The 55,125-nt window shown below is 62.2% G+C and carries 55 protein-coding genes (2 of these 55 cut by a window edge); 25 read left to right on the top strand and 30 right to left on the bottom strand.

Translation table 11 applies throughout. The features are described from left to right. Positions 1-1,545, bottom strand: partial view of an ATP-binding cassette domain-containing protein gene (locus tag C4J94_RS07855; protein ID WP_124385645.1) — the 5' portion only. It extends 378 nt beyond the left edge of the window; only the first 1,545 of its 1,923 coding nucleotides appear in the window; its start codon is at positions 1,543-1,545; its stop codon lies beyond the left edge, outside the window. Between the two features lie 213 nt (positions 1,546-1,758). Between C4J94_RS07855 and C4J94_RS07850 the strand changes: the two genes are divergently transcribed. Beyond that, positions 1,759-3,687 (top strand): transglycosylase SLT domain-containing protein, encoded by a 1,929-nt coding sequence (locus tag C4J94_RS07850; protein WP_124385644.1) that lies wholly within the window; start codon positions 1,759-1,761, stop codon positions 3,685-3,687. 131 nt (positions 3,688-3,818) lie between these two features. Here C4J94_RS07850 and C4J94_RS07845 read toward each other — a convergent pair whose 3' ends face one another. Continuing rightward, positions 3,819-5,615 (bottom strand): ABC transporter transmembrane domain-containing protein, encoded by a 1,797-nt coding sequence (locus tag C4J94_RS07845; protein ID WP_164485564.1) that lies wholly within the window; start codon positions 5,613-5,615, stop codon positions 3,819-3,821. Between the two features lie 214 nt (positions 5,616-5,829). Here C4J94_RS07845 and C4J94_RS27585 point away from each other — a divergent pair, with 214 nt between their 5' ends. Beyond that, positions 5,830-6,003, top strand: a complete 174-nt coding sequence (locus C4J94_RS27585) for a PA1571 family protein (protein WP_164485563.1) — start codon at positions 5,830-5,832, stop codon at positions 6,001-6,003. Positions 6,004-6,055: 52 nt separating this feature from the next. On the opposite strand, the gene pdxB is transcribed toward C4J94_RS27585, so the two are convergent. Next, positions 6,056-7,198, bottom strand: a complete 1,143-nt coding sequence (pdxB, locus tag C4J94_RS07840; protein ID WP_124385642.1) for a 4-phosphoerythronate dehydrogenase PdxB — start codon at positions 7,196-7,198, stop codon at positions 6,056-6,058. A 260-nt stretch (positions 7,199-7,458) separates the two neighbouring features. Here pdxB and C4J94_RS07835 point away from each other — a divergent pair, with 260 nt between their 5' ends. Next, positions 7,459-8,862, top strand: coding sequence for an MATE family efflux transporter (locus C4J94_RS07835; protein WP_124385641.1), 1,404 nt, complete (start codon positions 7,459-7,461; stop codon positions 8,860-8,862). 121 nt (positions 8,863-8,983) lie between these two features. On the opposite strand, the gene tusA is transcribed toward C4J94_RS07835, so the two are convergent. After that, positions 8,984-9,229 (bottom strand): sulfurtransferase TusA, encoded by a 246-nt coding sequence (tusA, locus tag C4J94_RS07830; protein ID WP_044272896.1) that lies wholly within the window; start codon positions 9,227-9,229, stop codon positions 8,984-8,986. A gap of 124 nt (positions 9,230-9,353) precedes the next feature. Beyond that, a complete protein-coding gene (gene rlmM / locus C4J94_RS07825; protein ID WP_124385640.1) occupies positions 9,354-10,430 on the bottom strand; it encodes a 23S rRNA (cytidine(2498)-2'-O)-methyltransferase RlmM in 1,077 nt (358 codons plus the stop codon). Positions 10,431-10,621: 191 nt separating this feature from the next. Here rlmM and acnA point away from each other — a divergent pair, with 191 nt between their 5' ends. Then, a complete protein-coding gene (acnA, locus tag C4J94_RS07820) occupies positions 10,622-13,363 on the top strand; it encodes an aconitate hydratase AcnA (RefSeq protein WP_124385639.1) in 2,742 nt (913 codons plus the stop codon). A 135-nt stretch (positions 13,364-13,498) separates the two neighbouring features. Here the strand turns inward: acnA and C4J94_RS07815 are convergent, their stop codons facing one another. Then, positions 13,499-14,437, bottom strand: a complete 939-nt coding sequence (locus C4J94_RS07815) for an aspartyl/asparaginyl beta-hydroxylase domain-containing protein (protein ID WP_124385638.1) — start codon at positions 14,435-14,437, stop codon at positions 13,499-13,501. A 127-nt stretch (positions 14,438-14,564) separates the two neighbouring features. Then, a complete protein-coding gene (gene cysK / locus C4J94_RS07810) occupies positions 14,565-15,539 on the bottom strand; it encodes a cysteine synthase A (RefSeq protein ID WP_124385637.1) in 975 nt (324 codons plus the stop codon). A 126-nt stretch (positions 15,540-15,665) separates the two neighbouring features. Between cysK and C4J94_RS07805 the strand changes: the two genes are divergently transcribed. The 3 genes from C4J94_RS07805 (at position 15,666) to C4J94_RS07795 (ending at position 18,977) form a co-directional block, all read left to right on the top strand. Then, positions 15,666-16,742, top strand: a complete 1,077-nt coding sequence (locus tag C4J94_RS07805) for a DUF748 domain-containing protein (protein ID WP_124385636.1) — start codon at positions 15,666-15,668, stop codon at positions 16,740-16,742. Positions 16,743-16,953: 211 nt separating this feature from the next. After that, on the top strand, positions 16,954-17,799 hold the full coding sequence (locus C4J94_RS07800; RefSeq protein ID WP_003210690.1) for a MoxR family ATPase: 846 nt from the start codon (positions 16,954-16,956) through the stop codon (positions 17,797-17,799). Beyond that, positions 17,799-18,977, top strand: a complete 1,179-nt coding sequence (locus C4J94_RS07795; RefSeq protein WP_032892863.1) for a VWA domain-containing protein — start codon at positions 17,799-17,801, stop codon at positions 18,975-18,977. The genes C4J94_RS07800 and C4J94_RS07795 overlap by 1 nt, the downstream gene beginning before the upstream one ends. A gap of 126 nt (positions 18,978-19,103) precedes the next feature. On the opposite strand, the gene C4J94_RS07790 is transcribed toward C4J94_RS07795, so the two are convergent. Genes C4J94_RS07790 through C4J94_RS07780 form a run of 3 tightly spaced genes read right to left on the bottom strand, consistent with a single transcriptional unit; the run spans position 19,104 to position 21,450 of the window. After that, positions 19,104-20,012, bottom strand: coding sequence for a biotin-dependent carboxyltransferase family protein (locus C4J94_RS07790; protein ID WP_124385635.1), 909 nt, complete (start codon positions 20,010-20,012; stop codon positions 19,104-19,106). Continuing rightward, complete coding sequence (locus tag C4J94_RS07785) at positions 20,009-20,713, bottom strand: allophanate hydrolase subunit 1 (protein WP_124385634.1); 705 nt, start codon at positions 20,711-20,713, stop codon at positions 20,009-20,011. The genes C4J94_RS07790 and C4J94_RS07785 overlap by 4 nt, the downstream gene beginning before the upstream one ends. Further along, positions 20,710-21,450: a 5-oxoprolinase subunit PxpA gene (locus tag C4J94_RS07780; RefSeq protein ID WP_124385633.1), complete on the bottom strand. Its 741-nt coding sequence runs from the start codon at positions 21,448-21,450 to the stop codon at positions 20,710-20,712. Before C4J94_RS07780 ends, C4J94_RS07785 begins: the two co-directional genes overlap by 4 nt. A gap of 177 nt (positions 21,451-21,627) precedes the next feature. Between C4J94_RS07780 and C4J94_RS07775 the strand changes: the two genes are divergently transcribed. After that, entirely contained in the window at positions 21,628-22,542 is a 915-nt protein-coding gene (locus C4J94_RS07775) for a LysR family transcriptional regulator (protein WP_124385632.1), read from the top strand. A 61-nt stretch (positions 22,543-22,603) separates the two neighbouring features. Here C4J94_RS07775 and C4J94_RS07770 read toward each other — a convergent pair whose 3' ends face one another. Genes C4J94_RS07770 through C4J94_RS07760 form a run of 3 tightly spaced genes read right to left on the bottom strand, consistent with a single transcriptional unit; the run spans position 22,604 to position 24,491 of the window. Further along, positions 22,604-23,146 carry a DUF2937 family protein gene (locus tag C4J94_RS07770; protein WP_124385631.1) on the bottom strand — a complete coding sequence of 181 codons (543 nt, stop codon included), beginning with the start codon at positions 23,144-23,146 and terminating at the stop codon, positions 22,604-22,606. A 10-nt stretch (positions 23,147-23,156) separates the two neighbouring features. Beyond that, positions 23,157-23,933 (bottom strand): class II glutamine amidotransferase, encoded by a 777-nt coding sequence (locus tag C4J94_RS07765; RefSeq protein ID WP_122542814.1) that lies wholly within the window; start codon positions 23,931-23,933, stop codon positions 23,157-23,159. Positions 23,934-23,963: 30 nt separating this feature from the next. Then, a complete protein-coding gene (locus C4J94_RS07760) occupies positions 23,964-24,491 on the bottom strand; it encodes an MFS transporter (RefSeq protein ID WP_124385630.1) in 528 nt (175 codons plus the stop codon). Between the two features lie 24 nt (positions 24,492-24,515). On the opposite strand from C4J94_RS07760, the gene C4J94_RS07755 reads away from it, so the two are divergent. Together C4J94_RS07755 and C4J94_RS07750 are read left to right on the top strand one after the other, a co-directional pair. Further along, a complete protein-coding gene (locus tag C4J94_RS07755) occupies positions 24,516-26,564 on the top strand; it encodes a S9 family peptidase (RefSeq protein WP_124385629.1) in 2,049 nt (682 codons plus the stop codon). Positions 26,565-26,632: 68 nt separating this feature from the next. Next, the gene (locus C4J94_RS07750; protein WP_124385628.1) at positions 26,633-27,106 is read left to right on the top strand and encodes a cyclic nucleotide-binding domain-containing protein; all 474 of its coding nucleotides are present in this window, start codon (positions 26,633-26,635) and stop codon (positions 27,104-27,106) included. Here C4J94_RS07750 and C4J94_RS07745 read toward each other — a convergent pair. Beyond that, positions 27,103-27,381 carry a hypothetical protein gene (locus tag C4J94_RS07745; protein WP_124385627.1) on the bottom strand — a complete coding sequence of 93 codons (279 nt, stop codon included), beginning with the start codon at positions 27,379-27,381 and terminating at the stop codon, positions 27,103-27,105. The two genes, C4J94_RS07750 and C4J94_RS07745, sit on opposite strands and share 4 nt — an antisense overlap. 78 nt (positions 27,382-27,459) lie before the next feature. Here C4J94_RS07745 and C4J94_RS07740 point away from each other — a divergent pair, with 78 nt between their 5' ends. The 4 genes from C4J94_RS07740 to C4J94_RS07725 all read left to right on the top strand — a co-directional run bounded on the left by C4J94_RS07740 (position 27,460) and on the right by C4J94_RS07725 (position 29,632). Next, on the top strand, positions 27,460-28,146 hold the full coding sequence (locus tag C4J94_RS07740; RefSeq protein WP_124385626.1) for a spermidine synthase: 687 nt from the start codon (positions 27,460-27,462) through the stop codon (positions 28,144-28,146). A 59-nt stretch (positions 28,147-28,205) separates the two neighbouring features. Beyond that, a complete protein-coding gene (locus tag C4J94_RS07735; protein WP_003210675.1) occupies positions 28,206-28,580 on the top strand; it encodes a YajD family HNH nuclease in 375 nt (124 codons plus the stop codon). Positions 28,581-28,746: 166 nt separating this feature from the next. Further along, positions 28,747-29,214: an RNA methyltransferase gene (locus C4J94_RS07730; RefSeq protein WP_016971385.1), complete on the top strand. Its 468-nt coding sequence runs from the start codon at positions 28,747-28,749 to the stop codon at positions 29,212-29,214. Between the two features lie 67 nt (positions 29,215-29,281). Next, a complete protein-coding gene (locus C4J94_RS07725; RefSeq protein WP_124385625.1) occupies positions 29,282-29,632 on the top strand; it encodes a DUF2892 domain-containing protein in 351 nt (116 codons plus the stop codon). A 122-nt stretch (positions 29,633-29,754) separates the two neighbouring features. On the opposite strand, the gene C4J94_RS07720 is transcribed toward C4J94_RS07725, so the two are convergent. Together C4J94_RS07720 and C4J94_RS07715 are read right to left on the bottom strand one after the other, a co-directional pair. After that, positions 29,755-30,975, bottom strand: coding sequence for a hypothetical protein (locus C4J94_RS07720; protein WP_124385624.1), 1,221 nt, complete (start codon positions 30,973-30,975; stop codon positions 29,755-29,757). Between the two features lie 13 nt (positions 30,976-30,988). Next, on the bottom strand, positions 30,989-31,438 hold the full coding sequence (locus C4J94_RS07715) for a YcgN family cysteine cluster protein (protein ID WP_003172524.1): 450 nt from the start codon (positions 31,436-31,438) through the stop codon (positions 30,989-30,991). Positions 31,439-31,591: 153 nt separating this feature from the next. On the opposite strand from C4J94_RS07715, the gene C4J94_RS07710 reads away from it, so the two are divergent. After that, positions 31,592-32,176 (top strand): nitroreductase family protein, encoded by a 585-nt coding sequence (locus C4J94_RS07710; protein WP_124385623.1) that lies wholly within the window; start codon positions 31,592-31,594, stop codon positions 32,174-32,176. A 130-nt stretch (positions 32,177-32,306) separates the two neighbouring features. Here the strand turns inward: C4J94_RS07710 and C4J94_RS07705 are convergent, their stop codons facing one another. The 4 genes from C4J94_RS07705 to C4J94_RS07690 form a co-directional block, all read right to left on the bottom strand. After that, positions 32,307-33,239 carry a D-2-hydroxyacid dehydrogenase gene (locus C4J94_RS07705; protein WP_124385622.1) on the bottom strand — a complete coding sequence of 311 codons (933 nt, stop codon included), beginning with the start codon at positions 33,237-33,239 and terminating at the stop codon, positions 32,307-32,309. A gap of 109 nt (positions 33,240-33,348) precedes the next feature. Further along, positions 33,349-33,642: a YcgL domain-containing protein gene (locus C4J94_RS07700; RefSeq protein ID WP_124357485.1), complete on the bottom strand. Its 294-nt coding sequence runs from the start codon at positions 33,640-33,642 to the stop codon at positions 33,349-33,351. After that, complete coding sequence (gene rnd / locus C4J94_RS07695; RefSeq protein WP_124385621.1) at positions 33,639-34,772, bottom strand: ribonuclease D; 1,134 nt, start codon at positions 34,770-34,772, stop codon at positions 33,639-33,641. The genes C4J94_RS07700 and rnd overlap by 4 nt, the downstream gene beginning before the upstream one ends. A 122-nt stretch (positions 34,773-34,894) precedes the next feature. Then, on the bottom strand, positions 34,895-35,494 hold the full coding sequence (locus C4J94_RS07690; protein ID WP_124385620.1) for a class I SAM-dependent methyltransferase: 600 nt from the start codon (positions 35,492-35,494) through the stop codon (positions 34,895-34,897). Positions 35,495-35,682: 188 nt separating this feature from the next. On the opposite strand from C4J94_RS07690, the gene C4J94_RS07685 reads away from it, so the two are divergent. Further along, a complete protein-coding gene (locus C4J94_RS07685) occupies positions 35,683-36,456 on the top strand; it encodes a transporter substrate-binding domain-containing protein (RefSeq protein WP_124385619.1) in 774 nt (257 codons plus the stop codon). On the opposite strand, the gene cynR is transcribed toward C4J94_RS07685, so the two are convergent. Then, the gene (cynR, locus tag C4J94_RS07680) at positions 36,431-37,297 is read right to left on the bottom strand and encodes a transcriptional regulator CynR (protein ID WP_124385618.1); all 867 of its coding nucleotides are present in this window, start codon (positions 37,295-37,297) and stop codon (positions 36,431-36,433) included. The two genes, C4J94_RS07685 and cynR, sit on opposite strands and share 26 nt — an antisense overlap. Positions 37,298-37,409: 112 nt before the next feature. On the opposite strand from cynR, the gene C4J94_RS07675 reads away from it, so the two are divergent. From C4J94_RS07675 to C4J94_RS07665, 3 genes are read left to right on the top strand one after another with little or no spacing between them, the layout of a single operon-like run. Beyond that, positions 37,410-38,051, top strand: coding sequence for a carbonic anhydrase (locus tag C4J94_RS07675; RefSeq protein WP_124385617.1), 642 nt, complete (start codon positions 37,410-37,412; stop codon positions 38,049-38,051). 27 nt (positions 38,052-38,078) lie between these two features. Next, positions 38,079-38,549, top strand: a complete 471-nt coding sequence (cynS, locus tag C4J94_RS07670) for a cyanase (RefSeq protein ID WP_124385616.1) — start codon at positions 38,079-38,081, stop codon at positions 38,547-38,549. A gap of 55 nt (positions 38,550-38,604) precedes the next feature. Then, complete coding sequence (locus C4J94_RS07665; RefSeq protein ID WP_124385615.1) at positions 38,605-39,444, top strand: cache domain-containing protein; 840 nt, start codon at positions 38,605-38,607, stop codon at positions 39,442-39,444. A gap of 812 nt (positions 39,445-40,256) precedes the next feature. Here C4J94_RS07665 and C4J94_RS07650 read toward each other — a convergent pair. Together C4J94_RS07650 and pobA are read right to left on the bottom strand one after the other, a co-directional pair. After that, on the bottom strand, positions 40,257-41,771 hold the full coding sequence (locus C4J94_RS07650; protein ID WP_124385614.1) for an MDR family MFS transporter: 1,515 nt from the start codon (positions 41,769-41,771) through the stop codon (positions 40,257-40,259). Between the two features lie 66 nt (positions 41,772-41,837). After that, positions 41,838-43,022 carry a 4-hydroxybenzoate 3-monooxygenase gene (gene pobA / locus C4J94_RS07645; protein ID WP_177413479.1) on the bottom strand — a complete coding sequence of 395 codons (1,185 nt, stop codon included), beginning with the start codon at positions 43,020-43,022 and terminating at the stop codon, positions 41,838-41,840. Between the two features lie 189 nt (positions 43,023-43,211). On the opposite strand from pobA, the gene C4J94_RS07640 reads away from it, so the two are divergent. After that, the gene (locus C4J94_RS07640) at positions 43,212-44,084 is read left to right on the top strand and encodes a helix-turn-helix domain-containing protein (protein ID WP_124385612.1); all 873 of its coding nucleotides are present in this window, start codon (positions 43,212-43,214) and stop codon (positions 44,082-44,084) included. A gap of 61 nt (positions 44,085-44,145) precedes the next feature. On the opposite strand, the gene C4J94_RS27580 is transcribed toward C4J94_RS07640, so the two are convergent. Both C4J94_RS27580 and C4J94_RS07635 read right to left on the bottom strand, forming a co-directional pair. Then, entirely contained in the window at positions 44,146-44,322 is a 177-nt protein-coding gene (locus tag C4J94_RS27580; RefSeq protein WP_164485562.1) for a hypothetical protein, read from the bottom strand. A 96-nt stretch (positions 44,323-44,418) separates the two neighbouring features. Further along, positions 44,419-45,324, bottom strand: a complete 906-nt coding sequence (locus tag C4J94_RS07635) for a LysR family transcriptional regulator (RefSeq protein WP_124385611.1) — start codon at positions 45,322-45,324, stop codon at positions 44,419-44,421. A 104-nt stretch (positions 45,325-45,428) separates the two neighbouring features. On the opposite strand from C4J94_RS07635, the gene C4J94_RS07630 reads away from it, so the two are divergent. Further along, entirely contained in the window at positions 45,429-46,295 is an 867-nt protein-coding gene (locus C4J94_RS07630; protein WP_124385610.1) for an MBL fold metallo-hydrolase, read from the top strand. Positions 46,296-46,329: 34 nt separating this feature from the next. Next, positions 46,330-46,944: an NAD(P)-dependent oxidoreductase gene (locus C4J94_RS07625; RefSeq protein WP_124385609.1), complete on the top strand. Its 615-nt coding sequence runs from the start codon at positions 46,330-46,332 to the stop codon at positions 46,942-46,944. A 114-nt stretch (positions 46,945-47,058) separates the two neighbouring features. On the opposite strand, the gene C4J94_RS07620 is transcribed toward C4J94_RS07625, so the two are convergent. Beyond that, entirely contained in the window at positions 47,059-47,937 is an 879-nt protein-coding gene (locus C4J94_RS07620; RefSeq protein ID WP_124385608.1) for a LysR substrate-binding domain-containing protein, read from the bottom strand. Positions 47,938-48,048: 111 nt separating this feature from the next. Between C4J94_RS07620 and C4J94_RS07615 the strand changes: the two genes are divergently transcribed. From C4J94_RS07615 to C4J94_RS07605, 3 genes are all read left to right on the top strand, one after another. Next, on the top strand, positions 48,049-49,677 hold the full coding sequence (locus C4J94_RS07615) for a 5-guanidino-2-oxopentanoate decarboxylase (protein WP_124385607.1): 1,629 nt from the start codon (positions 48,049-48,051) through the stop codon (positions 49,675-49,677). Positions 49,678-49,783: 106 nt separating this feature from the next. Continuing rightward, a complete protein-coding gene (locus tag C4J94_RS07610) occupies positions 49,784-50,971 on the top strand; it encodes a cyanate transporter (RefSeq protein ID WP_124385606.1) in 1,188 nt (395 codons plus the stop codon). 137 nt (positions 50,972-51,108) lie between these two features. Continuing rightward, positions 51,109-52,050: a LysR family transcriptional regulator gene (locus tag C4J94_RS07605; RefSeq protein WP_124385605.1), complete on the top strand. Its 942-nt coding sequence runs from the start codon at positions 51,109-51,111 to the stop codon at positions 52,048-52,050. 48 nt (positions 52,051-52,098) lie between these two features. Here C4J94_RS07605 and C4J94_RS07600 read toward each other — a convergent pair whose 3' ends face one another. From C4J94_RS07600 to C4J94_RS07585, 4 genes are all read right to left on the bottom strand, one after another. Beyond that, positions 52,099-52,464, bottom strand: coding sequence for a 5-carboxymethyl-2-hydroxymuconate Delta-isomerase (locus C4J94_RS07600; RefSeq protein WP_124385604.1), 366 nt, complete (start codon positions 52,462-52,464; stop codon positions 52,099-52,101). A gap of 57 nt (positions 52,465-52,521) precedes the next feature. Beyond that, positions 52,522-53,445, bottom strand: coding sequence for a LysR substrate-binding domain-containing protein (locus tag C4J94_RS07595; RefSeq protein WP_124385603.1), 924 nt, complete (start codon positions 53,443-53,445; stop codon positions 52,522-52,524). Positions 53,446-53,526: 81 nt separating this feature from the next. Continuing rightward, on the bottom strand, positions 53,527-54,867 hold the full coding sequence (locus tag C4J94_RS07590) for an MFS transporter (RefSeq protein ID WP_256657661.1): 1,341 nt from the start codon (positions 54,865-54,867) through the stop codon (positions 53,527-53,529). A 78-nt stretch (positions 54,868-54,945) separates the two neighbouring features. Beyond that, positions 54,946-55,125: the 3' end of a 3-keto-5-aminohexanoate cleavage protein gene (locus C4J94_RS07585; protein WP_124385602.1), read on the bottom strand. The gene runs 753 nt beyond the window's last position; the window shows 180 of its 933 coding nt (coding positions 754-933); its start codon lies off the right edge, out of view; it ends in the stop codon at positions 54,946-54,948.

Below are 55,125 nucleotides of genomic sequence, written 5' to 3'. Positions count from 1 at the left end.
GCGCACCTTGCCTTCACCTTCGAAGACCAGGGTGCTGGTGACCACGTTGTCGAGGAATGCCCGGTCGTGGCTGACCATCAGCACGGTGCCATTGAAGGTCAGCAACACCTCTTCGAGCAGCTCGAGGGTTTCCACGTCGAGGTCGTTGGTCGGTTCGTCGAGCACCAGCAGGTTCGCCGGCTTGCTGAACAGCTTGGCCAGCAGCAGACGCGCACGCTCGCCACCGGACAAGGCCTTCACCGGCGTACGCGCACGTTGCGGGCTGAACAGGAAATCACCCAGGTAGCTGAGTACGTGGCGGCTCTGGCCGTCGATGTCGATGAAGTCGCGGCCTTCGGCGACGTTGTCGATCACGGTTTTTTCCAGGTCCAACTGGTGGCGCAGCTGATCGAAGTAGGCCACGTCGATGCGCGTACCCTCTTCCACCGTGCCGCTGGTCGGCTGCAGACCGCCGAGCATCAGTTTGAGCAAGGTGGTCTTGCCGGTACCGTTGGCGCCCAGCAGGCCGATACGGTCGCCGCGCGCCAGGACCATGGAAAAGTCCTTGATCAGGAACGGGCCGTCCGGGTGATGGAAGCTGACGTTCTCCAGCACCATCACCTGCTTGCCCGACTTGTCGGCGGTGTCGAGCTGGATATTGGCCTTGCCGGTGCGTTCACGACGTTCGCTGCGCTCAACCCGCAGCGCTTTCAGCGCACGCACGCGGCCTTCGTTACGGGTGCGGCGCGCCTTGATACCCTGGCGAATCCAGACTTCTTCCTGGGCCAGCTTCTTGTCGAACAGGGCGTTGGCGGTCTCTTCAGCCGACAGTGCAGCTTCCTTGTGCACCAGGAAGCTGGCGTAGTCGCCATTCCAGTCGATCAGGCCGCCGCGGTCCAGTTCCAGGATGCGTGTGGCCAGGTTTTGCAGGAAGGACCGGTCGTGCGTGATGAACAGCACCGCGCCCTGGAAATCCTTGAGGGCTTCTTCGAGCCAGGCGATAGCGCCGATGTCCAGGTGGTTGGTCGGTTCGTCGAGCAGCAGCAGGTCCGGCTCGGAGACCAACGCCTGGGCCAGCAGCACGCGACGACGCCAGCCGCCGGACAATTGGGCGAGGGTCTTGTCGGCCGGCAATTGCAGGCGGCTCAGGGTGCTGTCCACCAGCTGCTGCAGGCGCCAGCCATCACGGGCTTCGAGGTCTTGCTGGACGTGCATCAGCTTGTCCAGGTCCTCTTCGGTGACGCAGTTCTGCGCCAGGTGGTGGTATTGGGCGAGCAATTCACCAACGCCGTCCAGGCCTTCGGCAACCACGTCGAACACTGTCCGCTCGTCGGCTACCGGCAATTCTTGCGGCAATTCACCGATCTTGAGGCCTGGCGCACGCCAGACAGAGCCGTCATCGGGCTTCTGGTCGCCCTTGACCAGCTTCATCATGCTGGATTTACCGGTGCCGTTGCGGCCGATGATGCACACCCGCTCACCACGGGCGATCTGCCAGGACACCTTGTCCAACAACGGCATAGCGCCGAAAGCAAGGGACACATCGCTGAATTTGAGCAGGGTCATACACTTCTCCAAAAACTGGGCGCGCATTCTACCTGAGTTGAGGGTGGGATGCGGCCAGCATTTTCGCTGCCGACAGGTTCCGCAGGACATTTGCCGCGAACTTGAACCAACCGGCCGGCAAAGCTTTCGCCGGCCGCTGGCAAAAGGCTAAGCTAGGGGCAATCAGTGTCGGCGATGCCGGTGCTAGTCGTGATTTCTCTGCACGGACGTCTCATGCGCAGTCGCCTTTTCAACTTTTTATCCTGCCTGCTTCTTTCTGCCACCGCCGTTCAATCTGCCCAGGCCGTGGACCTCACCACTCAACGTCAATATTACGATGAAGCCAAGCGGGCCCTGGCCAAGGGTGACAGCGGCCCGTATATGCAATACAGCCAGGCCCTGGCCGATTACCCGCTGACGCCCTACCTGGCCTATGACGAACTGACCGCGCGCCTTAAAACCGCGAGCAACCAGGAAATCGAGCAGTTCCTCGCCAAAAACGGCGACCTGCCCCAGGCCAACTGGATGAAGCTGCGCTGGTTGCGCTGGCTGGCCGAGCGCGGTGACTGGCAGACCTTTGAAAAGTACTACGATGCCAAGCTCAATTTCGTTGAGCTGGACTGCCTGCACGGCCAATACCAACTGACCCACAACCTCAAGGCCGAAGGTTACAAGACCGCCGAAAAGCTATGGATGACCGGCAAATCCCAGCCCGCTGCCTGTGACGTGACCTTTGGCCAGTGGGCATCCGACGGGCAGCTGACCGAGCAGAAAATCTGGGACCGCACCAAGCTCGCCGCCGAAGCGCGCAACTACGCGTTGGCCAACAGCCTGGTGAAGACCCTGCCCACGCTTGGTGCCCAGGGCCGCCTGATGATCGACGTGGCGCAAAAGCCCGATATGCTCAGCGATCCGTCGCGCTTTCTGCCGGCCACCGAGGCCATGTCTGACGCCGTGGGCCTTGGCCTGCGTCGACTGGCACGTCAGGACCCGGATAAAGCCATGGCCCTGCTGGACGGCTACGCCAGCAGCATGCACTTCTCCCGTGACGAAAAAGTCTCGATTGCCCGTGAAATCGGCCTGACCCTGGCCCGTCGCTACGATCCGCGTGCCTTGGACGTGATGACTAAGTACGACCCGGAACTGCGCGACAACACCGTCTCCGAATGGCGCCTGCGCCTGCTGCTGCGCCTGGCGCGCTGGGAAGAGGCCTACCAGCTGACCCGCAAGCTGCCCCAGGACCTGGCCACCACCAACCGCTGGCGCTACTGGCAGGCGCGCAGCCTGGAGCTGGCCGAACCGAAAAACCCGCAGGCGCTGGCGCTGTATAAAAATGTGGCCAAGGAACGCGACTTCTACGGTTTCCTCGCCGCTGACCGCTCCAAGACACCTTACCAGTTGAACAACAAGCCGCTGGTGATGAGCCAGGCGCTGGTCAATAAAGTGCGCAATACCCCAGGCGTGCGCCGGGCCCTGGAATTCTATGCCCGTGGCCAGATCGTCGATGGTCGCCGCGAGTGGTACCACGTCAGCCGCCACTTCAACCGCGATGAAATGGTCGCCCAGGCCAAGCTGGCCTATGACATGAAGTGGTACTTCCCGGCCATCCGCACGATCAGCCAGGCGCAGTACTGGGACGACCTGGACATCCGCTTCCCGATGGCCCACCGCGACACCCTGGTGCGCGAAGCCAAGGTGCGCGGCCTGCATTCGAGCTGGGTGTTCGCCATTACCCGCCAGGAAAGCGCCTTCATGGACGATGCCCGCTCCGGCGTCGGCGCCAGTGGCCTGATGCAACTGATGCCCGGCACCGCCAAGGAAACCGCGCGCAAATTCAGCATTCCCCTGGCCTCCCCAGCCCAGGTGCTGGACCCGGACAAAAACATCCAGCTCGGCGCAGCCTACCTGAGCCAGGTGCACAGCCAGTTCAACGGCAACCGCGTGCTCGCCTCCGCCGCCTACAACGCCGGCCCCGGCCGCGTGCGCCAATGGCTGCGCGGTGCGGACCACCTGAGTTTCGACGTCTGGGTGGAAAGCATCCCGTTCGACGAAACCCGCCAGTATGTGCAGAACGTGCTGTCTTATTCGGTGATCTACGGGCAGAAGCTCAACTCACCGCAGCCGCTGGTGGATTGGCATGAACGGTATTTTGACGACCAATAAGGCACTGAATCTGCCGAATGCCCAATGTGGGAGGGGGCTTGCCCCCGATAGCAGAGTGTCAGTCAGCAGTCTTGTTGCTGATCTACCGCTATCGGGGGCAAGCCCCCTCCCACATTTGTATTTCCGTGAGGCTATTGGCGCGGGTGATCTGCACTGAACTGCAGCGCCGCCAACCGCGCATACAGCGGATTGCTCGCAATCAACTGCTGATGCGTGCCCACCGCCACCAGCTTGCCCTGGTCCATCACCGCGATCCGGTCAGCGTTCTTCACCGTGGCCAGGCGGTGCGCGATCACCAGGGTGGTGCGGCCCTGCATCAATTGCGGCAGGGCTTGCTGGATCAGGTGTTCGCTCTGCGCATCGAGGGCGCTGGTGGCTTCGTCCAGCAGCAGGATCGGGGCATCCACCAGCAACGCGCGGGCGATGGCCAGGCGCTGGCGCTGACCGCCGGAGAGGCCCAGGCCACCGTCACCCAGGTGGGTCTGGTAGCCGTCGGGCATCTGCAGGATGAAGTCGTGGGCATGGGCGATGCGTGCCGCGGCTTCGACCTGTTCGCGGGTGGCCGTGGGGTTACCGTAGCGGATGTTGTCTTCGACGCTGCCAAAAAACAGCGCCGGGCTTTGGGAGACCAGGGCAAAGTGGCGGCGCAGGTCCAGCGGGTCGAGCTCAGGCAGCGGATGGCCTTCGAGCAGGATGCGGCCGCACTGGGGGTCGTAGAAGCGCAGCAGCAAGTCGAATAGGGTCGATTTACCGGCGCCGGAAGGGCCCACCAAGGCGAGGGTTTCGCCAGGGTTGACGGTCAGGTTGAGGCCGTCGATGGCGTAGCTGTCTGGCCGTGACGGGTAGGAAAAGCGCACGTCCTGCAGTTCCATGCGCCCGCTGACACGCTCCGGCAAGCGTACACTGCCGCTGGCCGGCGCCTGGATGTCGTTGCTCGACTGCAACAGTTCGCCAATCCGCTCCGCCGCACCGGCGGCCCGTTGCAACTCGCCAAGCACTTCACTCAAGGTGCCGACAGCGCTGCCGACGATCAGGCTATAGAACACGAACGCCGCCAGCTCACCACCGGAAATGCGCCCACCGATCACGTCCATCCCGCCGACCCACAGCATCACGCCTACCGCGCCGAGCACCAGCATGATCACCAGGGTGATCAGCCAGGAACGTTGCAAAATGCGTTTGCGAGCCGTCGTGAATGCTTCTTCCACGGTCAGGGCGAAACGCTGTTCGTCCTGTACCTGATGGTTATAAGCCTGCACCGTTTTGATCTGGCCCAGGGTCTCGGACACATAGCTGCCGACATCGGCGATACGGTCCTGGCTCTGCCGCGACAGGCTGCGCACGCGCCGGCCAAAGATCAGGATCGGCGCCAGCACCAGTGGCAGCGCTACCACGACAATACTGGTGAGCTTGGGATTGGTGATGAACAGCAGCACAATGCCGCCGATCACCATCAAGGCATTGCGTAGAAACAGCGACAGCGATGAGCCGATCACCGATTGCAGCAGGGTGGTGTCGGTGGTCAGGCGTGACTGGATTTCCGAGCTGCGGTTGTTCTCGTAGAAGCCTGGGTGCAGGTAGATCAGGTGGTTGAACACCTGCCGACGAATGTCCGCCACCACCCGCTCGCCGATCCACGACACCAGGTAGAAACGCATGAACGTGCCCACCGCCAGGCCCAGCACCAGCAGCATGAACAGCGCGATGGACTGGTTGAGCAAGTGCGGAGACTGGGTCATGAAACCCTGGTCGACCAGCAGGCGGATACCCTGCCCCATGGACAAGGTGATGCCGGCGGTGACGATCAGCGCCAACAGGGCACCCAGCGCCTGCCAGCGGTAGGGCGCAATGAAGCGGCTGGCCAGGCGAATCGCGCGGCGTTGACGGACTGAGAACATGGAGGCTTCACCGATGAGGAGTCTATTCATCAACATTGGGGGAACTTGGGCAAATAGCAATGAGTCAGGTTAATTATGCCCGCCGATGGAAGCCGCTAGAGGCTATCGGTCTAAAACTGATCTGGAAATATGTGCCGGTTTCTGGTGGACTGGGCGTTCGAACCGATGATCGTGTAAGGAGTTGTAATAGCTCGGTCACGCGGGGGAATTAAAGTAGGTACACAACCTGATGAGGAGACAGGCCATGACCTTGCAAAACAGCAGCGATGCCAAAATTGAAGTGATCCGCCAGCCGCAGCTATTGCCGTGCTCGTACATCGACGCCAAGGGCCGCGAGGTGCAGATCACCGAAGAAATGATCCAGCAAGCGTGCAGCGAACTGGAAGAGAAACTGGTCAAGCCTGCCCAGCAAGGCTGAAGCGCCCACGCTCTTTCGAACCCGGCCCCGATGGCCGGGTTTTTTATGCGCGTTAAACCGCTTCGGCGCCTAGCGCCGCGACGATGCCGGACAGGGCGGCGGACTCTCCGTTGATGCGCACCTTCAAGCCATCGATTTCACGACGCTCGGGGTAATGCTTGCGCAGCAGATCGAAAGCCTTGCGCTGCTCTTCTACGGTTCCCACGAGACTGCGACGAAAATCCGCATCATCCCGACGTGGGTCGTACACACTGCGGCACAAAGTCGCCAGCGCCCAGGCCGGATCGGTTGAGGCGTTCAAGTGCACCTCGGCCAGCCATGGCGCCGGCAACAGATCGCTCAGTTGAATGCTCGGTTCCTGGCCCAGGTGCGTACAGAACGCCTGGTAGATCTGCGCCGTGCCGCGCTGCTTGCCGTCCAGGCTGTAACCGGCGATATGCGGCGTGGCCAGCACACACAGGTCGGCCAGGTCGGCATCCACCTGCGGCTCGCCTTCCCATACGTCCAGCACGGCCTGCAGGTCTTCGCGTTCCAGCAACACCTCGCGCAGCGCCGCGTTGTCGACGACCGCGCCTCGGCTGGCGTTGATCAGCCAGGTGCCAGGCTTGAGCTGGGCCAGGCGCTCACGATCGAACAGATGCCAGGTGGAGCCATTGCCGGACTTGGTCAGCGGCGTGTGCAGGCTGATGACATCGCATTGCTCGATGATCTGCTCCAGGCTCTCGTAGTCGCCGTCTTCAGCGATCTGCCGGGGCGGGTCGCATACCCGTACGTCCCAACCCAGGCCCTTGAGCACCTTGACCAGCCGCCCGCCGACTTCACCGGCGCCAACGATGCCATAGGTGCGCCGGGAGAGGTCGGCGCCTTCGATTTCGGCCAGCGTCTGCAAGCTGCCGATTACGTAATCCACCACGCCTCGGGCGTTACAGCCGGGCGCGCTGGACCACTGGATGCCGGCCTGCCTGAAATAATCGAGGTCCAGATGATCGGTGCCGATGGTGCAGGTGCCGACAAAACCCACCTGGGTGCCCTCGAGCAAGGCCCGGTTGACGTTGGTTACCGAACGTACCAGCAGCACATCGGCCTGTTCGACCGTGGCGCGGTCAATGGAACGGCCGGGCACACGGCGAATCTCGCCAAAACCCTGGAAGAATGCATCGAGCAGCGGAATATTTTCGTCGGCAACAATCAGCATGGCAGGCTCCTTTTGGCGGATCAGCAGTGTACAGGCTTGCGAGGATCCAATGTGGGAGGGGGCTTGCTCCCGATGGCGGAGGGTCAGTTGATGCATTTGTGACTGAGCCATTGCTATCGGGGGCAAGCCCCCTCCCACAGGGGTTATAAGGTGCCTGCGATACCGCATTACAAATCAGCAACACAGGTTTTTTCCTGACCGTTGCGTCAAAGCGTAGAATCCGCCGTCCTTGCGACTGCCTTTCTATTGGACACCTGTACGTGAACACTGCCACCGCTACCCTCACCCGCCCCGCCCGCATCAGCCGGGAAGTGCGCGGCCTGCTGACGCTGGCCCTGCCGATCATCATTGGCCAACTGGCGACCACCGCGATGAGCTTTGTCGATGCGGTGATGGCCGGGCGTGTCAGCCCCAAGGACCTGGCGGCGGTGGGCCTGGGTAACTCGATCTGGATTCCGGTCTACCTGTTGATGACCGGCACGCTACTGGCCACCACGCCGAAGGTCGCGCAGCGCTACGGCGCCGGCCAGTACAACGAAATCGGCCCATTGGTGCGCCAGTCATTGTGGCTGGCCGTGGTGGTGGGCCTCTGCGGCGCACTGTTGCTGCTGTGCGCCGAGCCGGTGCTGCACGCGATGAAGGTCGAGCCCGACCTGATCGAACCGTCCATGGGCTATCTGCATGGCATCGCCGCCGGCATGCCGGCCATTGCGCTGTACTACGTGTTCCGCTGCTTCAGTGACGGCCTGGGCCGTACGCGGCCGAGCATGGTCATGGGCTTGTGCGGGCTGGCGCTGAATATTCCGCTGAACTACATCTTCATCTACGGTCACTTCGGCCTGCCGGCCATGGGCGGCGTGGGCTGCGGCTGGGCCACGGCGATTGCGATGTGGGTGATGATGCTCGGCCTGGCCGGCTGGACGCGTTGGGGGCCGGCCTACCAGAGCAGCGAGCTGTTCAAGCGTTTCGACTGGCCACAATGGGCGGTGATCAAGCGTGTACTGGGGATTGGCCTGCCGATTGGCGTGGCGATCTTTGCCGAGTCGAGCATCTTCGCGGTGATCGCGCTGCTGCTGGGCAGCCTGGGAGCTACCGTGGTGTCCGGCCATCAGATCGCGCTGAATGTCAGCTCACTGGTGTTCATGATCCCCTACTCCCTGAGCATGGCCGTTACCGTGCGTGTCGGGCAGGCGCTGGGCCGTGGCGAACCACGAGAAGCGCGCTTCGCCGCCGGGGTCGGCATGGGCACCGCGCTGGCCTATGCCTGCCTGTCCTGCAGCCTGATGCTGGTGTTTCGTGAGCAGATCGCGGCGATCTACACCGCCGACCCGGTGGTCATCCACCTGGCATCGACGCTGATTGTGTTCTCGGCGCTGTTCCAGTTCTCCGACTCGATCCAGGTGACCGCCGCCGGCGCGCTGCGTGGCTACCAGGACACCCGGGTGACCATGCTGCTGACCCTGCTCGCCTACTGGGGCGTGGGTTTGCCGGTGGGTTATGCCCTGGGGCTGACCGACTGGCTGGGCCAACCCAGCGGCCCAAGCGGCTTGTGGCAGGGCCTGATCGTCGGCCTGAGTTGCGCGGCAGGCATGCTGCTGGTGCGCCTGGCGCGCAGTGCACGCCGCCGCATTCGGGCAGGCAATGCGCTCACCCGCGCACTGTAGGAGCGAGGCGGGCGGCTAGCCCTTGCTCGCGAAAAACGCTAACGATAACGCAGCGCTTCTGGTTTAACGCGGCGCTCTCAGGTTTTTCGCGAGCAAGCTCGCTCCTACAAGGGTTCAGCGGTCAGTCGGCTTTCTTGCGGATCCAGTAAAGGTATGTGCCGGCGTCTTCCTGTTGACCGACCAGTTCATGGTCGAGGAACACGCAGAACTTGGGAATATCGCGGCGGGTCGACGGGTCGGTCGCGATTACCTTGAGCAGGCCGCCCGCCGGCAGGTCACGGATGTGCTGGTGCAGCATCATCACCGGCTCCGGGCAATTGAGGCCGGTGGCGTCGAGGGTGCCATCGACGGGCAATTCAAGACTCATACTTCACTCCTAAACGAACCCGACTCCGTGTGGGAGGGGCTTGCCCCCGATGACGGGGGCACATTCAACATACATTTCGACAGTTATACCGTTATCGCAGGCAAGCCAGCTCCCACATTGGATATCAGTGTCTCCTGGGTTTCTTTACGTCCACAAGTCGACGCAAGTGGCACGTCACTTCTTCGCGGTCGTGGTACAGCTGCTTGCAGCCGATCTCCACGCGTATACCGCGCGCCTTGAAGCCGTCTTCGATACGCTCGAGCAAACGCTTCACTTCGGCATAACGCTGCTTCATCGGCAGCTTGAGGTTGACCACCGCTTCGCGGCAATGGCCCTCGCCGATCCAGGTTTCCAGCAACGCCGCATTGCGCGCGGGCTTCTCGACGATGTCGCAGACCATCCAGTCCACCGGCTGCTTGGGCACGAAGGTGAAGCCATCGGCCATCAGGTGCTGCACCAGGCCAGTGTCCATCAGGCTTTCGGCCATGGGACCGTTATCAATGGCGGTCACCAGCATGCCACGGTTGACCAACTGCCACGTCCAGCCACCGGGCGCCGCACCCAGGTCGACGCCGGTCATGTCGCCGTGCAGGCGCTGGTCCCATTGCTCGCGGGGAATGAAGTGGTGCCAGGCCTCTTCCAGCTTCAGGGTCGAGCGGCTGGGTGCTTCACGCGGGAACTTCAATCGCGGAATCCCCATCGGCCACATCGCCGAGTTGTTCGATTCAGCCAGGCCCATGAACACTTCGCGGCCGCTCTTGAACGTCAGCAGCAGGCGCGGCTTGCTCGGGTCGTCCACCAGTTTGCCGGCGCCCAGCAAGGCTTTGCGCAGGTGCACTTCGAATTTCTTGCAGAAGTTCGACAGTTCCTTGCCGTCGTTGGTGTCAACCATCTCCAGCCACAGGCTGCCGCACACCGGAAATTCGCGCAGGTGGGCGAGGATCACGCTGATGCGGTCGGTTTCCGGCAGGTCGATGAACACCCCGCGCGCCCACTGCCGTGGAAAAATCAGCTCGGCGAAGCGCTGGCCGTGCATCAGGCGTTGCGCGCCGTCTTCTTCAGTGCAGACGAATTCGGCGCAAGCGCTGCCGGTCTTGGCCTTGGCGTAGCCGGAAACGTTCAGGCGCGCGGCGTGTTCCGCGATCTCGGAACAGACTTCGCCTTCAAAACCCGGGCGGCAGTGCATAAAAAGGGTGTTCAATTGAATCTCCTGGCAACTGGACTGCTCTATCGCAATACCTGTCATGAAAACGCGCGCATGATAGCCGAGTTCGGAACCTTGGACTTAAGCATAGAGTCCAGTTATTAGCCTGCTAATCAAAACCGCGCTAAGTTGAACGCTCTGTTCGTCCCGTCAGGTCCGTGGCCGTGCGGATCAAAAGGAGTCATGTAATGTCATCCCTTGATAGCCTGAGAACCCTTAAAACCCTGCAGATAGACAGCAAGACCTACCACTATTTCAGCCTACCCGAAGCCGCCAAGAGCCTGGGTGACCTGGACAAGCTGCCGATGTCGCTCAAAGTGCTGCTGGAAAACCTGCTGCGCTGGGAAGACGCCAAGACCGTCACCGGCACTGACCTGAAGGCCATCGCCGCCTGGCTCAAGCAACGCCAGTCCGACCGCGAGATCCAGTACCGCCCCGCCCGCGTGCTGATGCAGGACTTCACTGGCGTGCCCGCCGTGGTCGACCTGGCCGCCATGCGCGCCGCCGTGGCCAAGGCCGGCGGCGACCCGCAGCGCATCAACCCGCTGTCGCCGGTCGACCTGGTGATCGACCACTCGGTGATGGTCGACAAGTTCGGCAACGCCGATGCCTTTGAACAGAACGTCGACATCGAAATGCAGCGCAACGGCGAACGCTACGCCTTCCTGCGCTGGGGCCAGAGCGCCTTTGACAACTTCAGTGTAGTGCCGCCGGGCACTGGCATCTGCCACCAGGTCAACCTGGAATACCTCGGCCGCACCGTGTGGACCAAGGATGAAGACGGCCGCACCTACGCCTTCCCCGATACCCTGGTGGGCACCGACTCCCACACCACCATGATCAACGGCCTCGGCGTACTGGGCTGGGGCGTGGGCGGGATCGAAGCGGAAGCGGCGATGCTCGGCCAGCCGGTGTCGATGCTGATCCCGGAAGTGATCGGCTTCAAGCTCACCGGCAAATTGAAAGAGGGCATCACCGCCACCGACCTGGTACTGACGGTGACCCAGATGCTGCGCAAAAAAGGCGTGGTGGGTAAATTCGTCGAATTCTATGGCGACGGCCTGGCCGACCTGCCCCTGGCCGATCGCGCCACCATCGCCAACATGGCGCCTGAATACGGCGCGACCTGCGGCTTTTTCCCGGTAGACGAGGTGACGCTGGACTACCTGCGCCTGTCCGGTCGCCCGGCTGAGACCGTCAAGCTGGTCGAGGCCTACACCAAGGCCCAGGGCCTGTGGCGCAACGCCGGCCAGGAGCCGATTTTCACCGACACTCTGGCGCTGGACATGGGCAGCGTCGAAGCCAGCCTCGCCGGGCCCAAACGCCCGCAGGACCGTGTCGCCCTGCCCAACGTGGGCCAGGCGTTCAGTGACTTCCTCGACCTGCAGTTCAAACCCACCAGCAAGGAAGAAGGCCGCCTGGAAAGCGAAGGCGGTGGCGGCGTCGCCGTGGGCAATGCCGACCTGGTGGGGGAAGCCGATTACGAATACGAAGGCACCACCTATCGCCTGAAAAACGGTGCAGTGGTGATCGCGGCCATCACCTCCTGCACCAACACCTCCAACCCCAGCGTGATGATGGCCGCCGGGCTGCTGGCCAAGAAGGCGGTGGAAAAAGGCCTGACGCGCAAGCCGTGGGTCAAGAGCTCCCTGGCGCCGGGCTCGAAAGTGGTCACCGACTATTACAAGGCTGCCGGCCTCACCCAATACCTGGACCAGCTCGGCTTCGACCTGGTGGGCTACGGCTGCACCACCTGTATCGGCAACTCCGGGCCGCTGCCCGAGCCGATTGAAAAAGCCATCCAGCAAGCCGACCTCACCGTCGCCTCGGTGCTGTCCGGCAACCGCAACTTCGAAGGCCGCGTGCACCCGCTGGTGAAAACCAACTGGCTGGCCTCGCCGCCCCTCGTGGTGGCCTACGCGCTGGCCGGCACGGTGCGGATCGATATCAGCAGCGAGCCACTGGGTAACGACCCGCACGGCAACCCGGTGTACCTCAAGGACATCTGGCCCAGCAGCCAGGAGATCGCCGACGCGGTGGCCCAGGTCAGCACGGGCATGTTCCACAAGGAGTACGCCGAGGTGTTTGCCGGCGACGAACAGTGGCAAGCGATTGAAGTGCCGCAGGCGGCAACCTATGTGTGGCAGAAGGACTCCACCTATATCCAGCACCCACCGTTCTTCGACGATATCGGCGGCCCGCTGCCGGTAATCGCAGACATCAAGGGCGCCAACGTGCTGGCCCTGCTCGGCGACTCGGTGACCACCGACCATATCTCCCCTGCCGGCAACATCAAGACCGACAGCCCCGCCGGCCGCTACCTGCGCGAGCAGGGCGTGGACCCACGGGACTTCAACTCCTACGGCTCGCGCCGGGGCAACCATGAAGTGATGATGCGCGGCACCTTTGCCAATATCCGTATCCGCAATGAAATGCTCGGCGGCGAAGAAGGCGGTAATACGCTGTATATCCCGACCGGCGAGAAGATGGCGATCTACGATGCCGCCATGAAGTATCAGGCGTCGGGCACACCGCTGGTGGTGATCGCAGGCCAGGAATACGGCACCGGTTCAAGCCGCGACTGGGCGGCCAAGGGCACCAACCTGCTGGGGGTCAAGGCGGTAATCGCGGAAAGCTTCGAGCGCATCCACCGTTCCAACCTGGTGGGCATGGGCGTGCTGCCGTTGCAGTTCAAGCTGGACCAGAACCGCAAATCCCTCAAGCTCACCGGCAAGGAAAAGGTCGATATCCTCGGGCTGACGGACGTCGAGATCGAACCACGGATGAACCTGACACTGGTGATTACCCGGGAAGATGGCAGCAGCGAGAAAGTCGAGGTGCTGTGCCGGATCGATACCCTCAATGAAGTGGAGTACTTCAAATCAGGCGGCATCCTGCACTACGTGCTGCGCCAGTTGATTGCCTCTTAAGTCACACTGGAGATCAAATGTGGGAGGGGGCTTGCCCCCGACGGCAGTGGGTCAGCTGAAGATAAGCTGACTGATACACCGCTATCGGGGGCAAGCCCCCTCCCACATTGACTGTATTTCAAGGCAAGAACAGGCTCAGCCGAACAGCCACTTCCACAGCAATACCAGCACAACCACCGCCAGCACCGGGCGCGCGATGCGGTAGGCCTTGGGATGCTTGCGCTTCCACTGTTTGACCTGGCCGCTGAACTTGTCGCTGAAGGTCTTGCTCCAGGCATACGCCTGGTTGATCCCACCCACGCGCTCGTCGTCAAGGTTCTGCGGCGCGGTTGCACGCCCCAGCTGCTTGCTGACCCAACGGTTGACGCGAGTCATCACGCGGTTGCTCAGCGGGCGCTCAATGTCGCAGAACAGGATCACGCGGGTCTTTTCGGTCTCGTTCTTCACCCAGTGCACGTAGGTCTCGTCGAACATCACGTCTTCACCGTCGCGCCAGGCGTAGACCTGGCCGTCGACGAAGATGCGGCAGTCGTCGGAATTGGGCGTGGACAGGCCCAGGTGATAGCGCAGGGAGCCGGCGAACGGGTCGCGGTGCGGGTTCAGGTGGCTGCCGCCCGGCAACAGCGCGAACATCGCGCCCTTCACATTGGGAATACTGCTGACCAGCGCCACGGTTTTCGGGCACAGGGCCTCGGCCGATGGCAGGGGTTTGTCGTACCACTTGAGGTAGAAGCGCTTCCAGCCCTTCTTGAAAAACGAACCGAAACCGGCGTCGTTGTTCTTTTCGGCGGCGCGGATGTAGCCCTCGTCGAACAGGTGCATGGCCTCTTCGCGGATCACTTCCCAATTGTCCTTGAGCACGTCCAGTTCCGGGAACTTGCTGCGGTCCAGGTAGGGCTTGGACGGCACCGCGGAAAACAGGTACATCAAGGCGTTATACGGGGCGAACAGCGCCGAATGGTTGACGAACTGGCGCAACATCGGCAAACGGGCCTTGCCGCGCAGGTGCACATACAGCGTGCTGCCGATAAACAGCAGCAACACCGACAGTTTGGCGGTCAAAGAAAAGGTCATGCAGCAACTCCTGGAAATAAGCGCCTGGCCAACAGCTTCCCGTCGCGGGGAAACCAGACGTAGCAGCCAGCCATGATAAACACTTGGAGCATTATGCAGAAGGGCCGGAAAAACAGAGTGACCTGTATCAAGCCTGGTTTTCCTGCTCGGTAAACAAATCGCTGAACAGCATGCTCGACAGGTAGCGCTCCCCCGAGTCCGGCAGGATCACCACGATGGTCTTGCCCTGCATCTCCGGTTTCTCGGCCAGGCGCACCGCCACGGCCATCGCGGCGCCGCAGGAGATGCCGCACAGGATGCCTTCTTCCTGCATCAAGCGCCGGGCCATGGCCTTGGATTCTTCATCGGTAACCAGCTCTACGCGGTCGACCATCGACAGGTCGAGGTTTTTCGGCACGAAACCTGCGCCAATGCCCTGGATCTTGTGCGGGCTGGGCTTGATCTCGTCACCGGCCAGCGCCTGGGTGATCACCGGCGACACGAGCGGTTCCACCGCCACCGACAGGATCGGCTTGCCCGCCGTCTGCTTGATATAACGCGACACGCCGGTGATGGTGCCTCCGGTGCCCACACCCGCCACCAGCACATCGACGGCGCCATCGGTGTCATCCCAGATTTCCGGGCCGGTGGTTTTCTCGTGGATGGCCGGGTTTGCCGGGTTTTCGAACTGGCCCGGCATGAAATAGGTGCCCGGGTCGCCGGCAACAATGTCAGCGGCCTTTTCAATCGCACCTTTCATGCCCTTGGCCGGTTCGGTCAGCACCAGCTCGGCACCCAGGGCCTTGAGCACTTTACGGCGCTCGATGCTCATGGACGCCGGCATGGTCAGCAGCAGTTTGTAACCGCGCGCCGCCGCCACGAACGCCAGGCCAATCCCGGTATTGCCGGAGGTGGGTTCGACAATGGTCATGCCCGGCTTGAGTTTGCCGCTGCTTTCCGCATCCCAGATCATGTTCGCGCCAATGCGGCACTTCACCGAGTAGCCTGGGTTGCGCCCCTCGATCTTGGCCAGGATGGTGACCCCGCGCGGTGCGATGCGGTTGATCTGCACCAGGGGCGTATTACCGATGGAGTGCGCGTTGTCTGCAAAGATGCGGCTCATGACGGGTCCTATTGGGCAATGTCCGGAAAGGTCCCAAGGGTATGCCTCGTGCCCCTGGGCGTCCAGTCAGAGGAACGTTGCGCCTCTCACAGCAGTCCATCTCCTACGAGCAAGGAGAACTGCCCCATGAAACGTCGCTACAGTTGGCCGCTCTGGACCGTCGCCGGGCTGGTGCTGGTCCTGGTTGCCGTGAACATCGCGCTGCCTTACCTGGTGCGCAACTACCTGAATGAAAAACTCGCCGACATGGGCGATTACCGTGGCGAAATTGCTGATGTGGACCTGGCGTTATGGCGCGGCGCCTACCGGATCAACGGCCTGCAGATCGTCAAGGTGGACGGCAAGGTGCCGGTGCCGTTCGTCAAGGCGCCGCTGATCGAATTTGCGGTGAGCTGGCATTCCCTGTGGTACGACCATGCAGTGGTGGCCGAGGGGCATTTTGTGCGGCCAGAAATCAATTTTGTCGACGGTGGCGCCAACAAGCAGGCGTCCCAGACCGGTAAAGGCACCGACTGGCAGGAACAACTGAGCAAGCTGCTGCCGATCACCCTCAACGAGGTGCGCATCGAAGACGGCAAGATCGCCTTTCATAATTTCAACTCCAAGCCCAAGGTCAACATCAACGCCACCGGGGTCAACGCCAGCTTCTACAACCTGACCAACGTGGTGGACGTGGAAGGCAAGCGTGACGCGCGCTTTGAAGGCAAGGCATTGTTGCAAGGCCAGGCGCCGCTGGAAGCCAACGCCACCTTTGACCCGCTGAGCGATTTCGAAGAGTTTGAACTGCGCTTTCGCGCCCGTGACCTGCAACTCAAGCGCATGAATGACTTTGCTTCGGCCTATGGCAAATTCGACTTCAAGGCCGGAACCGGCGACGTGGTGGTCGAAGCCCAGGCGGAAAAAGGCCAACTGACCGGCTATATCAAGCCGCTGCTGCGCGATGTCGAGGTGTTCGACTGGCAGCAGGACGTTGAAAACAAAGACAAGAACATCTTCCGCTCGATCTGGGAGGCCGTGGTGGGCGCCAGCGAGACGGTGTTGAAGAACCAGCGCAAAAACCAGTTCGCCACCCGCGTGGAGCTGAGCGGCAGCGTGCATCAGCAAAATGTCAGTGCGTTTTCCGCGGTGATCGCGATTTTGCGCAATGGCTTCATCCAGGCGTTCAATGCCCGTTATGAACAACCCAAGCCCAGCGCCGATTAAAACTGTGGGAGGGGGCTTGTTCCCGATGGCGGTGTGTCAGTCTATACATCTGTGACTGAACCACTGCTATCGGGGGCAAGCCCCCTCCCACATTGACTGCGTTGACCGGGCTGACGTGACCGGCCATTCAGAGACTGAATAGCCCGTCTGCGTTCACAGTCGCCGGGGCTGCGCGGTATAGTCGGGCATTGATGAATTCGAGGAATGACCGATGAAGTTCGAAGGCACCCAGGCCTATGTGGCTACCGATGACCTGAAACTGGCCGTCAACGCCGCCATCACCCTGGAGCGGCCGCTGCTGGTCAAGGGCGAACCGGGTACCGGCAAGACCATGCTCGCCGAGCAACTGGCCGAGTCCTTCGGCGCCAAATTGATCACCTGGCACATCAAGTCCACCACCAAGGCCCACCAGGGTCTCTACGAGTATGACGCGGTCAGCCGCCTGCGTGACTCGCAGCTGGGGGTGGACAAGGTGCACGACGTGCGCAATTACCTGAAGAAGGGCAAGCTCTGGGAAGCGTTCGAGTCCGAGGAGCGGGTGATCCTGCTGATCGACGAGATCGACAAGGCCGACATCGAATTCCCCAACGACCTGTTGCAAGAACTCGACAAGATGGAGTTCTACGTCTACGAAATCGACGAGACCATCAAGGCCAAGAAACGCCCGATCATCATCATTACTTCCAACAACGAGAAAGAGCTGCCGGACGCGTTCCTGCGTCGCTGCTTCTTCCACTACATCGCCTTCCCCGACCGCACGACCCTGCAGAAGATCGTCGATGTGCACTACCCGGACATCAAGAAAGACCTGGTCAGCGAAGCGCTGGATGTGTTCTTCGACGTGCGCAAGGTCCCGGGCCTGAAGAAGAAGCCCTCCACCTCCGAACTGGTGGACTGGCTCAAGCTGCTGATGGCCGACAATATCGGCGAAGCCGTGCTGCGCGAGCGCGACCCGACCAAGGCCATCCCGCCGCTGGCAGGCGCCTTGGTGAAGAACGAGCAGGACGTACAATTGCTGGAGCGTCTGGCGTTCATGAGCCGTCGCGGTAATCGCTGATGCTGCTCAACCTGTTCAATGAGATGCGGGCCGCCAAGGTGCCGGTGTCGGTGCGTGAGCTGCTCGACCTGATCAACGCGCTGAAACAGCGCGTGACCTTCGCCGACATGGACGAGTTCTACTACTTGGCGCGGGCGATCCTGGTCAAGGATGAACGGCATTTCGACAAGTTCGACCGGGCTTTCGGCGCCTACTTCAATGGCCTGGAAAAGCTCGACGATCACCTGCAGGCGCTGATCCCCGAAGAGTGGCTGCGCAAGGAATTCGAACGCTCGCTGAGCGATGAAGAACGCGCGCAGATCCAGTCCCTTGGCGGCCTCGACAAGCTTATCGAGGAATTCAAGAAACGCCTGGAAGAACAGAAGGAACGCCACGCCGGCGGCAACAAGTGGATCGGCACCGGTGGCACCAGCCCCTTCGGCTCCGGCGGCTACAACCCGGAAGGCATTCGCGTCGGCGATGCCGGCAAGCGTCAGGGCAAGGCGGTGAAGGTATGGGACCAGCGCGAGTACAAGAACCTCGACGATCAGGTGGAACTCGGCACGCGCAACATCAAGATCGCCCTGCGCCGCCTGCGCAAGTTTGCCCGCCAGGGCGCGGCCGAAGAGCTGGACATCGATGGCACCATCGACCACACCGCGCGCGACGCCGGGCTGCTGAATATCCAGATGCGCCCGGAGCGGCGCAACACCATCAAGCTGTTGCTGCTGTTCGATATCGGCGGCTCGATGGACGCCCACGTGAAGATCTGCGAAGAGCTGTTCTCCGCGTGCAAGACCGAGTTCAAGCACCTGGAGTACTTCTACTTCCATAACTTCGTGTACGAGTCGGTCTGGAAGAACAACCAGCGCCGCACCTCGGAGCGCACCTCTACCCAGGACCTGCTGCACAAGTACGGCGCTGACTACAAGGTGATCTTCATTGGCGACGCGTCCATGGCGCCCTATGAGATCACCCAGGCCGGCGGCAGCGTGGAGCACTGGAACGAGGAGCCTGGGTACGTGTGGATGCAGCGCTTCATGGCCAAGTACAAGAAGCTGATCTGGATAAACCCTTATCCCAAGGACACCTGGGGATATACGGCCTCGACGGGAATCGTGCGGGAGTTGGTGGAAGACCAGATGTATCCGCTGACGTTGCGCGGTTTGGAAGAAGGCATGCGCTTTTTGTCCAAATAACCCACATTCAATACACATCCAATGTGGGAGGGGGCTTGCCCCCGATAGCAGTGTGCCAGTCAACACATCAGTGATTGAACCACCGCCATCGGGGGCAAGCCCCCCCCACATTTTTGAATTGCCGCGTTATTTGAACCGGCGCAAGTACTCGATGTGCTGTCGATGCGCCGTTTCCTGCACCACCGGTGCCAAGCGCACTTTCTCCCCCGGCAGGCACTGCGCCAGCCGCGCCAACGCCAATGGCGTCAACGCCCCCAACCTTGGGTAACCACCAATGGTCTGCCGATCATTGAGCAACACAATCGGCTGCCCATCCGGCGGGACCTGGACCGCGCCCAGGGGGATACCTTCGGAAATCAACGACGGCCCCTGGTATTGCAACGGCGCGCCCAGCAGGCGCATGCCCATGCGGTCGGCGCGGCTGTCGAGGGCCCAGTCGGTATTGAAGGCATCGAACAGGCTCTGGCCGCTGAACTGGCCGATCTGTGCGCCGACGATCACGTCCAGTGGGGCAGCGGATGGCAGATCCGGGTGAGTCAGCACTTTCATCGCCCCCCCAGTGCCGGAATAGGCCAAGCGCCCACCTTCGGCCAATGCCTTGCCCAAACCGTCCACGCCACCCAGTTCTTCACGCACCACCGTCGCACAACTGCCCAGCACATCAGGCGCATCGAACCCGCCCGGCGCCGCCAGGTAAGCCCGCGCGCCCTTGAACGGCTGGGTAAAGCGCAAGCGCTGGCCTTTTTGCAGGATAAAACTGCGCCCAGGGCTGATTGCGCGTTCGTCGATAAAGGCGCCAAGGTCGGCACCGGCCAGGGCCAGCAGGCAGTACTCCTGCGCCTGCACGGTAAACCCGCCCAGGGTGATTTCCACCACCGGCGCATCCAGCGCGTTGCCCAGCAGCCAGTTCGCCCACGACATCGACACCCAGTCCAACGCACCGCCCTGGGTCACGCCCAAGTGGCGCACGCCGAAACGCCCGGCATCCTGCAACAGGCACAGCGGCGTGCTGGCCTCGATCATCAAGCGGCTCATGCCTGCGCCTCCAAAGGCGTGTCATCGCCTCCCAGGTTGATGAACTCCGCATGGCCGACCGCCTCGAAACGCACCGTGTCGCCCGGCTGCATCAGGCTGTAACCGTCACGCTCGCGGTCAAACAGTTTGGCCGGGGTGCGCCCGATCAGGTTCCAGCCACCGGGGGACACCACCGGGTAGGCAGCGGTTTGCCGCTCGGCAATCCCCACGCTGCCGGCCGCCACGCGCTTACGCGGGGTATTGAGGCGCGGCGTGGCGAGGATCTCGTCCACCAGCCCCATAAAGGCGAAACCGGGGGCGAAACCGAGGGCAAACACTTGATAGGTATGGGTGCTGTGGCGGCGAATCACTTCAGCCACCGCCAGCCCGCTGCGCTGGGCCAGCAACGTCAGTTCCGGGCCGACGCTCAGGTCGTACCAGACCGGCAGTACGTGGCAGCGGCCAGCGCCCGAGGCCTGGGGCTGCAAGCCGGTCAGCGCCTGGTCGATCAGTGCCCGTGCCTGGGCCGGGTCCAGCGCGGCGAGGTCGTAATGCACCATCAGGGTGGTGTAGGACGGCACCAGGTCGACCAAGGCACTGCCAAACCCGCTGCGCAGGCGCTGGGTGGCGGCGAGCATCCACGGCATGTTGGCTTCGGCAATCTCATCGAACAGCCGCACCATCAGGCAGTCGATGGCCACCACTTCAATCCGTAGCTTCATGCTGGCTTCAACGCCTGGCGGATACGCTGCACCGCCGCCACCGAACTGGCGTTATCACCGTGGACGCACAAGGTGTTGGCTTGCAGCACCAGCGCACTGCCATCGCTGGCGGTCAGCGCCTCGCCACGGGAGAGGGTCACCGCCTGGTTGACGATGGTCTCGGCATCATGGTGCACCGCGCCCGGCAACTGGCGCGAAACCAGATGGCCCTTGCTGTCATAAGCGCGGTCGGCAAAGGCTTCGAACCACAGGCTCACGCCGAATTCATCAGCCAAGGCCTGGGCCGCGCTGTTGTCGCGCATGGCCAGCACCATCAGCGGCAGGTCGCCGTAAGCGGCCACGGACTGGATCACCGCGCGCAGCTGTGCGGGGTTGGCCATCATGTCGTTGTACATCGCGCCATGGGGTTTCACGTAACTGACGCGACCACCTTGTGCCCGGCAGATCCCATCCAGCGCACCGATCTGGTAGTGCAGCAGGTCCTGGATTTCCTGGGGCGTGTAATTCATGGAGCGTCGCCCGAACCCCTGCAGGTCCTGGTAGGCCGGGTGTGCGCCTATCTTTACGCCGTGCTTGAGCGCCAGGCTGACGGTCTTGCGCATGATGCTCGGGTCGCCGGCATGGAAGCCGCAGGCCACGTTGGCGCAATCGATGAACGGCATGACTTCGGCGTCCAGACCCATCGTCCAGTTGCCAAAACTCTCGCCGATGTCGCAATTCAATAGCAGGCGGCTCACGGGGTCGCTCCTGTAGGCTTTGTTTTTTTGTAGTGTGGGATCTTTTACCAACATCTCGCAACGATGTTGTCCTCAAACCCAACGACGCTTATCGTGGAACGCTTCGATTTTTGGCGCTGGCCCGGTGCGGCGTCCAACTAATAAAAACCGATCCAAGCATAAGAAAAAGTTGATCCCATGAATTTGAAGTTCCTCGAAACCTTCGTCTGGGTGGCCAAGCTCAAGAGTTTCCGCCTGACCGCCGAAAAACTGTTCACCACCCAGGCTTCGATTTCCAGCCGTATTGCCGTGCTGGAAAGCGAGTTGGGGGTCAAGCTGTTCCTGCGCGATTCGCGCGGCGTCAGCCTGACCCCGGAAGGCTTGAAGGTGCTCGATTATGCCGAGCAGATGATGGTGACCATGCAGGGCTTGAAGCAGTCGCTGGAAACCACCAGCAGCAAAGTCGGACGGATTCGCATCGGCGCGATGGACACCGTGATCCACACCTGGCTGAGCCCGTTGGTCGCCGAGTTGATGAACCTGTACCCGCTGGTGGAAATCGAGCTGGTCGCCGATACCGCACTGAATTTAAGCGATCAGCTGCAAAAAGGCTTCCTCGACCTGATCCTGCAAACCGACCTGCTGCGCCTCGAAACCGTCCGCAGCCTGGAATTGGCCAGCCATCCCATGGCCTGGATTGTCGCCAGCCACTCGATCTACAACCGCGATTACGCGTCCCTCGCCGAATTGGCTCAGGAACGCATCATCACCTACTCGAAAAACTCCCATCCGCACCAGGATGTGCTGAGCCTGATGCAGGCCAATGGCGTCGCCGCGCCGCGGATGAATTGTGTTAACTCGGTATCAGCCATCACTCGTTTGCTGCGCGATGGTTTCGGCATTGGCGCGCTGCCGCCGGTGCTGGTGAGTGAGGAACTGGCGAGGGGGGAATTGGTGATGCTGCCGATGGCGCAGAAACTGCCGAACCTGCAGGTGGTGGTGTCGTGGCGGGTCGGGGTGGAACTGGTGGAGGAGATTGTGGGGTTGTGCCAGACCGTCGTTGCCCGCTATGCCGAGGAGGTCGGCGAAGCGCGGATGGTGCTGAGCCATTGAATGAACCGGATACAAATGTGGGAGGGGGCAAGCCCCCTCCCACATTGGATTGAGTGAAGGTTTAGAGGCCTTTCAAATCCCGCTCTTCGATCGGCCGGCTCTGGCGCAGGCGCCGGCCGCCCAGTACCACCCAGTCAATCAGTCGATACAGGCATTCGATGCCGAACGACAACAGCATCGCCCCGCCCAGGCCCCAGCCCATGGCTTCGGGCGTCAACAGGATCTGGTAGCTGTAGCCATTCCAGGTTTCCAGGCGGATATCCGGATCGGCAGCCACCGCCACTTGCAGGGCGCGGATGTACCAGGGGCCTTGCATGGCCTGGAATTGCTTGTCCAGCTCCACCTGGCGATCAAGCATCGCACCCAGGCTGCTGGCGTCGCTCTGGAACACCGGGTCATCGCTGGCGCGGTAATGTGCCACCAGGGCTTGCAGGTCACCGTTGAAGAACTGCTGCGCGGTGGACTCAAACCCGCGCAGGCCGGTCTGGGCCTCGATCAGGTGGGCTTCGACGCGCTTGGCGTAATCGTTGATAAACCCCGGCACTTGCACGCCAACCAACAAGCCAATGGCAAACAGCACCAACCGCAGATAACTGAGCAACATGGTCGATTCCTTATTCGGTAACGCCCTGGCTGACGCATTCACCGCGCCGCCACAGGCTCCATTGGCCCGGCTCGTAGCGGGTCCAGTTTTCGTTGTCGGTCAACGGCTCGGTGGCGATCACCGTCACTACGTCATTAGGGGTGGTTTCGGCCTGGAAATCCACGATCACGTCGACATCTTTCAAGCGGGCCGGGCCAAACGGCGCGCGTCGGGTAATCTGCGCGAGCTTGGTCGAACAGTAGCAAAACAGCCAGTCGCCATCGCTGAGCAGGCAGTTGAACACGCCCTTGCTGCGGTATTCGGCACAGGCGGCGATCAGGTCCGGCAGCATCTGCTCGATGTCCACCGGCTCCGGAAAGGCTTCGCGCACGCGGTTAAGCAGGTCGCAGAACGCCGCTTCGCTGTCGGTGTCGCCGACGGGCCGGTAGAAGGTGGCGCGGGGGTTGAAGTCCGCCAGTTGGCCATTGTGCGCAAAACACCAGTTGCGCCCCCACAGTTCGCGCACGAACGGATGGGTGTTGGCCAGGCTCACCTTGCCGACGTTGGCCTGGCGGATATGGCCGATCACCACTTCGCTCTTGATGGGGTAACGCTGCACCAGCAGCGCGACTTCCGACTCGCTGCTCGCCGCCGGGTCCTGGAACAACCTCAGGCCACGGCCTTCGTAGAAGGCGATGCCCCAGCCGTCGCGGTGCGGGCCGGTGCGCCCACCCCGCTGCATCAGCCCGGTGAAGCTGAACACGATATCGGTGGGGACGTTGGCACTCATGCCCAATAATTCACACATGCCAGGGCTCTCGCTGCAGGGCGGACAACGTTAAAGGCGCGGTTCGACCCGCATGCCACCAGTGGGCGCCGGGCGACGGAAGGGTTCGTCTTCTTCCGGCTCGGCGGCCAACGCGGCATCCGTGGCAGCCTTGCGCTCGCGACGGGCCTTGGCGGCGCGCTCGATAGGCCAGCGGATCAACACGAACACGATGTACAGCCCGAACACGATCATCGTGTACATGAACAGATCGGAGATGGCGCGCCAGGCGTTATTGCCGACCTTGAGCAGCAGGTCCAGGGCCGTGATCGCCACGGCCGGGGCGAACTGGGTCTTGATCGGGTCGACGATGGTGGGGCTGAGTAACAGCACCGCCATCAGTAACTGCAACGGCTCGCGCAGCCAGCGCCAGATCCAGCGGGTCATGCGCCACCACACCAACAGGCAGCCCAAAGCGGCGAAGGCGTAAAGGCCCCAAGCGGTCAGATAGTCGTTCTCGGTCATGGTGTCCATGGCAAGGCTGGCAAAGAGGCGGCTATGATAACGGCTTTTGCGTGTCGCGGCTGCAATGCCGGCCACCGTCCGCCAGATAGAGAATTATCCATGCCTATTTCGACCGCACCGATTGCCCGCAAGGCCCCAGGCCCAGACCCAGACCCATACGCCTGGCTGCAGGAACGTGATAGCAGCGAAGTCCTCGATTACCTCAAGGCCGAGAACGCCTGGCAGGAGGCACAGCTCGCCGACCAGCAGGCGCTGCGCGAGAGCCTGTTCGAAGAAATCAAGGGCCGCATCCAGGAAACCGACTTGTCCCTGCCCTCCCCCTGGGGCCCGTATCTGTATTACACCCGCACCACCGCCGGTGACGAATACGCGCGCCACTACCGCTGCCGCCGCCCGGCCGATGACAGCAACCAAGTGGATGAGAGCAGCGAAGAGCTGCTGCTGGACCCGAACGTGCTGGCCAATGGCGGCTTTTTCTCCCTCGGCGCATTCAGCATCAGCCCCGACCATCAGCGCCTGGCCTACAGCCTCGACACCAGCGGTGAAGAGATCTTCACCCTGTACGTGAAGGAATTGGCGACCGACAAGGTCAGTGAACTGGCGTTCGAAAACTGCGACGGCAGCATGACCTGGGCCAACGACAGCCTCACGCTGTTCTTCGGCGAACTGGACGACACCCATCGCCCGCACAAACTCTATCGCTACCGCCTGGACGGCACGGCGGCGCAGGAAGTGTTCCACGAACCCGACGGACGTTTCTTCCTGCATTGCTACCGCTCCAGTTCCGAGCGCCAGTTGCTGCTGGCCCTGGGCAGCAAGACCACCAGCGAAATCTGGGCACTGGATGCCGACCAGCCGCACCTGGGTTTCACCTGCCTGGCGCCGCGGGTGGAAGACCACGAATACGATGTCGATCACGGCCAGCTGAACGGCCAGTGGACCTGGTTTATCCGCAGCAACCGCGACGGTATCAACTACGCGCTGTTCGTCGCCGCCGACACGGGCACGGTACCCACCGAAACCGACTGGCAGAACCTGATCCCCCACAGCGACGAGGTGATGCTGGACGGCGTCAGCCTGAACGCCAGCGCCATGACCTTGAGCCTGCGCATTGGCGGCCTGCCGGTGATCGAAGTGCACCCTCAGGGCGTGCCGGCCTACCGCGTGGAATTGCCCGACGCGGCTTACAGCCTCTACGTACAGAACAGCCTGGAATTTGCCAGCGACAAGATCCGACTGCGCTATGAAGCCCTGAACCGCCCGGCCCAGGTGCGCCAACTGGAGCTGGCCAGCGGTGCCCAACAGGTGCTCAAGCAAACCCCGGTACTCGGTGTGTTCAATGCCGACGACTACGTCAGCCAACGCCTGTGGGCCACGTCCGCCGACGGCACCCAGGTGCCGATCAGCCTGGTGGTCAAGCGTGACCAGCTTGGCAAGCCCACGCCGTTGTACCTGTATGGCTACGGCGCTTACGGCCAAAGCCTCGACCCGTGGTTCTCCCACGCACGCCTGAGCCTGCTGGACCGTGGCGTGGCGTTTGCCATCGCCCATGTGCGCGGCGGCGGCGAACTGGGCGAAGCCTGGTATCGCAACGGCAAGCAGGAACACAAACAGAACACCTTCAGCGATTTCATCGCCTGCGCCGAACACCTCATTGCCCTGGGCCTGACCACCTCCCGGCAACTGGCGATCAGCGGCGGCAGCGCTGGCGGCCTGTTGATTGGCGCCGTGCTCAACCAGCGTCCGGAGCTGTTCCAGGCGGCCATTGCAGAAGTGCCGTTTGTGGACGTGCTCAACACCATGCTCGACCCGGAACTGCCGCTGACCGTCACCGAGTACGACGAATGGGGCAACCCGCAGGAGCCCGAGGTGTATGCGCGCATCAAGGCGTATGCGCCGTACGAAAACGTGCGTGCCCAGGCCTACCCGCATCTGCTGGTGATTGCCGGTTACAACGACAGCCGCGTGCAGTACTGGGAAGCGGCCAAGTGGGTAGCCAAGCTGCGCGACACCAAGACCGACGACAACCTGCTGCTGCTCAAGACCGAGCTGGGTGCCGGGCACGGGGGCATGAGCGGTCGCTACCAGGGATTACGTGACGTAGCGCTCGAATACGCCTTTGTGTTCAAGGCGCTGGAAGTGATTTAGGAACTTAGCCAGGCGGTCCTGTCTGAACACAGGACCGCCTACCAAATTGATGGACCAAGATTGCAGCTATGTCAGAACCCACCCTGCTGAACCAAGAAATCCGCGACATGCTGATGGACTGCGGCCTGTTCGACCCGCTGCTGCCGGAAGATTTTCATATTGCCGCGGGCTACTTCAACATCAGCAGCATTGCCCGGGACGAAGTGATTTTCCTCGAGGGCGATGCCGGCACCTTCATGTGCATCCTCCACAGCGGCCAGGTGGCGGTGCAGAAAACCAACCACACCGGCGAACGCTTGACCATCGCCACCCTGCGCAGCGGCCGGGCCTTTGGCGAAATGGCGGTGCTCGACGGCGAACGGCGCTCGGCCAGTTGCATCGCGGCCAGCGACTGTGTGCTGCTGAACCTGGGCAAGGACGCGCTGGAAAAAATGCTCAACGAAGCGCCCAGGGTGGCGGCCAAGATCATTCGTGCGATTGCCATCGCCCTGTCCAAGCGCTTGCGCATGGCGGACGGGCAACTGCTGTCGCAACAGTTTTAACCGCCCGGCGTCTTCGGCTTGCTGTCGTTCTGCTGCAAGGCCGGGACGGTCTGGTCCTTGGGCGGCGCCGGCAGCACGATGGGCGCCAGGGGCGGCGAACCGTTGGTTTTAGGCACCACGGGCGGCGTGACCTGCGGGTACAACGTGGGCGTTGGCGTCCCCGGCGCGCCGGGGGTTGGCGCGGGTGCGACCGGTACGGTTTGCAACTCCTGCGCCTGCACCGCACCCAATGTGAGCGCGCCAAGCACAATGACCGTTAGAATGCTGCACTTCATCGATGGCTCCATGGCCTGACCGGAATGTCACAAGGCTACTCCCAACCGCGCAAGAATGCCCTTCCCAATGAGATTTCCATGAAACGTTTCGTTCTGCTCGACACCACTCCGATCCCCGACAACGGCGGTGCCTTGTGCCTGTTCGAATACGGCGAGGATTTCGTCATCAAGATCCAGGGCGGTGACGGTGGCCAGTTGATGAACACGCGCATGCACGGTTCCGAAGACGCCCTGGCGGAAATTCCCTGCCGCAAAGTCGCCGGCCGCCCGGGTTCGCGGGTGTTGATCGGAGGCTTGGGCATGGGGTTTACCCTGGCTTCGGCGCTCAAGCATCTGGGCAAGAGCGCCGAAGTGGTCGTCGCCGAACTGGTGCCCGGTGTGGTGGAGTGGAACCGTGGCCCGCTGGGCGAAAAGTCCGGCCGCCCCTTGCTTGACCCGCGCACGGTGATCCGCCTGGACGACGTGGCCAAGGTGCTGCAGGCCGAACCCCAGGGTTTCGATGCGATCATGCTCGATGTGGACAACGGCCCCGAAGGCCTCACGCAGAAGGCCAACAGCTGGCTGTACTCGGCCGGTGGCCTGGCCGCCTGTGCCAAGGCCCTGCGCCCCAAGGGCGTGCTGGCCGTGTGGTCGGCCAGCGCCGACAAACTGTTCAGCGACAAACTGCGCAAGGCCGGTTTCAAGGCCGAAGAGGTGCAGGTGTTTGCCCACGGCAACAAAGGCACGCGGCACACCATCTGGATTGCGGAAAAGCTCAAGGGCTAATTGCGCCGTGATTAGCTAGAATCAACCTGTCCGTGACCACCCAATAGCCAGGAGCCATGATGAGCTCGACCAACCCGCCCTCCCACACCGCCAAGCTGGACCGCATCCTCGCCGATGCCCAGCGCGACCGGGAAATGGGCTACCGCGACAAAGCCCTGAAAATGTACCCCCACGTGTGCGGCCGCTGCGCCCGCGAATTCGCCGGCAAGCGCCTGAGCGAACTGACCGTGCATCACCGCAACCACAATCATGACGACAACCCCCAGGACGGCTCCAACTGGGAGTTGCTCTGCCTGTACTGTCATGACAACGAGCACTCGCGCTATACCGACCAGCAGTATTTCGGCGAAGGCTCCACCAGCAGCCCGACGATTGCCAAGGCCACGCACAACCCGTTTGCGGCGTTGGCGGGGTTGATGAAGAAGGACGACTGAGGATTTTGTTGCCTGTTCTGGCCTCATCGGGGGCAAGCCCCCTCCCACATTATGATTGTGAACACAGTCAAATGTGAGAGGGGGCTTGCTCCCGATAGCGATCGCCCCAGCACCACGATGCCCCAAGGCCGTATAATCGCGGTTTTTCTCCAAGGCACCTTTCCCCGTGGGCAATAAACGCTACAGCTGCATCGGCCTGTACAACCCCAAATCCCCTGAAAACGTCGGTTCGGTGATGCGCGCCGCCGGCTGCTACGGCGTGGCTTCGGTGTTCTACACCGGCGTGCGTTACGAGCGCGCGCGGGATTTCGTCACCGACACCAAGAAGGTTCATCACGATATCCCGCTGATCGGCATCGATGACCTTAAAAAGATCCTGCCGCTGGGCTGCATTCCTGTCGCGGTGGAACTGGTGGAAGGCGCCCGTCCGCTGCCCGAATACACCCACCCCGACCGCGCGCTGTATATCTTCGGTCCGGAGGACGGCTCGCTGGATAAAGAGATCCGCGACTGGTGCGAAGACGTGGTCTACATTCCGACCACCGGCTGCATGAACCTCGCCGCCACCGTCAACGTGGTGCTCTACGACCGCCTGGCCAAGGGCAACAACACCCGCTCGGGCCCCAAATACTGAAATATCGGGAACATCCGGCGCTGGGGAACAGTCAGCTATTTACACTTGCCTTTGTTGGAGACGGATCATGAGCGACAGCCAAAACCTGCGACCTATCATCGAACATCAGCAGCCCGCAGCCTCCCGCACACAAAACGTGCATGGCTGGGAACGCATCGGCTCGGTGGCCGGTGGAGCGATAATGGCCGGCAAAGGCCTGCGCCGTGGCGGAATCTTCGGGCTGATCCAGGTGGCAATCGGCGGCATGGCGCTGGTCCGTGGCTTCACCGGGCATTGCTCGCTCAAGGACAAGCTGGAGCACGGCCGCCAGGAGATGAACAGCGTACGCACAAAGATCGAGCGGGCGGGCGCGGAGCTGAAAAACCTGAAGACCAAGGCCGAAGTGGCGACTGAGAAGGCCGTTAAAACCACAGGCTGATCTGAAAATGTGGGAGGGGGCTTGCCCCCGATAGCAGAGTGTCAGTCAGCCTATTTCCAGCTGACCCACCGCTATCGGGGGCAAGCCCCCTCCCACATTTTGCTTTGTGCACGGCCTGGGACTCAGCGTAGCAACTTGCTGTCGAGTACCACCGATGACTCGCCGATGATGTTCTCGGCCAACTGCACAAACGCCTTCGTGGTAATGCTGTCGTCGCGCATTACCGCTTGCGCCAGGTCATCCAGCGAGCGCTTGTTGTGGGTTTTCACGCGGATTTCCCGGTCCAGTTCCTGCAACACCACCACCGCCCGTGACACCGTCGCGCCGCTGACGTGCTCCCCGCGCAGGCTGGTCACGTCCTTGCCCTCCCTGGCCAAGCGCGCCTGTATCGCCTGATACCGCTCATCGGTGATACCTCCGGCGCGGCGTACCAGTTCGATGGCGTAGTACTCGGCCAGGCCCTCGCTGATCCAGTCACTGGTGTCGTGGTCATTGAAGCGGGCGATGGCCTGCACCACTTCGCGGATCAACGGGCTGCTGCCGTCTTCGCCGACCAGCGGCGTGCGGCTGTTGAGGTAGATCGAGTCACGCGCGGCAAATGCGCCACGGCGCATCGGATCGCTGGCGCCCACTACCAGCAACTTGGCCGGGTGGCGCGGGAAGGCGGCTTCCACTTGCGGCCAGACGAAGGTCAGCAGCGTCAGCACATCCATGCGCCGCATGCCCTGGCCCTTGGGCGAGCTCACGGTCACATCGGTTTCCCCCAGGCGCATGCGGCGGCTGCCCAGGTTGCCCGCGAGCATCCAGCCAGTGGGGCGGTCGAACAAGCGGGACACGTTGTCGATGCGGAATCTGTTCTTGCCGATGCGCGGCCAGGCGGTCTCGACGCTTTTCCAACCCGGCGGCAGTTCGAACATCAGCCGCGAGACCAGCTCGACGCCGTCCTGTTGATCCAGCCGTGCGGTGGGTACCAGGTCATCGCCACGAAACAGCGCCCAGCCCGGCGTTATCCGCGCCTCGAAGACGCCCGGTTTGTGCCCATGGGTGAGGCGTACGCGGTAGGTCAGGCTGGCCTTGTCGGCGCCAGGTTGCCAAACACCACGAGCACCACTGACCTTCCATCGCCCATCGGCCTTGAAGTCGCTGTAGTGGCCTTCGCCGCCAAGGTCAAAATCCAGGCTGCGCACCGCCGAACCCTGGGACAGGCTCACGCGCACTTCGGCCTGATCGCTCTGGGGCAGGAGTTTGACGTGGTAATCCAGGTCGACTTTCCTGGCGCTCCACGCCGGCATGCTCAGCACCAGCAACAGGGCACAGGTTGCCAGCTTGAATCCCACCCTCATAGGCACTCCTCGTTCAACCCGCGCGGAAGATGAGGTAATCCTCCCAGTCATCCTCTGGCACGCTGCCTTCACTGAGCATGCGCCCGGACTGGGAAATGCGTTCGTGGTGCACGGCGTCGCGGTCGCCGCAGACCAGGTGGTGCCAGAGCGGCAGATCCTTGCGTTCGCTGACCAGGCGGTAGCCGCAGGTGGGCGGCAGCCATTTGAACTGGTCGGCCTGCCCCGGCGTGAGCTGGATACAGTCCGGCACCGACGCGCGACGATTGGGATAGTCAGTGCACTGGCAGGTTTTCAGGTCCAGCAGTTTGCAGGCTATACGCGTGTAATAGACGCTGTTGTCGTCTTCATCCTCAAGCTTTTGCAGGCAGCACAGGCCACAGCCATCGCACAACGACTCCCACTCCTCCTGGTCGAGGTGTTCAAGGGTCTTGCGTATCCAGAAAGGTTCGACTTTGGCGGCCATGGCTCTGCATCAGTATCGGTAGGTGGAAAGGTCGCCAGTCTAGTGCCCAAGCCCCTTGGGGCCAAGCGCTGTCGACTGGCGGTGTAACAACACTTGTCAGTCTAGTGGCAGCGCAGTAGTTTTGAGCGCCTAAATGACGCTCAGGAACTGCTTATGACACGTATTGCCGACTATCCAATCCATACCCAGTTCACCGAACGCTGGTCGCCTCGCGCCTTCACCGGCGAGAGCATCTCCCAGGAAACGTTGCTGAGCTTCTTCGAGGCCGCGCGCTGGGCACCGTCGGCCTACAACTCACAACCATGGCGCTTTCTTTATGCCCGCCGCGATACGCCGGATTGGGAACGTTTCCTGGGCCTGCTGAATGAATTCAACCGGGGCTGGGCGCAGCATGCGTCGGCGCTGGTGATCATCGCCTCGAAAACCGACTTCATCGCCCCCGGCGCCACGGAAGAAACCCCTGCCCTGTGGCACACCTTCGACACTGGCGCCGCGTGGGGCCACCTGGCCCTGCAAGCCAGCATCGACGGCTGGCACACCCACGGCATGGCCGGCTTCGATCAGGAATTGACCCGCAAGGAGCTGAAGATTCCGCAAGGTTATGCACTGCACGCCGCCGTGGCCATCGGCAAGCTGGGGGATAAATCGAGCCTGCCGGAGTACCTGCAGGGCCGCGAGGCGCCGAGCCCGCGCAAGCCGCTGAGCGAGCTGGTCTCGGAAGGTGACTTCACTCTCTGAGTTATGCGCAGAACCCATGTGGGAGGGGGCTTGCCCCCGATTGCGGTGGATCAGCCAACTTATGCATTGACTGACACACTGCTATCGGGGGCAAGCCCCCTCCCACATTTTGTCCGCGCCCGCGTTCGTATCAGTAGCCGCGCTCGAAATCCACTTCGCCGCGCAGGGCTTGTTTAGCCTGGTACGCACGCACGTTCTGCACGAACAGTTCCACCATCATCGACGGCGAGGTCGGCGCCGAGCTGTGCCCTGTCAACAACAAGCCCCACGCCGTCCAGAACGGGTGGCGCTGCGGCAGCGGCTCCTGGCGGCACACGTCGATCACCGCTCCGGCCAGGTGGCCTTCTTTCAGGGCTTCGACCAGGTCGGCATCGACCACCGCCACACCGCGCCCGACGTTGATGAACAATCCGGTCGGCTTGAATTGCTTGAACAGTGCGGCATCGTACAGATCATGGGTTTCGGGCGTGTTGGGCAGCAGGTTGATCACATAATCCACCTCGCCCACGAGTCGGCCCAACTGATCGAGCCCGGCGACTTCGATAAATGGCGCCTGCTCGCGAGCGGTGCTGGCAATGCCGTACAGCTTCACGCCAAACGGCAACAGGAACTGCGCCACGCTCTGGCCAATGTCGCCGGTACCGACCACCAATACCTTGCGCCCCGCCAGGCTCTGGCCCATGCGGTTGTCCCACTTGCGCTCGACCTGGCTGACCAGCCGCGCCAACACTTCACGTTCGTGGCCGAGCAGGTAGGTCAGGACGAATTCGGCCATGACCTGCCCAAAGATGCCGACCGCGCGGGTCAGGCGATAATCACGCGGCAGGCCTTCGGCCAGCAGCGGCGTGATGCCAGCCCAGGTCGATTGCAACCATTGCGGGTGATGGCCCTGGCGCAACAGCGTCGCCAACAGGTCCGGCTGGCCCAGCCACACCGGGCAATCGGCGGCCAGGCGCGAGAGCTCGGCCGAGTCGCCGCTGGTCAGCACCTCGAGGTCCGGCGCGGCTTCGCGAAGCAATTGGGCGTAGAGCGGGTGATCCTGTTCAGCAATCAGAACACGCATGGTTCAAACCTTTCAAAAACAGTGCAGACGGCCGCCCGCATCCTTACGGCCACCGCCAACTCATTACGATTGCGTTGAAAAATGTGCCCGACACCGGGCACCCACCGAACTACATCGGGTCGTTGCGGCGCAGCAGCTCTTCGGGCAAGTGTTCGATGTACTCGTCCTCGGCCGGCGGCATTTGCAGGTGGTAGCCCTGCTTGTCGAGGTTTTCCAGGACCACGGCGATGTCTTCGCGCGACAGCTTGCGCTCCGGTGTCAGCACCATGTCGAATGCATGATGCGGCTTGCCGAAGGCCGCCATCAGCGGCTCTGGCACCCGCTCCAAGGCATCACTTTTGAGGACGTAGAGGTACATGCCGTCTTTTTTCAAGCTGCGATAAATGGAGCAAATACGTTTCAAGGCTGTTCTCCGGCAGTGGCCAGGCTGTCCAGCAGCGCCTGGCCCATCAACTCGCGGCGCCAGCCACGCAGCGAGTCTGGCAATTGGTAAGGCCCATCGGGGTAGCCGCTTTTAACCAGGGCTTCGAGGGTTTTCTTGCGCAGCATCAGTTCCGGCGCCATGTCCAGGCGCTCGGCTTCGGCCTGGCCCAGGGCGCGCAGTTGCTTGATCAGCGCAGCGGCATCGACCGGCAGCGGTTCAGGCACAGCAGGTGGCCATTGGTCCATGGGCACGCTGCCCGCACGCTTGATCAGGTCCAGCAGGAACTGGCCATCCTGACGCACAGTGCGCGGGTGCATGTCTTCGATCTTGCCCAGGGCGGCGAGGTTATCCGGCTGGGATTTGGCCAGGGGCCATAACGAGTGTTCACGGATGATGCGGTTGCGCGGCAGGTCACGGGCACGGGCTTGCTGCTCGCGCCAGGCGCACAGTTCACGCAGTACGGCGAGCTGGGCGCGCGACAGCTTCCAGGCCAGCTTGGCGTCGCGGTACACCTCGTACGGGTCGACTTCGCGACGCAGGTTGGCCACCAGTTCGGCACCGTCTTCCAGTACCCAGGCGTACTTGTCGTCTGACAAACGCGGGCGCAGGCGGATATACACTTCGGCCAAGTGCACGGCGTCTTCGGCGGCATAGCTCACTTGGGTTTCGGACAATGGCCGCTGCAGCCAGTCCGAGCGCGTCTCGCCCTTGGGCAAGTCGATGTCGAGCACCGCTTGCACCAGTCGCGAGTAACCCATGGAGAAACCCAGGTTCAGGTACGCCGCGGCCAACTGCGTGTCGAACAATGGCGCCGGCAGGCTGCCGGTCAGGCGCAGCAGCACTTCCAGGTCTTCGCTGCAGGCGTGTACCACCTTGATCACGCCCGGGTTTTCCAGCAAGGCGGCCAGGGGTGCCCAGTTGTCGATGGTCAGGGGATCGATCAGGTAAGCGCGCACGCCATCACCGATCTGGATCAGCCCGGCAATGGGGTAGAAGGTGTCGACCCGCATGAATTCGGTGTCGAGGGCGACGAATGGCAACTGCTGCCATTGGGCGCAATGCTGGCCGAGGCTATCGTTGTCGCAGATCCAGTGAATATCGATGGCCACACGGCTCTCCCTTGAAGAATGGCGCGCAGTATATATCGCGAAAGGGACTTGCGAGCATCCGCAGTGCACAGGCAACCATGAAAACTCAGACAGGAAATGAAGAATAGTCCGACAAGCGGGAGTTATCCCCTCTTACCCAGGACATAGACAGACCATAGCGTGGAGCCCGGCAGGAACTCCCGGCGATTCAAGACCTTGAAACCCGCCTGGCGAAACTCATCCTCAACCGGCGTGCGCGCGTTCACGGACACAATCACGGTGTCGCGACTGACCCGGTGAAATTCGCGCAGCAACGCCAGGCGCACCTCGGTGTTGGGCACATGGCGAAACAACTCCAGGCAGAAGATGCAATCCACCGCATTGGCTGAAAGGCCGATGGAAAACGCCGAGCCGGGGAATGTCTTGACACGTTTGAGCAACGCCGCCGGATGATGGGTGCGGGCATGGTCGAGCATGTCCTGGGAACTGTCCGAGGCCAGGATCACCCGGTTGACGTGCTCGCCCAGCACCGGCCAGAACCGCCCGGACCCGCAGGCCAGGTCCAGGATCAATCCCGGTTCTCCGGCTACCTTCAACGCATGGCGCACCAACCGTGCATCGCGCCACGCGGCCAGGCGCTGCAACAGGCCAAGCGGGCGTGTAGCACCGCAGACCCTGGCATGCTCACGGTCATAGCGCTCGGTGAATTCGGTCTCGATGGAAGATGGAGGCTGTGGCGACATCGCGGGCTCATATGGATATGACGAAAGTAAACGTCCTTGATCCGCAGCTTAACCACCGCAACGTGAAAAAAAGGTCGAAAGCCCGTCGACTCCTGCCGTTGATAATCCGGCACGTATGGGGTGTGCCTTGCCACCCTGCCCTGCGCTGGAAATAATGACCGCCCGACCTGCCCCAAGGACTCGACCGCATGAAAGCTCCTCTAGCCCTGTGTGTACTGGCAAGCGTGGCAACCACCGCGCTGGCCGATACCAGCCCGTCACGCCTCGACCAGGTGATCGAGCGTGGCACGCTGACGGTGTGCACCACCGGCGACTACATGCCTTACACCTCGCTGCGTGCCGATGGCCGCTATCAAGGCATCGACATCGCCATGGCCGAGTCCCTGGCCAAGAGCCTCAACGCGACGATTACCTGGGTGCCCACCACTTGGAAAACCCTGATGCCGGATTTTCTTGCGCAACGCTGCGACATTGCCGTGGGCGGTATTTCGGTGTCGCTGGAACGCCAGAAAAAAGCCTTCTTCAGCGAGCCGCTGGGTGTCGACGGCAAGATCCCGCTGGTGCGCTGCGCCGACGTGCAGCGCTACCAGAGCGTCGAGCAGATCAACCAGCCCCAGGTGCGGGTGATCGAGCCGGCGGGCGGCACCAACGAGGTGTTCGCCCGCGCTCACCTGGGCCAGGCGCAGATACGCCTGCACGACAATGTGACGATTTTTGACGAGCTGCTGGCGGGCAAGGCCGACGTGATGATCACCGACGCCAGCGAAGCGCGTTACCAGCAAAAGCAAAAGCCGGGGCTGTGTGCGGTCAACCCCGAGCGGCAGATGCAGTACAGCCAGAAAGCCTTCCTGCTGCCCCGCGACGATGTGGCCTGGAAAAGCTACGTCGACCAATGGCTGCACCTGAGCGTGGCGACCGGGGTGTATGAGGGCATCGTCAGTCAGTGGCTGGCGGCGCCTTGATCAACGCGACAAATGCCGCGCACGCGGCGCTGCGATAGGCGCCTCGGCGGCTCAGCAGCGCCGCCGTGCGGTGTGGCAACGGCGGCTCGATGGCCACGGCGCGTAATCCAGCCTGCGCCTCGGCGAGCGCCTGAGGCAGGATGGTTGCCAGTGACGTGTTGCGCACAACTTCAATGATCGCGCTGATGGAATTGGCCTGTATGGCGATGCGCGGTTTCACGCCTTGCTGGCGGCAGTAGTCATCGATATAGCGGCGCGTGGCAAACCCCGGATCGAGCAGCACCAGCGGCTGCTCGAACCACGCCAGGCGATCCACCTCGGGATGATCGGCCCGCACCACCACGCTCAACGCCTCGTCGAACAGCGCTTCGCAGTCGATATCCGCGCCATGTTCGCCGGTAAAGCCGATGCCGATATCCAGCAAGTCCTCGCCCAGCGCGGCCTCGATGCGGTCCTGGGTCAGTTCCTCGACGCTCAGGCTGATGCCCGGATACAGCCCGTGGAAGCGCGCCAGCAAAGGGCCGATCAGGTAGGCCGTGAACGTCGGCGTGATCGCCAGGCGCAGGTGCCCGCGGCTGAGGTCTTGCACGTCATGCATCGCACGGGTGCCGGCTTGCAGGTCCTGCAACGCCAGCCGCGCAAAGCGCACATAGGCTTGCCCCGCATCCGTCAGGCTGACGCTGCGCCCGGAGCGATCGAGCAGCGGCGCGCCCAAGCTGTCTTCCAATTGCTTGATCTGTTGCGACAGCGTCGGCTGCGACACATGCAGCGCTTCGGCGGCGCGGGTGAAATTGCGGTGCTCGGCGACGGCCAGCAGATAACGGATATGGCGCAGCAACATCGACGACGCTCCAACTATAGGTCGTACTTATAGCAACCATAATAAGCCGGTCTTGGACGCTATAGCTGAAAACTTTCATCCTTGCCCCATCAGCAACGCAAGGAGAAACACCATGCAGCACCTCATCGATGGCTTTCGCAAATTCCAGAGCGAAGCCTTTGCCCAGCGCAGCGACCTGTTCAAACACCTGGCCACCACGCAAAACCCCGGCACGCTGTTCGTGTCGTGCTCAGACAGCCGTGTCGTCCCGGAGCTGCTGACCCAGCAGGAACCGGGCGACCTGTTCGTCATCCGCAACGCCGGCAACATAGTGCCGTCCTACGGACCGGAACCGGGTGGCGTGTCGGCCACGGTTGAATACGCGGTGGCTGTACTCGGCGTGAGTGACATCGTGATCTGCGGCCACTCCGACTGCGGCGCGATGACGGCCATCTCCACGTGCAAATGCCTGGACCACCTGCCGGCCGTGGCCAACTGGTTGCGTCACGCCGAGTCGGCCAAGGTGATCAATGCCGCGCGCCAGCATGCCTCGGACGCCGCACGCCTGGATTCCCTGGTGCGTGAAAACGTAATCGCCCAACTGGCCAACCTGAAAACCCACCCATCGGTTGCCCTGGCGCTGGAGCAAGGCCGGCTGAACCTGCACGGCTGGGTATACGACATCGAAACCGGTGGCATCGACGCGCTGGATGGCCGCAGCGGACGCTTCCAGTCCCTGCTTGAACACCCGACCACCCGCGCCCACGCCGCCTGAACCCTATTCAACCCAGAGGACATCACCATGCTGCAATCGAACTTTTCCCAAACCCCACGCCTGGCCCTGGCCGACACCGTTATCGACCTCAAGGCGCGCAAGAACCTGTCCTGGCAGGACCTCGCCGACGGCACCGGCCTGAGCCTGGCCTTTGTCACCGCCGCGCTGCTCGGCCAGCATCCGCTGCCCAAGGACGCTGCCGACATCGTGTGCGACAAACTCGGCCTCGACCAGGACGCCAGCCGCCTGCTGCAAAGCGTGCCCCTGCGCGGCAGCTTCCCCGGCGGCGTGCCGACTGACCCGACGATGTACCGTTTCTATGAAATGCTGCAGGTCTACGGCACCACCCTCAAGGCCCTGGTGCATGAGCAGTTTGGCGACGGCATCATCAGCGCGATCAACTTCAAGCTGGACATCAAGAAAGTCGAGGACCCGGACGGCGGCTCCCGCGCGGTGATCACCCTGGACGGTAAATACCTGCCGACCAAACCCTTCTGATCACTGATTGACCGTCTACGCTCTTGTGATTCCAACAAGCACGAGGGACGGGTAAATGAAGACACTGCTGCGACTCACCTGGCTGCTGCTGTTGTGCGGTAGCCAGGTGCACGCCGTTACGGCCCAGGATGCAGACGCTCAAGCGGCCAAGGCATTATTGGAAAAAGCCCTGGCGTACTACCACAGCAATGGCGACAAGGCGCTGGCCGCGTTCAGCCGCCAGGGTGAGTTCATCGACCAGGACCGCTACGTCTTCGTGGTCGACACAAAAGGCGTGCTGCTGGCCAGCGGCGGCCCCTCTTCGGCTTTGATCGGACGCGACGTGTCCGAGGTACTCGGGCCTGATCTGCAAGCCTCATTCAAACAAGCCATCAGCGCGCCGGAAGGCCAGGGTATTCAGCAGGCCGATTATCGCTGGCAGAACTGGAATGACGGCAAGGTCGAAAACAAGCATGTGTTTTACCAGCGGGTGGGCGAGCGCATCCTGGCGGTCGGCTATTACCTGCCGCGAGCCACGCCAGAACAGGCGCGGGCGCTGCGTAACAAGGCGGTGAACGCGCTGGTGAAGGATGAAGCGGGGACGCTCAAGGCGATCAACTCATTGCAAGGCGGGTTCTTGCAGGATGATCTCTATGTGTTCGTGGTTGATCTGGACACGCGGCGCTATGTGGCGCATGGCACCAACCTGCGTTTGATCAATACGGATTTTGCCAAGGTCAAGGACCCGGATGGCAAGCCTGTGGGGGAGCCGATTCTTCAGTTGATGACCGAGCAGGATCAGGGCGAGTACAAATATCGGTGGAAGAATCCGGTGACGGGGAAGGTTGAGAATAAGCATGCTTATTTGCGTAAGACGGGGCGTTTGATGGTGGCCGTTGGGTATTACAGTCCCTGATTGATTGAGTACATATCCGTTATTTGGGTAGCGCCGGCTGGCGGTTCCGCTCTTACAGCGGCTCACTTTGGAAAAGCCCCAAAGTAAGCAAAGGGCTCTTGCCCCACCACTCGGCACCTCGCTCACGCTCGGTGTGCCCGTAATCCGACAGTGATTTGGGGGGCCGCCGCCACGCGCCATCCATGGCGCGGGGCGGCTAAACCGGCGTCCTGCCGGTTTACCCCCCAAATCCCTATCAGATTCCGGCCAGCGTGGTTTAACGGGGCGCTTAAGATCAAAAGCAAAGCAAAAGCAAAGCGAGGCGGCCTTAGAGCCGACCTGATCAGTGGAGGGTGCACGACCGCTCAGCCAATCAATAACCTGTGGTGAGGGAGCTTGCTCCCGCTGGACTGCGCAGCAGTCCCAGTCTTGAAGAGCGAGGGCCGCTTCGCGCCCCAGCGGGAGCAAGCTCCCTCGCCACAGTACGGCGCTCATCCTTGCGTATCTACGATGCGAAGCGAGTCGCTCTTGCTTTTGATCTCAGTCGCCCCGTTAAACCACGCTGGCCGAACGCAGGCTTGAATCCGTGGGTAACCCGGCAGGACGCCGGGTTAGCCGCCCTGCGCCATAGATGGCGCATGGCGGCGGCCCACGGATTCAAGCCGGAGTGAGGGCATGCCGAGCCTAGGCGAGGCACCGAGTGGTGGGGCGAGGACCTTTTGGTTACTTTTGGGTCCTTCCAAAAGTGACCCGCTGTAAGAGCGGAACCGCCAGTCGCCCCAACCTAAATAACGGATATGCCCCCATACCCCCAAGAGGTCGCCCCTAAGCCCTCAGCGCTTATCCTCACGCCCCCGCAACACCCGATCCGGCATCGCAACCGCCGCCGCCAACCCAAACAACGACACCCCCGCACTCACCATCAGCAAATGCCGAAACGTCACCGCCAACTCCCCGCGCAACGCATCCCGCGCTATCCCAGGCGCAGCGTTAAGCCCATCAAGCAACGCATTGCCCGAGCCGACCTCACCCATCAGCGCCCCGTTGGCAAAATGGGCAAAACTCACATCCTGCAGCAACGCCAGCAGCAACGCCGACATACACGCCACCCCCACCGCCCCACCCAGGGAGCGAAACAGGTTCGTCGTGCTGGTAGCCACGCCAATATCACGCTGTTCCACCGAATTCTGCGTCCCCACCAACGACGTCGGAAACTGCATCCCCGCAGCAATCCCGCACAGCAGCATGAACAACGACGTCACCCCCACCGCCTCGGGCGCACTGTAGGCCATGCCAAGAATCGCCAACGGACTCAACACAGCACCACTGAGGATCATCGGTTTATAGCGGCCCGTCACTGACGTCATGCGCCCAGCGAAATAGGCCCCCATCGGCAACCCCATCGCCAGCGGCAACAGGTGCAGGGCCGCGCTGTCAGCCCCGGCGCCGGTCACGGTCTGGTAACGCAACGGCATCAGCACGGTCAGGGAGATCGCCTGGAAGCTGGTGATGAAAATCGTGCACCAGCACAACACCGCGCTGCGGTTGACGAACAGGTGCATCGGCAGCAATGGCTCGCGCGCGCGGCGTTCATGCCATACGAACACGCTCAACGCCAACAGCGCACAGGCCAGCAGCCCGAGCACCTCGTCGTCATGCCAGGCATGGCCCTGGCCGATTTGCGTGATGCCGAGCAACAAGGCGGTCAAGCCGATGATCATCAACACGGTGCCGAGGTAATCGATGATCGGCTTGCGTTGCGGCACCGGTAACCCGACGAGGGTGCGATGGGCCACATACCAGGCGACCGCGCCCAGCGGCAGGTTGATCAGGAAAACCCAGCGCCAGGACAGGTATTGGGTCATGTAGCCGCCCAGCACCGGCCCGGCGACGCTGGCCACCGCGTACATGCTGCTGAAGTACCCCTGATAACGCCCGCGTTCACGGGGTGGGATGATGTCGCCGATGATCGCCTGGCTCACCGAGACCATCCCGCCGGCCCCGATGCCCTGGATAATCCGCGCCAGCACCAATTGCTCCATGCTCTGCGCCACGCCACAGAACAGCGAGGCGACGGTGAACACGCCCATGCCGATCAACATCATCGGCCGCCGCCCATACAGGTCGCCGAGCTTGCCGTAGATCGGCACCGCCACCGTCATCGCCACCATGTAGCCGGAGATCACCCAGGCCAGCAGGTTGACGTCATGAAATTGCGCGGAAATCGCCGGCATCGACACGGCGACAATGGTCTGGTCCAGCGCACCGAGAAAGATGGCCAGCATCAGTGCGGCGAGGATGCTGCGCACGGCGGGAACGGTTGGAGCGGGCTGATTGAGATGGGTCACGGCAAAACCTTCGAGCAGGGCCCGCAGGCAATGGCAGCCTGCGGGAATGCCCAATACGATAGCAGGCTATTGGATAGCCTCGTAAGGAAGCCCGACGTAATTTTCCGCAATGGTTTTGCGCCCTGCCTCGGAGTGAATGAAGTAGTCCAGTTCGCTCTCGGCAATGCGCTGGCTGAAGCCGTCCGCCCCGGGAAACTGATGCAGCATCGAGGTCATCCACCAGGAAAACCGCTCGGCCTTCCACACCCGCCGCAGGCAGATAGCCGAGTATCGTTCGAGCAATTCCACGCGCCCTTCGCGATACACCTTGAGCAAGATCCGAAACAGTGTGCTCACATCACTGGCCGCCAGGTTCAGGCCCTTGGCCCCGGTCGGCGGCACGATATGCGCGGCATCGCCGAGCAGGAACAGGCGCCCGTACTGCATCGGCTCCACCACGAAGCTGCGCAGCGGTGCGATGCTTTTTTCAATGGACGGGCCGGTGACCAACTGCTCCGCCAGGTCGACGGGCAGACGGTTTTTCAGCTCACCCCAAAAGCGCTCGTCCGACCAGTCGGCCAGCGGCTCCTGCGCGGGCACTTGCAGGTAGTAACGGCTGCGAGTCGGCGAACGCATGCTGCACAGCGCAAAACCACGGGGGTGCGTGGCGTACACCAGCTCCGGATGCACCGGCGGTGTATCGGCCAGGATGCCCAGCCAGCCGAAGGGATAGACACGCTCGAACACCTGCAGCGCATCGGGCGGAATCGACTGACGGGCCACGCCGTGAAAACCATCACAGCCAGCGACGTAATCGCACTCCAGGCGAAACGCCTGGCCCTGATGCTCGAAGGTCAGCCAGGGGCGATCGCTTTTCAGGTCGTGGGGCTGCACGTTGGAGGCTTCATAAAAGGTGGTGGCGCCGGCCGCGGCACGGGCGGCCATCAGGTCGCGGGTGACTTCGGTCTGGCCGTAGATCATCACCGACTGGCCGCCGGTCAGGGTCTTGAGGTCGATGTGGGTGAGTCGGCCGTTGCGCGCCACGGCGAAACCGTCGTGCACCAGGCCCTCGCTGTCCATGCGTCGGCTCACACCAGCCTCGCGCAGCAGGTCGACCATGCCTTGCTCCAACACCCCGGCGCGAATGCGGCCTTGCACGTAATCGGCGGTCTGGCGCTCTAGGATAAGGGTCTGGATGCCGGCATTGTGCAGCAGTTGGCCGAGCAGCAGTCCGGAAGGACCGGCGCCAATAATGGCGACTTGGGTTTTCAGCGTTTTCATTATTTTTATCGCCTGCAAGCTTCACCCGAACCGAACGAGTGAAAGAGTTGTCATTGGACTTGTGGCTGACATTTTTCACTTGAGCGAGCAGCATAAGAAGGTGAAAACTGCTTAAAAGCCTGCACTTTTTGCCAATCGGGGCGATTACCGAACCACTATCCTGAGTATCGGATTGAAACCATGACCAACACCGCGATTCCGGTCTTCAAGCTTTACGGGGAAAGCCAACAGTGGCCGACCCCCGATTTGTTGCACTGCGAAACCATTTCCCGGCGCAGTCGGGAATACCAGTGGGAAATCCAGCCCCACCGGCACGCGGACCTGTGCCAGTTGCTTTACGTGCACAAAGGCCAGGCACACCTGGAAATCGAAGGCCAGCGCACCACGCTCAACGAAGCGAGCCTGCAGGTACTGCCGCCGCTGTGTGTGCATGGGTTTCGCTTTTCCGAAGATGTCGAAGGTTATGTGGTAACGCTGTCGGCGCCGTTGGTCAGCCACTTGCAGGCGCAACTGGGCAGCACGGTCGACGGCCTGCACACCCTCGGCAACTACCCGGCGGGCAAGGACAGCGATTACCTCAACAACCTGTTCACCCGCCTGCAGGACGAATACGCCGACGAACAACCCGCGCGGGACATGATGATGCACGCGCTGGTCAGCTTGCTGCTGGTGTGGGTCAGCCGCCAGGCGATCCAGCGCCGCCATCCCAGGGCGCCTCGTAGCCGTGAATATTTCCGGCGATTCACTCAACTGGTCGAACAGCATTACCGCGAACACCCCAAGATCGAAGACCTGGCCCACAAACTGGGCATCTCGGTCTCACACCTCAATGGCACATGTCGGGAATTGGGCGGGCAGCCGGCCTTGCAGATCATGCATGACCGCCAGCTGTTGGAGGCCAAGCGCCTGCTGACCTACACCAGCATGACGATCAATGAAATGTCCGAGGTGCTGGGTTTTTCCGACCCGACCAACTTCTCGCGGTTGTTCCGTCGCAGGGTCGGATTCTCGCCCAAAGCGTTCCGCGAGCAGCTGAAGGCCGACCAGGCGTGACAGCGCTGGTGGGAGTCGGCTTGCCCGCTCCCACGGGGATCTTATTCAATCAGCTTTTGAATCAACGCAACGCGCTGAAACTGCCGCTGCGTGGCACACACAGGTCCTGATGGCAGCTGATCGCAAAGGTTGGCTGCATGCGGGTCTGTTCCACCCGGTACGCGGCGGTCCCGTACAGCGCGGTGGCTAATGCGCACAGGCTGAAAATCATCAGGTACTTCCTGGTCTTGATGCTCATGGCACACCTCCAGACAGATCTACACGGTGCTATCTAAAGCATAGGTCAGTCGGGGCAAGTTGCCATGATTGCCGGCCATTCAGCCGGCTTATATCGCTAAAGGCCCGTGTCCCACAACGGTTCCTCGGGAAAGCGCAGCACGAGGAAATCCAACAGGCTGCGCAATGCCGAGGGCATGTGCTTGCGCGAGGCGTATACCGCGTAAATATTCATCCGCCGTGGCTCGGCATCAGGCAGCAGGCGCACCAGTTCACCGCTGCGGATCAGGTCGCCGGCCTGATAGCTGGGGAGCATCGCCACCCCTGCCCCGGCCAGGGTTATCCGCAATAACGTGCTGGCCTCGTTGGCGGTGATATTACCGTGCACCGGCACCGACACGTGCTCGCCGTTTTCCTCGAAATGCCACAGGCTCTTGCCGAAGTAGGAATGAGTCAGGCAGTTGTGCCGGGCCAGGTCTTCGACTTTCTGCGGTGCAGGATGCTCCAGCAGATAAGCCGGCGTGGCGCAGACCACCGAGCGGCACACGGTCAGGCGCCGCGCAATCAGGTTGGGATCCAGGTCGTTGCTGGTGCGGATCGCCAGGTCGATACGCTCATCCACCAGGTTTACCGTGCGATCGAGCATTTGCAGATCGACCGTCACCAACGGGTAGCGTTTGACGTACTCGGCAATGGCAGCGCCCAGCTGCGCCTGGCCGAACGAGGTACTGACGCTCAGGCGCAACAGGCCCCGAGGCGCCTCATCCGGCTCGCTCACGGCGGCCTGCATGTCCCCGCACAGTTCCAGCAATTGCCGACAACGTGGCAGGGTTTCACTGCCGGCGGCGGTCAGGCTGAGCTTGCGCGTGGTGCGGTGCAGCAGGCGCGCGCCGACCCAGTCTTCCAGCTCGGCCAGATAACGTGAGACCACCGGGCGCGACAGGTCCAGATGATCGGCGGCGGCGGATTGGCTACCCAGGTCCACCACGGTGACAAACACGCGCATTGCTTGAAGACGATCCATGATTTGCCCGTTTTCAGAAACAAACTATGTCCCAGCATCGCATTTTTTGTAGCGTTTTATGCAACTAAGCTCTGTTCACCCCTTACCGATGGCAGGAGCTGCCCATGTTTTCGACTGTTAAACGCTTGACCCTGGCCACGGCCGCCCTGGCCTTCGCCGCCGGCGCCGTGGCGGCAGACCTGAAACTCGATGTGTACAACCCAGGCGAAGCGGCGATTTTCCCGGTCAGTTCGGTGCTGGTCAGCGGCGCCAAGGACGCGATCCTGGTGGACGCACAGTTCGGCAAGGGCCAAGCCGAGCAACTGGTGCAGAAAATCCGCGCCAGCGGCAAGCAGCTGACCACCATCTACATCAGCCATGGCGACCCGGACTACTACTTCGGTCTCGACACCCTCACCGCCGCCTTCCCCGATGCGAAAGTGCTGGCGCCACAAGCGGTGGTCGACCATATCAACGCCACCGTCGCCGACAAGCTGGCGTTCTGGGGCCCGAAAATGGGCGCCGACAAGCCGGCCAAGACCCTCGTACCGCAGGTACTCGAAGGCCATAGCCTGACGCTGGAAGGGCAGCAACTGGACGTCATCGGCCTGGACGGCCCGCAGCCAGACCGCAGCTTCGTGTGGATTCCGTCGATCAAGGCCGTGGTCGGTGGTGTGGTGGTCGCGCAAAACATCCACCTGTGGATGGCCGACACCCAGACGGCACAGTCCCACCAGGATTGGCTGGCCACCCTGCAACGCATTGAACACTTGAAGCCTGCAACCGTGATCCCCGGCCACTACCTGGGCACGCCATCGCCGGCCTCGGTGAAGTTCACCGCCGACTACATCAAGGCCTTCGACATCGAAACCGCCAAGGCCAAGGATTCCGCCGCCCTGATCGCGGCCATGAAAAAGCGTTACCCGACCCTCGCCGACGAGAGCTCGCTGGAACTGAGCGCCAAAGTCGCCAAGGGCGAAATGAAGTGGTGATTGGTTTTAAACCCTGACCTGACTGGAGAACATCATGAGCAAGATCGCAATCATTGGCGCCACCGGCCGTGCCGGTAGCCAACTGCTGGAAGAAGCGCTGCGCCGTGGGCATACCGTCACCGCCATCGCGCGCCATACCGACAAACTGGCCGTACGCCCTGGCGTCACGGCCAAACAAGTCAATGCCCTGGATGCCGACGCCCTGCAACAGGCCGTCAGCGGTAGCGACGTGGTGATCAGTGCGGCGCACTTTGCCACGTTGCCCGCCAGCGCCGTGATCGGCCCGGTGAAGAAGGCCGGGGTGAAACGCCTGCTGGTGGTGGGTGGCGCAGGTTCGCTGCTGCTGCCGGACGGCAGCCGGGTGATCGACAGCCCAGGCTTCCCGGCTGAATACAAGGCCGAAGCCAGTGCGGGGGCTGAGTTTCTCGATACGCTGCGTCAGGAGCAGGCACTGGATTGGAGCTTCCTGTCGCCGTCAGCCCTGTTCGACGGCACCGAGCGCACCGGTAAATTCCGCCTGGGCCAGGACGATCTGCTGGTCAGCAGTGAGGGTAACAGCTCGATCAGCTTTGCCGACTACGCCATTGCCATGCTCGACGAAGTGGAAACACCCAAGCACTCGCGCAAACGCTTCACCGTAGGCTACTGACACAACCGGGTAAAAATTGTGGGAGGGGGCTTGCTCCCGATAGCGGTGTATCAGTTAAAGATGTTCCAACTGAACCACTGCTATCGGGGGCAAGCCCCCTCCCACACTGAATCTTCATTGCTGTGATTGTTGCGCTTGGCTCACCAGCCAGTCCATCAATGCGATCAACCCTACCGACGGCTCCGTCCCCGGTGGATGCACCAGGTAATAACCCATCCCCGTCGGCACGCGCAGCTCGAACGGCATCGCCAGACGCCCCGCCTTCAGATCTTCGCCAATCAGCGCACTGTCGCCAATCGCCACGCCAGTCCCCTGTGAAGCCACCGTCATCGCCAAGTCCAATGTCTCGAAATGATGCCGCTGGGTTGGAGGGCTCAACTGGGTGTTGGCAGCCTTGAGCCACAAGGTCCAATCCCGCTCGTCCCGCGTCGGGTGCAGCAGCACCTGGTGCTGCAGATCCTGGGGTGTGCGCAAGCTGCCCAGCAACGCCGGGACGCAGACCGGAGTGAGTCGCTCATCGAACAAATGCCGCGCCAGGGTGGGCTGCTCGGCGTTGGGTGCATACACCACCGCCGCATCGAATGGCTCCCGACGAAAATCCACGCTGTAGTCCACCGTGGTGGTGAGCTCCACCGGTACGTCCGGGCGCTCCTTTTGCCACTGCAGCAAGCGCGGCAGCAGCCAGCGCAGGACACAGGTGGAAGCCTTGAGCTGCAGGGTGCGGTGGCGCTCGCCGACCTGCTCCACCGCGTCACCGATCAGGCCGAACACCTGCTGCGCGCAAAGCTGCCAGGCGCGCCCTTCTTCGGTCAGGCTCAACCCGCGCGCCTGGCGCTGGAACAGCGCGTAGCCCAAATGGCTTTCCAGCCCGGCGACCTGCCGGCTCACCGCGCCCTGGGTAATGTGCAACTGCTCGGCGGCGCGGGTGAAGTTGCAGCACTGGGCCGTGACCCAGAACGTGTGCAATGCGGGCAGCGGTGGAAAGCGTTTCATCGAAGCGCAGCCATGACGTGAGGACATGACCAGTATGACTTTTTATCGATTGTTGCCGCTACCGCCCAGCCGCTCCAATAGCGCCTCGACCCCCTGACAAGAGCGACCTGTATGGCAACCTGTGGCGAAGTGTTGGTGCACCTTCTGGAAAGTTACGGCGTGGACCACGTGTTCGGCATCCCGGGCGTGCACACCGTGGAGCTGTACCGCGGCCTGGCGCGCTCGCGCATCCGTCACGTCACCCCGCGCCACGAACAGGGCGCCGGGTTCATGGCCGACGGGTACGCACGCACCCGCGGCAAGCCCGGTGTGTGTTTTATCATCACCGGCCCCGGTATGACCAACATCACCACGGCCATGGGCCAGGCCTACGCCGACTCGATTCCGATGCTGGTGATTTCCAGCGTGCAGGCGCGCAGCCAGTTGGGCGGCGGGCGCGGCAAGTTGCATGAGCTGCCGAACCAGAGCGCGATGATGGCCGGCGTCGCGGCGTTCTCCCATACCTTGATGTCAGCAGCGGAGCTGCCCGGCGTATTGGCACGGGCGTTTGCGCTGTTCCAGGCCGGGCGGCCGCGGCCGGTGCATATTGAAATCCCGCTGGATGTGCTGGTGGAAAACGCCGATGCGCTGCTGGGCAGTGCACCTGTGCGCGTAGCGCGGGCCGGTGCGGCACCCTCGGCGATCAGGCAGATGAGCCAACTGCTCGCGGCCGCCAAGCGCCCGCTGATCCTGGCCGGTGGCGGTGCGATCGAGGCGGCCGCGGAGTTGACCCGCCTGGCCGAAGCGCTCGGCGCGCCGGTAGCCTTGACCATCAACGCCAAGGGCCTGCTGCCCGCCGCACACCCCTTGCTGATCGGTTCGACCCAGACGCTGCCGGCCACCCGCGCCCTGGTCGCCGAAGCCGATGTGGTGCTGGCCATCGGCACCGAGCTGGCGGAAACCGACTACGACGTGACCTTCGCGGGGGGCTTCGAGATTCCCGGCGCGCTGTTGCGCATCGATATCGACCCGGACCAGACCGTGCGCAATTACCCGCCCCAGGTGGCGCTCGTGGCGGACGCGCAAATCGCTGCCCAGGCCTTGCTGTCGGCATTGGGCGACGACCCGTTGCCACCGCGCCATGGCGACTGGGGCACGCAACGGGTCGCCCGTTTGTGGGCCGAGCTGTCATCCAGCTGGGACGCCGCGACCCACGCGCAAACGCTCTTTCTGAACACGGTGCTGCAAACGCTGCCGAATGCCGTACTGGTGGGCGACTCCACCCAACCGGTCTACAGCGGCAACCTGACCTTGAACCTCGACCACCCGCGCCGCTGGTTCAACGCCTCCACCGGCTACGGCACGCTGGGCTATGCCCTGCCCGCCGCCATCGGCGCCTGGCTCGGGCGTGGCGACGGGCAACCGGTGGTGTGCCTGATCGGCGACGGTGGGCTGCAGTTCACCTTGCCGGAACTGGCCAGCGCCGTGGAGGCACGCACGCCGGTGATCGTACTGCTGTGGAATAACCAGGGCTACGAGGAGATCAAGAAGTACATGGTCAACCGCGCTATCGAGCCGGTGGGCGTGGACATCTACACGCCGGACTTCATCGGCGTGGCGCAGGCGTTGGGGTGCGCGGCCGAACGCATAGCCGACATCGAGCAACTGCGTGGAGCACTGCGCGCCGCCGCGGATCGCCAGGGGCCCACGCTGATTGAAATCGAGCAGACAACCTGGATGGAGCAAACCCGCCCTTTATAAGCGACGCTCAGTTGGCCGCACTTTTTCAATAGCGCCTGCGACTTTCTGAGTTGCTCCACCGCTGCGCCCGTGGCCTGATTCGCGCTTGTTCATTCAAGGCAGGCCCATGGAAAACGTTCAGGCAAAACCCACCACCGCCGTGTGGCTGATGATCAGTGTGGTGCTGGTCGCCCTTAACCTGCGCCCGTCGATGGCGGCCGTCGGTCCCTTGTTGTCGTCGATTCGCATGGACGTGCCGCTGAGTTTCAGCAGTGCGGCCCTGCTGACCATGTTGCCGGTAATGGGCATGGGCCTGGCGATGTTCTTCGGCATGGGCCTGGCCAGGCGCTTTGGCGAGCACCGCAGTATCGTGGTGTCGCTGGCGGTGATCGGCGTGGCGACACTGTCGCGGTTGTGGCTGGATTCGGCACTTGAGCTGATCGTCAGCGCCATCGCGGCAGGCGTCGGGATCGCGCTGATCCAGGCCTTGATGCCGGCGCTGATCAAGTCGCGCTTTCGCGATAACGTTTCGTTGTTCATGGGCCTGTACGTCACCGCGATCATGGCCGGCGCCGCGCTGGCCGCGTCGTTTTCGCCGTTCGTGCAGGTGCACACCGGCAGTTGGCGCGTCGGCCTGGCGATATGGTCAGCTCTGGCGTTGCTGGCTTTGGTGTTCTGGTACGCGCAGCGCACAGCGCTAGCGCCCCTGCCCCCTGTCGATAGCGACCCGCAGGCGTCCTTTTTCGGCAATCGCCGGGCCTGGTTGCTGGCGCTGTTTTTTGGCCTCGGCACGGCGTCCTACACCTGTGTGCTGGCATGGCTGGCGCCGTACTACGTCGAGCAGGGCTGGAGTGACCAGCAGGCCGGTTTGCTGCTGGGTTTACTGACCGCCATGGAGGTCGTCTCCGGCCTGGCAACCCCCGCTATCGCCAACCGCCGCCGGGATAAACGCGGCGTGATCGCGGTCTTGCTGGTGCTGATCATCATCGGCTTCTGCGGCCTGATCCTCAGCCCGCAGCACCTGAGCCTGCTGTGGCCGTGCCTGCTCGGCCTGGGTATAGGCGGCCTGTTTCCGATGAGCCTGATTCTGTCCCTGGACCACCTCGACAACCCGCGCCGTGCCGGTGGCCTGACCGCGTTCGTGCAGGGCATCGGCTACCTGATCGCCGGGCTGTCGCCCCTGATCGCCGGGATGATCCGCGACCAGCTAGGCAGCTTCGAATGGGCCTGGTGGTCGTTGGCGGCAGTGGTGGTCGTGATGCTACTGATGATCACCCGCTTCAATCCGGAGCATTACGCGAAACATATTCGCTGAGGTCGTGTTGTAAACACTATTTGTCCCACTCAAAACATAGAAGAGTCCTACAGAGCTTTCTATTGGTACGAGCGTTCCGTTAACATTTTGCCCAGTCTTGTACTGAGTTCGGTACAAAGGGTTTACGGACGAAACCGATGCTAAACAGTAACTTGCTCAGAAAGCTCGATATGCAGGACTTGATGGTGTTTATCGCTGTCTACGACCAGAGCAGCGTTACCGACGTGTCCGAAACACTGTTCGTCAGCCAGTCCACCGTGAGCTACAGCCTGAAGAAACTGCGCACCAGTTTCGAAGACGAGCTGTTTATCAACACACGGGCGGGCATGCGTCCGACGTACAAGGCCATCACGATGTATGGTCACGTGCAGAAAATCCTCGAAAGCATCAACCTGTGCCACGCCGGTGGCCAGGCCTTCGACCCGACCCGCAAGGCCGTCACCTTCAACGTATGCGCCCCGGAATACTTCGAACAACTGATCCTGCCGCGCCTGCTGAAAAACTTCGACCGCGCCGACCTGCCGGTGATCGTCAACGTGCAGAAGCTGGAAACCGAGATTCCCGCCGACGCCTTGCGCGAAGGCGGCCTCGACCTGGTGATTTGCTTCGGCCCGAACTTTCACCGCGCCCATAAAGATTTCAAAAGCCAAATGCTGCTAGAAGACGACCTGGTGTGCGTCTTCGACAAACGCTCGGCGCCCCGGGAAGCGGCGTTCAGCCTGCAAACCTTCGTCGAGCGACGCCACGTGTTTCCCACGCCCTGGACGTCCGATACCAACATGATCGACGGCTGGTTGACGCGCCAGGCCCACAAGCGCCAGGTGATTGCGCGGGCCAACAGCTACAGCGCGGCGTTGAAGTTGATCAGCGGCACCGACTTCATCGTGACCCTGCCCCGCCGTATCCAAAAACTGCTGGCGTCGACCTCGGCGTACGGATGTTGCGAAGCCCCGAACGGTTTGCCGGGCTTTACCCTGGAGATGCAGTGGAACGAAACCAGCGAACAGGACAGCGCCAATACCTGGTTTCGCGAGCAAGTGGTGAAGGTGTGTGAGGAGCAGCTGCAAGCGGCAAGTTGAAAGCGGCAAGAGGTGCCTGGGTCGCTGTTAGCTTGGCGCTTGCCGCTTTTAACTCCCCACTGCTTGTTTGCTGTAGGCGTCGCGGTCTATGTCACGCAGTTCAACGCTCAATTGCACCTGCACACCTTCAGGCCACGGGCCCAGGTCCTGCAGCACTGCGAGCAGGCTTTGCGACAGTTGTTGCTTGATCTGCGGGGAGCGCCCACTGAGCAATGCCAGGCGTACGGCGACAAAACCCCGCGCACCCAAGCCGGTGCCTACGCGAAAGCTCTCGACTTTCGCCGCACGGCTCTTGATATCGAACTCGGCGCCAAACTGACCGGAAGCCACCAGCGCATGGTTAAGGCGCAACAGCGCTTTGTCGGTGTCCAGTTGCGCCAGGTTGGCGGTGTATTCCAGGTGCAGATGAGGCATGGGTTTCTCCGGTTTTATTGTAGGAAGTTAGGTGAATATACAGCATGCAAACAGGCCTCAGACCTGTAGGCCGAGCCCTCGATCACTCATGAATGCCTCCAACCGCGAGCGCATCCAGCGTTCCGCCGGGTCGGTGTCGACGTGGCTGAGCCAGACCATGGATAAGTCCAGGGTCGGCGTTTCAAATGGAAATGCCTCGCAGAACAGGTTGCCGCCGGCGGCCATGGCCTGGGCGGTGTAGTCCGGCAGGCTGGCGATCATGTCGGTGCCAGCGAGTAACGCCGGGAGCGAGCTGTATTGCGGCACAGACAGCACCACATGCCGCTTGCGGCCAATCTCCGCCAGCCACTCATCGGCAAACCCGGCCACGTTGGCGGTGTGGGACACCAGCACGTGGGGCCGTGCGCAATATTCGTCGAGGGTCAGCGGTGTATCGGACGCATCGGCGCGCAACAGGCAAGGCCGGATATGGCGCAACAGCTTACGCTTGGCATTGGCCGGCAGGCCACGGGTCTGGGTAATGCCAACAGTGATATCGCCGGAGGCCAGCAGGTCGGGAATGCGCCAGTAATCCACATGCTGCACCACGAACACCACCTGCGGCGCTTCCTGGCGCAGCGCCCGCAGCAGCGGCGGCAGCAGGCCGAACTCGACATCATCGGACAGGCCGATACGAAAGGTCATGGTGCTGATGGACGGGTCGAAATCGTGGGTCAGGCTCAAGGCCGACGACAGCGAATCCAGCGCCGGAGACAGGTGCTGAATGATTTCCTCGGCGCGCGCGGTGGGTTCCATGCGGTGACCGACGCGGATGAACAACGGGTCATTGAACAACGTGCGCAGCCGATTGAGCGCCGAACTGATGGTCGGCTGGCCGAGAAACAGCTTCTCCGCCACCCGCGTCACGTTGCGCTCGAGCATCAGCGCTTCGAAGACCACCATCAGGTTGATATCGGCCTTGCGTAATTCATTGCGATTCATCGGCGCCTGCCCCTTCCCCAAGACAAGCCGCAGTTTAGAAAGGCAATGGGATGGCGTCTATGTCGATAGACGCATCGGTTTCTATTTGGTCGCGGGTTTCATGACCACCTGCGGCCCCGGCGCCTGCTCCTGTCCCTGACGCAAGCGCAGCGCCGCCAGCGCAGCGATCACCAGCACCACGGCAATCACTTTCAAGCCATTCATTGCGTTGCCGGTGCTCATCTCGATCGCGCCCATCACCGATGGCCCGACAAACCCGCCCAACAGCCCGCACGCATTGACGAACCCCAGCCCGCCCGCCAGCGCCACGCCCTTGAGGCGCGAAGCCGGATACAGAAACACAATCGACTGCACCACAAAGAACATCACGGCCGACAGGCAAAAGCCCAGCAGGCTGAACACCGGCCCCGACACCGAGGCGATACCCAGCCCCAACGCCATGGTCAGCAGCCCGGTAATCAACAGGCGCCGCGCACGGCCTGGCGTGGTCGCAAAACGCGGCAGCAGCACGGCGCCCAATGCAGCGGCAATCCATGGCAGAGAGGTCAGCAAGCCGACGTTCATGGTGCTCAGCTCGCCGTATTTGCTGATGATGCTGGGCAGGAAAAAGATCACCGTATAGACCGTGATCTGATGGCAGAAGTACACAAAGATCGCCAGCAGGATTTGCGGGGTCAGCCAGTTTTTCAACGCGTGACCGCCCTCGCCCGCACCCTCTTCGGTTTCCAGGGCGATGCGTTGTTCAATCCCACGTGCCTCTTCGGCGGACAGCCATGGCGCCGTGCTCGGGCGATCCGGTAATTTGCGCCACACCACCCAGGCAAACGCCACTGCCGGCAGGCCTTCGAGCATGAACATCCACTGCCAGCCGTGCCAGCCGAGCAAGCCGTCCATGCGCATCAAGGCTGCGCCCAGCGGCCCGCCGATGATGTTGGCCAAACACACGCCGAGCAGGAAATAACCGGTGGCCCGCGCCCGCTGTTCGCGGTTGAACCAATAGGTCAGGTACAGCATTACTCCTGGAAACAGGCCGGCTTCGGCGATGCCCAGCAACAGGCGCAACACGTAGAACGAGGTTTCGCCCTGTACGAAGGCCATCGCCGCCGAGATCAGGCCCCAGGTGACCATGATGCGGGCGATCCAGAAGCGTGCGCCGACCTTGTGCATGATCAGGTTGCTGGGGATTTCCGACAGCGCATAGGTCAGGAAAAACAGCCCGGCGCCCAAGCCGTACGCCGCAGCTGAAATGCCCAGGTCGACGTCCAGGTGATGCTTGGCCAAAGCGATATTGGTGCGGTCCAGGAAACTCAGGATGTAGGCGATGATCAGCAGCGGCATCAGTTTGGCGAACATCAGCTTGTTCAGTGCCTGGGGTTCGCGGGCTGCGGTGGTCTTGGCGCCCATCAGTAGTTCGCTACGCATGGTGTTATCCCCTTATTGTTGTTGTGCGGGATGCCGGCCGCGCCGTGACGCGGCCTTGGTTTCAATTAAAAAACGGTATTAGAAATTGACTTGGTCGCGCCCCTTGAGCCCGAGGATTTCCCGTGCTTCGTCTGGCGTCGCGACCCGGTGCCCGAGGGCTTCGATCACTGTGCGAATACGCCGGACCTGGTCGGCATTCGACGCCGCCAGCTTGCCCGGGCCATCCCACAGTGAATCTTCCAGGCCCACCCGCGCATT

It is taken from the genome of Pseudomonas sp. R5-89-07, from assembly GCF_003851685.1.
Taxonomy (GTDB): domain Bacteria; phylum Pseudomonadota; class Gammaproteobacteria; order Pseudomonadales; family Pseudomonadaceae; genus Aquipseudomonas.
This window is presented reverse-complemented; position numbering and strand designations above follow the sequence as displayed.

Excerpts from the sequence above, each read along its gene's own strand:
- C4J94_RS07850 (WP_124385644.1), top strand. The coding sequence starts at position 1,759 with ATGCGCAGTCGCCTTTTCAACTTTTTATCCTGCCTGCTTCTTTCTGCC.
- C4J94_RS07845 (WP_164485564.1), bottom strand. The coding sequence starts at position 5,615 with ATGAATAGACTCCTCATCGGTGAAGCCTCCATGTTCTCAGTCCGTCAA.
- C4J94_RS27585 (WP_164485563.1), top strand. The coding sequence starts at position 5,830 with ATGACCTTGCAAAACAGCAGCGATGCCAAAATTGAAGTGATCCGCCAG.
- pdxB (WP_124385642.1), bottom strand. The coding sequence starts at position 7,198 with ATGCTGATTGTTGCCGACGAAAATATTCCGCTGCTCGATGCATTCTTC.
- tusA (WP_044272896.1), bottom strand. The coding sequence starts at position 9,229 with ATGAGTCTTGAATTGCCCGTCGATGGCACCCTCGACGCCACCGGCCTC.
- acnA (WP_124385639.1), top strand. The coding sequence starts at position 10,622 with ATGTCATCCCTTGATAGCCTGAGAACCCTTAAAACCCTGCAGATAGAC.
- C4J94_RS07815 (WP_124385638.1), bottom strand. The coding sequence starts at position 14,437 with ATGACCTTTTCTTTGACCGCCAAACTGTCGGTGTTGCTGCTGTTTATC.
- cysK (WP_124385637.1), bottom strand. The coding sequence starts at position 15,539 with ATGAGCCGCATCTTTGCAGACAACGCGCACTCCATCGGTAATACGCCC.
- C4J94_RS07805 (WP_124385636.1), top strand. The coding sequence starts at position 15,666 with ATGAAACGTCGCTACAGTTGGCCGCTCTGGACCGTCGCCGGGCTGGTG.
- C4J94_RS07800 (WP_003210690.1), top strand. The coding sequence starts at position 16,954 with ATGAAGTTCGAAGGCACCCAGGCCTATGTGGCTACCGATGACCTGAAA.
- C4J94_RS07795 (WP_032892863.1), top strand. The coding sequence starts at position 17,799 with ATGCTGCTCAACCTGTTCAATGAGATGCGGGCCGCCAAGGTGCCGGTG.
- C4J94_RS07790 (WP_124385635.1), bottom strand. The coding sequence starts at position 20,012 with ATGAGCCGCTTGATGATCGAGGCCAGCACGCCGCTGTGCCTGTTGCAG.
- C4J94_RS07785 (WP_124385634.1), bottom strand. The coding sequence starts at position 20,713 with ATGAAGCTACGGATTGAAGTGGTGGCCATCGACTGCCTGATGGTGCGG.
- C4J94_RS07775 (WP_124385632.1), top strand. The coding sequence starts at position 21,628 with ATGAATTTGAAGTTCCTCGAAACCTTCGTCTGGGTGGCCAAGCTCAAG.
- C4J94_RS07770 (WP_124385631.1), bottom strand. The coding sequence starts at position 23,146 with ATGTTGCTCAGTTATCTGCGGTTGGTGCTGTTTGCCATTGGCTTGTTG.
- C4J94_RS07765 (WP_122542814.1), bottom strand. The coding sequence starts at position 23,933 with ATGTGTGAATTATTGGGCATGAGTGCCAACGTCCCCACCGATATCGTG.
- C4J94_RS07755 (WP_124385629.1), top strand. The coding sequence starts at position 24,516 with ATGCCTATTTCGACCGCACCGATTGCCCGCAAGGCCCCAGGCCCAGAC.
- C4J94_RS07750 (WP_124385628.1), top strand. The coding sequence starts at position 26,633 with ATGTCAGAACCCACCCTGCTGAACCAAGAAATCCGCGACATGCTGATG.
- C4J94_RS07745 (WP_124385627.1), bottom strand. The coding sequence starts at position 27,381 with ATGAAGTGCAGCATTCTAACGGTCATTGTGCTTGGCGCGCTCACATTG.
- C4J94_RS07740 (WP_124385626.1), top strand. The coding sequence starts at position 27,460 with ATGAAACGTTTCGTTCTGCTCGACACCACTCCGATCCCCGACAACGGC.
- C4J94_RS07735 (WP_003210675.1), top strand. The coding sequence starts at position 28,206 with ATGAGCTCGACCAACCCGCCCTCCCACACCGCCAAGCTGGACCGCATC.
- C4J94_RS07725 (WP_124385625.1), top strand. The coding sequence starts at position 29,282 with ATGAGCGACAGCCAAAACCTGCGACCTATCATCGAACATCAGCAGCCC.
- C4J94_RS07720 (WP_124385624.1), bottom strand. The coding sequence starts at position 30,975 with ATGAGGGTGGGATTCAAGCTGGCAACCTGTGCCCTGTTGCTGGTGCTG.
- C4J94_RS07715 (WP_003172524.1), bottom strand. The coding sequence starts at position 31,438 with ATGGCCGCCAAAGTCGAACCTTTCTGGATACGCAAGACCCTTGAACAC.
- C4J94_RS07710 (WP_124385623.1), top strand. The coding sequence starts at position 31,592 with ATGACACGTATTGCCGACTATCCAATCCATACCCAGTTCACCGAACGC.
- C4J94_RS07705 (WP_124385622.1), bottom strand. The coding sequence starts at position 33,239 with ATGCGTGTTCTGATTGCTGAACAGGATCACCCGCTCTACGCCCAATTG.
- C4J94_RS07690 (WP_124385620.1), bottom strand. The coding sequence starts at position 35,494 with ATGTCGCCACAGCCTCCATCTTCCATCGAGACCGAATTCACCGAGCGC.
- C4J94_RS07685 (WP_124385619.1), top strand. The coding sequence starts at position 35,683 with ATGAAAGCTCCTCTAGCCCTGTGTGTACTGGCAAGCGTGGCAACCACC.
- cynR (WP_124385618.1), bottom strand. The coding sequence starts at position 37,297 with ATGTTGCTGCGCCATATCCGTTATCTGCTGGCCGTCGCCGAGCACCGC.
- C4J94_RS07675 (WP_124385617.1), top strand. The coding sequence starts at position 37,410 with ATGCAGCACCTCATCGATGGCTTTCGCAAATTCCAGAGCGAAGCCTTT.
- cynS (WP_124385616.1), top strand. The coding sequence starts at position 38,079 with ATGCTGCAATCGAACTTTTCCCAAACCCCACGCCTGGCCCTGGCCGAC.
- C4J94_RS07665 (WP_124385615.1), top strand. The coding sequence starts at position 38,605 with ATGAAGACACTGCTGCGACTCACCTGGCTGCTGCTGTTGTGCGGTAGC.
- C4J94_RS07640 (WP_124385612.1), top strand. The coding sequence starts at position 43,212 with ATGACCAACACCGCGATTCCGGTCTTCAAGCTTTACGGGGAAAGCCAA.
- C4J94_RS27580 (WP_164485562.1), bottom strand. The coding sequence starts at position 44,322 with ATGAGCATCAAGACCAGGAAGTACCTGATGATTTTCAGCCTGTGCGCA.
- C4J94_RS07635 (WP_124385611.1), bottom strand. The coding sequence starts at position 45,324 with ATGGATCGTCTTCAAGCAATGCGCGTGTTTGTCACCGTGGTGGACCTG.
- C4J94_RS07630 (WP_124385610.1), top strand. The coding sequence starts at position 45,429 with ATGTTTTCGACTGTTAAACGCTTGACCCTGGCCACGGCCGCCCTGGCC.
- C4J94_RS07625 (WP_124385609.1), top strand. The coding sequence starts at position 46,330 with ATGAGCAAGATCGCAATCATTGGCGCCACCGGCCGTGCCGGTAGCCAA.
- C4J94_RS07620 (WP_124385608.1), bottom strand. The coding sequence starts at position 47,937 with ATGAAACGCTTTCCACCGCTGCCCGCATTGCACACGTTCTGGGTCACG.
- C4J94_RS07615 (WP_124385607.1), top strand. The coding sequence starts at position 48,049 with ATGGCAACCTGTGGCGAAGTGTTGGTGCACCTTCTGGAAAGTTACGGC.
- C4J94_RS07610 (WP_124385606.1), top strand. The coding sequence starts at position 49,784 with ATGGAAAACGTTCAGGCAAAACCCACCACCGCCGTGTGGCTGATGATC.
- C4J94_RS07605 (WP_124385605.1), top strand. The coding sequence starts at position 51,109 with ATGCTAAACAGTAACTTGCTCAGAAAGCTCGATATGCAGGACTTGATG.
- C4J94_RS07600 (WP_124385604.1), bottom strand. The coding sequence starts at position 52,464 with ATGCCTCATCTGCACCTGGAATACACCGCCAACCTGGCGCAACTGGAC.
- C4J94_RS07595 (WP_124385603.1), bottom strand. The coding sequence starts at position 53,445 with ATGAATCGCAATGAATTACGCAAGGCCGATATCAACCTGATGGTGGTC.
- C4J94_RS07590 (WP_256657661.1), bottom strand. The coding sequence starts at position 54,867 with ATGCGTAGCGAACTACTGATGGGCGCCAAGACCACCGCAGCCCGCGAA.